This is a genomic window from Runella sp., assembly GCF_965279615.1.
Taxonomy (GTDB): domain Bacteria; phylum Bacteroidota; class Bacteroidia; order Cytophagales; family Spirosomataceae; genus Runella.
In genome coordinates this window covers 1903028-1960698 of sequence record NZ_OZ257252.1, presented here as the reverse complement: position 1 = coordinate 1960698, position 57671 = coordinate 1903028, and the positions used below count along the sequence as shown (strand labels likewise).

At 44.3% G+C, this 57671-nt stretch carries 57 protein-coding genes and 1 pseudogene (2 of these 58 running past the window's edge); 38 read left to right on the top strand and 20 right to left on the bottom strand.

Annotated elements, in window-relative coordinates:
• The 14 genes from ACQY73_RS08705 to ACQY73_RS08640 form a co-directional block, all read left to right on the top strand.
• Window positions 1-257, top strand: the end of a protein-coding gene (locus tag ACQY73_RS08705; RefSeq protein WP_428664269.1) for an amidohydrolase family protein. 1168 nt of this gene lie to the left of the window's left edge; 257 of the gene's 1425 nt are visible here — the last part of the coding sequence; its start codon lies off the left edge, out of view; its stop codon occupies window positions 255-257.
• Window positions 258-540: 283 nt separating this feature from the next.
• Window positions 541-1914, top strand: a complete 1374-nt coding sequence (locus tag ACQY73_RS08700; RefSeq protein ID WP_428664267.1) for a cytochrome ubiquinol oxidase subunit I — start codon at window positions 541-543, stop codon at window positions 1912-1914.
• Window positions 1914-2948 carry a cytochrome d ubiquinol oxidase subunit II gene (gene cydB / locus ACQY73_RS08695; RefSeq protein ID WP_428664265.1) on the top strand — a complete coding sequence of 345 codons (1035 nt, stop codon included), beginning with the start codon at window positions 1914-1916 and terminating at the stop codon, window positions 2946-2948. Before ACQY73_RS08700 ends, cydB begins: the two co-directional genes overlap by 1 nt.
• Window positions 2949-2962: 14 nt before the next feature.
• Window positions 2963-3406, top strand: a complete 444-nt coding sequence (locus ACQY73_RS08690) for a GNAT family N-acetyltransferase (RefSeq protein ID WP_428664263.1) — start codon at window positions 2963-2965, stop codon at window positions 3404-3406.
• Between the two features lie 148 nt (window positions 3407-3554).
• Window positions 3555-4244: a hypothetical protein gene (locus ACQY73_RS08685; RefSeq protein WP_428664260.1), complete on the top strand. Its 690-nt coding sequence runs from the start codon at window positions 3555-3557 to the stop codon at window positions 4242-4244.
• A gap of 89 nt (window positions 4245-4333) precedes the next feature.
• Window positions 4334-4891 (top strand): hypothetical protein, encoded by a 558-nt coding sequence (locus ACQY73_RS08680; protein ID WP_428664258.1) that lies wholly within the window; start codon window positions 4334-4336, stop codon window positions 4889-4891.
• Between the two features lie 129 nt (window positions 4892-5020).
• A complete protein-coding gene (locus ACQY73_RS08675; RefSeq protein ID WP_428664256.1) occupies window positions 5021-6226 on the top strand; it encodes an acetyl-CoA C-acetyltransferase in 1206 nt (401 codons plus the stop codon).
• Window positions 6227-6281: 55 nt separating this feature from the next.
• Window positions 6282-6671 carry an endonuclease domain-containing protein gene (locus ACQY73_RS08670; protein WP_428664253.1) on the top strand — a complete coding sequence of 130 codons (390 nt, stop codon included), beginning with the start codon at window positions 6282-6284 and terminating at the stop codon, window positions 6669-6671.
• 40 nt (window positions 6672-6711) lie between these two features.
• Window positions 6712-8889 carry a 3-hydroxyacyl-CoA dehydrogenase NAD-binding domain-containing protein gene (locus ACQY73_RS08665; RefSeq protein ID WP_428664250.1) on the top strand — a complete coding sequence of 726 codons (2178 nt, stop codon included), beginning with the start codon at window positions 6712-6714 and terminating at the stop codon, window positions 8887-8889.
• Between the two features lie 176 nt (window positions 8890-9065).
• The gene (locus tag ACQY73_RS08660) at window positions 9066-9632 is read left to right on the top strand and encodes a dihydrofolate reductase family protein (protein WP_428664247.1); all 567 of its coding nucleotides are present in this window, start codon (window positions 9066-9068) and stop codon (window positions 9630-9632) included.
• 157 nt (window positions 9633-9789) lie between these two features.
• Window positions 9790-10542 carry an NYN domain-containing protein gene (locus ACQY73_RS08655; protein ID WP_428664245.1) on the top strand — a complete coding sequence of 251 codons (753 nt, stop codon included), beginning with the start codon at window positions 9790-9792 and terminating at the stop codon, window positions 10540-10542.
• A 34-nt stretch (window positions 10543-10576) separates the two neighbouring features.
• A complete protein-coding gene (locus ACQY73_RS08650) occupies window positions 10577-11635 on the top strand; it encodes an alpha/beta fold hydrolase (RefSeq protein WP_428664242.1) in 1059 nt (352 codons plus the stop codon).
• Between the two features lie 104 nt (window positions 11636-11739).
• Window positions 11740-12840, top strand: a complete 1101-nt coding sequence (locus ACQY73_RS08645; protein WP_428664239.1) for a DNA alkylation repair protein — start codon at window positions 11740-11742, stop codon at window positions 12838-12840.
• Between the two features lie 177 nt (window positions 12841-13017).
• Entirely contained in the window at window positions 13018-14112 is a 1095-nt protein-coding gene (locus ACQY73_RS08640) for a tail fiber domain-containing protein (protein WP_428664236.1), read from the top strand.
• A gap of 64 nt (window positions 14113-14176) precedes the next feature.
• Here the strand turns inward: ACQY73_RS08640 and ACQY73_RS08635 are convergent, their stop codons facing one another.
• The 13 genes from ACQY73_RS08635 to ACQY73_RS08575 all read right to left on the bottom strand — a co-directional run bounded on the left by ACQY73_RS08635 (window position 14177) and on the right by ACQY73_RS08575 (window position 25385).
• On the bottom strand, window positions 14177-14722 hold the full coding sequence (locus ACQY73_RS08635) for an NADH-quinone oxidoreductase subunit J family protein (RefSeq protein ID WP_428664234.1): 546 nt from the start codon (window positions 14720-14722) through the stop codon (window positions 14177-14179).
• 33 nt (window positions 14723-14755) lie between these two features.
• On the bottom strand, window positions 14756-14971 hold the full coding sequence (locus ACQY73_RS08630; RefSeq protein WP_428664232.1) for a type II toxin-antitoxin system HicB family antitoxin: 216 nt from the start codon (window positions 14969-14971) through the stop codon (window positions 14756-14758).
• 24 nt (window positions 14972-14995) lie between these two features.
• A complete protein-coding gene (locus tag ACQY73_RS08625) occupies window positions 14996-15226 on the bottom strand; it encodes a type II toxin-antitoxin system HicA family toxin (protein ID WP_428664229.1) in 231 nt (76 codons plus the stop codon).
• A gap of 10 nt (window positions 15227-15236) precedes the next feature.
• Complete coding sequence (locus ACQY73_RS08620; RefSeq protein ID WP_428664226.1) at window positions 15237-15815, bottom strand: NuoI/complex I 23 kDa subunit family protein; 579 nt, start codon at window positions 15813-15815, stop codon at window positions 15237-15239.
• Window positions 15816-15878: 63 nt separating this feature from the next.
• Window positions 15879-16982, bottom strand: coding sequence for an NADH-quinone oxidoreductase subunit NuoH (gene nuoH / locus ACQY73_RS08615; protein ID WP_428664224.1), 1104 nt, complete (start codon window positions 16980-16982; stop codon window positions 15879-15881).
• Between the two features lie 19 nt (window positions 16983-17001).
• Entirely contained in the window at window positions 17002-18093 is a 1092-nt protein-coding gene (locus ACQY73_RS08610) for a 2Fe-2S iron-sulfur cluster-binding protein (protein WP_428664222.1), read from the bottom strand.
• 31 nt (window positions 18094-18124) lie between these two features.
• On the bottom strand, window positions 18125-19465 hold the full coding sequence (nuoF, locus tag ACQY73_RS08605) for an NADH-quinone oxidoreductase subunit NuoF (RefSeq protein ID WP_428664219.1): 1341 nt from the start codon (window positions 19463-19465) through the stop codon (window positions 18125-18127).
• Between the two features lie 246 nt (window positions 19466-19711).
• On the bottom strand, window positions 19712-20209 hold the full coding sequence (gene nuoE / locus ACQY73_RS08600; protein ID WP_428664216.1) for an NADH-quinone oxidoreductase subunit NuoE: 498 nt from the start codon (window positions 20207-20209) through the stop codon (window positions 19712-19714).
• Between the two features lie 12 nt (window positions 20210-20221).
• Window positions 20222-21454, bottom strand: coding sequence for an NADH dehydrogenase (quinone) subunit D (nuoD, locus tag ACQY73_RS08595; RefSeq protein WP_428664214.1), 1233 nt, complete (start codon window positions 21452-21454; stop codon window positions 20222-20224).
• A 72-nt stretch (window positions 21455-21526) separates the two neighbouring features.
• The gene (locus ACQY73_RS08590) at window positions 21527-22027 is read right to left on the bottom strand and encodes an NADH-quinone oxidoreductase subunit C (protein ID WP_428664211.1); all 501 of its coding nucleotides are present in this window, start codon (window positions 22025-22027) and stop codon (window positions 21527-21529) included.
• 47 nt (window positions 22028-22074) lie between these two features.
• Window positions 22075-22620: an NADH-quinone oxidoreductase subunit B gene (locus ACQY73_RS08585; RefSeq protein ID WP_428664209.1), complete on the bottom strand. Its 546-nt coding sequence runs from the start codon at window positions 22618-22620 to the stop codon at window positions 22075-22077.
• A gap of 84 nt (window positions 22621-22704) precedes the next feature.
• A complete protein-coding gene (locus ACQY73_RS08580; RefSeq protein WP_428664206.1) occupies window positions 22705-23073 on the bottom strand; it encodes an NADH-quinone oxidoreductase subunit A in 369 nt (122 codons plus the stop codon).
• Window positions 23074-23219: 146 nt separating this feature from the next.
• Window positions 23220-25385, bottom strand: coding sequence for a T9SS type A sorting domain-containing protein (locus ACQY73_RS08575; RefSeq protein ID WP_428664204.1), 2166 nt, complete (start codon window positions 25383-25385; stop codon window positions 23220-23222).
• A gap of 149 nt (window positions 25386-25534) precedes the next feature.
• On the opposite strand from ACQY73_RS08575, the gene ffh reads away from it, so the two are divergent.
• The 8 genes and pseudogenes from ffh to ACQY73_RS08535 all read left to right on the top strand — a co-directional run bounded on the left by ffh (window position 25535) and on the right by ACQY73_RS08535 (window position 33673).
• Entirely contained in the window at window positions 25535-26848 is a 1314-nt protein-coding gene (ffh, locus tag ACQY73_RS08570) for a signal recognition particle protein (protein ID WP_428664201.1), read from the top strand.
• Between the two features lie 157 nt (window positions 26849-27005).
• Window positions 27006-27497 carry a hypothetical protein gene (locus ACQY73_RS08565; RefSeq protein ID WP_428664198.1) on the top strand — a complete coding sequence of 164 codons (492 nt, stop codon included), beginning with the start codon at window positions 27006-27008 and terminating at the stop codon, window positions 27495-27497.
• A 12-nt stretch (window positions 27498-27509) separates the two neighbouring features.
• A complete protein-coding gene (locus ACQY73_RS08560) occupies window positions 27510-28037 on the top strand; it encodes an NADH-quinone oxidoreductase subunit J family protein (protein ID WP_428664196.1) in 528 nt (175 codons plus the stop codon).
• Window positions 28038-28100: 63 nt separating this feature from the next.
• Window positions 28101-29009: a S66 peptidase family protein gene (locus ACQY73_RS08555; RefSeq protein WP_428664193.1), complete on the top strand. Its 909-nt coding sequence runs from the start codon at window positions 28101-28103 to the stop codon at window positions 29007-29009.
• Between the two features lie 55 nt (window positions 29010-29064).
• The gene (locus ACQY73_RS08550; RefSeq protein ID WP_428664191.1) at window positions 29065-30033 is read left to right on the top strand and encodes a glycoside hydrolase family 43 protein; all 969 of its coding nucleotides are present in this window, start codon (window positions 29065-29067) and stop codon (window positions 30031-30033) included.
• Between the two features lie 69 nt (window positions 30034-30102).
• Window positions 30103-33207, top strand: a complete 3105-nt coding sequence (locus ACQY73_RS08545; protein ID WP_428664188.1) for a ligand-binding sensor domain-containing protein — start codon at window positions 30103-30105, stop codon at window positions 33205-33207.
• Between the two features lie 249 nt (window positions 33208-33456).
• A pseudogene (locus ACQY73_RS08540) lies at window positions 33457-33535 on the top strand (DUF2283 domain-containing protein); the annotation flags it as partial.
• Window positions 33536-33544: 9 nt separating this feature from the next.
• Window positions 33545-33673, top strand: coding sequence for a hypothetical protein (locus ACQY73_RS08535; protein WP_428664185.1), 129 nt, complete (start codon window positions 33545-33547; stop codon window positions 33671-33673).
• Between the two features lie 50 nt (window positions 33674-33723).
• On the opposite strand, the gene ACQY73_RS08530 is transcribed toward ACQY73_RS08535, so the two are convergent.
• The gene (locus tag ACQY73_RS08530) at window positions 33724-35520 is read right to left on the bottom strand and encodes an AMP-dependent synthetase/ligase (RefSeq protein WP_428664182.1); all 1797 of its coding nucleotides are present in this window, start codon (window positions 35518-35520) and stop codon (window positions 33724-33726) included.
• 361 nt (window positions 35521-35881) lie between these two features.
• On the opposite strand from ACQY73_RS08530, the gene ACQY73_RS08525 reads away from it, so the two are divergent.
• The 6 genes from ACQY73_RS08525 to ACQY73_RS08500 all read left to right on the top strand — a co-directional run bounded on the left by ACQY73_RS08525 (window position 35882) and on the right by ACQY73_RS08500 (window position 41783).
• Entirely contained in the window at window positions 35882-36646 is a 765-nt protein-coding gene (locus tag ACQY73_RS08525; RefSeq protein ID WP_428664180.1) for a helix-turn-helix domain-containing protein, read from the top strand.
• A gap of 73 nt (window positions 36647-36719) precedes the next feature.
• Complete coding sequence (locus tag ACQY73_RS08520) at window positions 36720-37112, top strand: DUF1398 domain-containing protein (protein ID WP_428664178.1); 393 nt, start codon at window positions 36720-36722, stop codon at window positions 37110-37112.
• A gap of 143 nt (window positions 37113-37255) precedes the next feature.
• On the top strand, window positions 37256-38347 hold the full coding sequence (locus ACQY73_RS08515; RefSeq protein ID WP_428664176.1) for an AI-2E family transporter: 1092 nt from the start codon (window positions 37256-37258) through the stop codon (window positions 38345-38347).
• A complete protein-coding gene (locus ACQY73_RS08510) occupies window positions 38344-39588 on the top strand; it encodes a hypothetical protein (RefSeq protein ID WP_428664173.1) in 1245 nt (414 codons plus the stop codon). Before ACQY73_RS08515 ends, ACQY73_RS08510 begins: the two co-directional genes overlap by 4 nt.
• Window positions 39589-39736: 148 nt before the next feature.
• Window positions 39737-41362 carry a serine hydrolase domain-containing protein gene (locus tag ACQY73_RS08505; protein WP_428664171.1) on the top strand — a complete coding sequence of 542 codons (1626 nt, stop codon included), beginning with the start codon at window positions 39737-39739 and terminating at the stop codon, window positions 41360-41362.
• 298 nt (window positions 41363-41660) lie between these two features.
• Window positions 41661-41783, top strand: coding sequence for a hypothetical protein (locus ACQY73_RS08500; protein ID WP_428664168.1), 123 nt, complete (start codon window positions 41661-41663; stop codon window positions 41781-41783).
• Between the two features lie 173 nt (window positions 41784-41956).
• Here the strand turns inward: ACQY73_RS08500 and ACQY73_RS08495 are convergent, their stop codons facing one another.
• The 3 genes from ACQY73_RS08495 to ACQY73_RS08485 are packed head-to-tail and all read right to left on the bottom strand — an operon-like array spanning window position 41957 to window position 43224.
• On the bottom strand, window positions 41957-42499 hold the full coding sequence (locus tag ACQY73_RS08495) for a hypothetical protein (protein WP_428664166.1): 543 nt from the start codon (window positions 42497-42499) through the stop codon (window positions 41957-41959).
• Entirely contained in the window at window positions 42496-42978 is a 483-nt protein-coding gene (locus ACQY73_RS08490; protein ID WP_428664163.1) for an RNA polymerase sigma factor, read from the bottom strand. Before ACQY73_RS08490 ends, ACQY73_RS08495 begins: the two co-directional genes overlap by 4 nt.
• 42 nt (window positions 42979-43020) lie before the next feature.
• The gene (locus tag ACQY73_RS08485; protein WP_428664160.1) at window positions 43021-43224 is read right to left on the bottom strand and encodes a hypothetical protein; all 204 of its coding nucleotides are present in this window, start codon (window positions 43222-43224) and stop codon (window positions 43021-43023) included.
• Between the two features lie 178 nt (window positions 43225-43402).
• Here ACQY73_RS08485 and pbfA point away from each other — a divergent pair, with 178 nt between their 5' ends.
• The 4 genes from pbfA (at window position 43403) to ACQY73_RS08465 (ending at window position 46680) form a co-directional block, all read left to right on the top strand.
• Entirely contained in the window at window positions 43403-44761 is a 1359-nt protein-coding gene (gene pbfA / locus ACQY73_RS08480; protein WP_428664157.1) for a (R)-1-hydroxy-2-aminoethylphosphonate ammonia-lyase, read from the top strand.
• 3 nt (window positions 44762-44764) lie between these two features.
• Entirely contained in the window at window positions 44765-45703 is a 939-nt protein-coding gene (locus ACQY73_RS08475; protein WP_428664154.1) for a carbon-nitrogen hydrolase family protein, read from the top strand.
• 84 nt (window positions 45704-45787) lie between these two features.
• Entirely contained in the window at window positions 45788-46225 is a 438-nt protein-coding gene (locus ACQY73_RS08470; RefSeq protein WP_428664151.1) for an antitoxin Xre/MbcA/ParS toxin-binding domain-containing protein, read from the top strand.
• 2 nt (window positions 46226-46227) lie between these two features.
• A complete protein-coding gene (locus ACQY73_RS08465; protein ID WP_428664148.1) occupies window positions 46228-46680 on the top strand; it encodes an RES family NAD+ phosphorylase in 453 nt (150 codons plus the stop codon).
• A gap of 77 nt (window positions 46681-46757) precedes the next feature.
• Here the strand turns inward: ACQY73_RS08465 and purB are convergent, their stop codons facing one another.
• Window positions 46758-48101 (bottom strand): adenylosuccinate lyase, encoded by a 1344-nt coding sequence (purB, locus tag ACQY73_RS08460; protein WP_428664145.1) that lies wholly within the window; start codon window positions 48099-48101, stop codon window positions 46758-46760.
• Between the two features lie 104 nt (window positions 48102-48205).
• On the opposite strand from purB, the gene ACQY73_RS08455 reads away from it, so the two are divergent.
• The gene (locus ACQY73_RS08455) at window positions 48206-50338 is read left to right on the top strand and encodes a PQQ-binding-like beta-propeller repeat protein (RefSeq protein ID WP_428664142.1); all 2133 of its coding nucleotides are present in this window, start codon (window positions 48206-48208) and stop codon (window positions 50336-50338) included.
• Between the two features lie 91 nt (window positions 50339-50429).
• Window positions 50430-51128, top strand: coding sequence for an MIP/aquaporin family protein (locus tag ACQY73_RS08450; protein ID WP_428664139.1), 699 nt, complete (start codon window positions 50430-50432; stop codon window positions 51126-51128).
• 450 nt (window positions 51129-51578) lie between these two features.
• Here the strand turns inward: ACQY73_RS08450 and ACQY73_RS08445 are convergent, their stop codons facing one another.
• Entirely contained in the window at window positions 51579-52241 is a 663-nt protein-coding gene (locus ACQY73_RS08445; protein ID WP_428664137.1) for a hypothetical protein, read from the bottom strand.
• A 186-nt stretch (window positions 52242-52427) separates the two neighbouring features.
• Here ACQY73_RS08445 and ACQY73_RS08440 point away from each other — a divergent pair, with 186 nt between their 5' ends.
• Complete coding sequence (locus tag ACQY73_RS08440) at window positions 52428-53138, top strand: tetratricopeptide repeat protein (protein ID WP_428664134.1); 711 nt, start codon at window positions 52428-52430, stop codon at window positions 53136-53138.
• 221 nt (window positions 53139-53359) lie between these two features.
• Here the strand turns inward: ACQY73_RS08440 and ACQY73_RS08435 are convergent, their stop codons facing one another.
• Complete coding sequence (locus ACQY73_RS08435; RefSeq protein WP_428664132.1) at window positions 53360-54589, bottom strand: MFS transporter; 1230 nt, start codon at window positions 54587-54589, stop codon at window positions 53360-53362.
• 278 nt (window positions 54590-54867) lie between these two features.
• On the opposite strand from ACQY73_RS08435, the gene ACQY73_RS08430 reads away from it, so the two are divergent.
• The 3 genes from ACQY73_RS08430 to ACQY73_RS08420 all read left to right on the top strand — a co-directional run.
• Entirely contained in the window at window positions 54868-56016 is a 1149-nt protein-coding gene (locus tag ACQY73_RS08430; RefSeq protein ID WP_428664130.1) for a Gfo/Idh/MocA family protein, read from the top strand.
• A 113-nt stretch (window positions 56017-56129) separates the two neighbouring features.
• Complete coding sequence (locus tag ACQY73_RS08425; protein ID WP_428664127.1) at window positions 56130-56720, top strand: RNA polymerase sigma factor; 591 nt, start codon at window positions 56130-56132, stop codon at window positions 56718-56720.
• 102 nt (window positions 56721-56822) lie between these two features.
• Window positions 56823-57671, top strand: partial view of a FecR family protein gene (locus tag ACQY73_RS08420; protein WP_428664124.1) — the 5' portion only. 255 nt of this gene lie beyond the right edge of the window; only the first 849 of its 1104 coding nucleotides appear in the window; its start codon is at window positions 56823-56825; its stop codon lies beyond the right edge, outside the window.

Below are 57671 nucleotides of genomic sequence, written 5' to 3'. Positions count from 1 at the left end.
ATGTCAAAGCCGGGCTGACGCCGTTGCAGGCACTGCAGTCAGCCATTATTCCCGGACCGAAATTCCTAAGTCAGGCACAGTTTGGCAGTATTGCGGCCGGGAAAAGCGCCGATATTGTGCTGCTGAATCAAAATCCATTGGAAAAAATAGAAGCGACGCAAAATATTTATACGGTCATTCTGCGCGGCGAAGTATACGACCGCAAAGCCCTTGATGCGATCTTGGAAGACGTTAAAAAGAAAGTAAAAGAGAACTGATTTTTACGCCCTAACGAGGATTCTATGCTTTTAAGCACTTTGTAAAAACAGTTAATAAATATCTGTTCAAAATTAGTTTAAATTGTTTGCAGGCTGTTTGACCCCATCCGGGGTCACCTGTTTGTAGAGGAATCTTTATTTCTACAAACGTCTGACCCCGGATGGGGTCAAACAGCCTTTTATAACTTACTAAATAAATAGAGCTTGTTGCGCATAAAAAGCCACTTCTAAGTTCAGCCTGCGGCTTTTTGTTGTACTTTTAAGCGTTACTTACAGCACGCTTATGAATACAGAAATCCTCTCTCGCATACAGTTTGCTTTCACCATTGCTTTCCATTATATCTACCCTCCGCTGAGCATTGGTTTAGGTGTTGTTCTGGTCATCATGGAAGGAATGTACCTCCGCACCGGCAAGCAGATCTACGAACAAATGACCCGTTTTTGGATCAAAATATTTGCCCTTATTTTCGGAATCGGCGTTGCTACGGGCATCGTCATGGAATTTGAATTCGGAACCAACTGGGCCGTTTATTCACGATACGTTGGCGATATTTTCGGCAGTGCGTTGGCCGCCGAAGGTATTTTTGCCTTTGCCCTCGAATCCGGTTTTTTGGGAATTCTTCTTTTTGGGTGGAATCGGGTAAGCCCACGAGTGCACTTTTTCTCCACCATTATGGTGGCCTTGGGGTCAATGTTTTCCGCCATTTGGATTGTGGTAGCCAATTCCTGGCAGCAGACCCCGGCAGGCTTTCGCATTGAAGGCGAAGGCATGAAAGCGCGGGCTGTTATTACTGATTTTTGGGAAATGGTCTTCAATCCTTCGAGCATAGATCGACTTTCGCACGTCATTATCGGGTCGTTCTTGGCGGGTTCATTTTTGGTTTTGAGCGTTAATGCATATTATATTTTGCGCAAGCGCCACCTTGAAATTGCCAAAGCGAGTTTTAAAATTGCGTTGACAGTGGCTACCATTTCGTCATTAATGCAATTGTTTACAGGTCACCGTTCGGCAGATGGCGTAGCCAAGAATCAACCTGCCAAATTAGCGGCCTTTGAAGGCCATTACGATTCGTCGGCGGTGGCGGATATGTATCTGATGGGTTGGACAAATGCAGATAACCGGAAAGTAACCGGCCTGAAAATTCCTGCGGGATTGAGTTTTCTGATTCATCAGGATCTCAAAGCACCCGTCAAAGGGTTAAACGCATTTCCCAAAGAAGATCGACCTTCTGCTCGCGCGGTCAATGTTGTTTTTCAAACGTATCACCTGATGGTTGCTATCGGAATGACGCTGATCGGGCTTTCACTTTTGGCTTCTTTTCTTTGGTGGAAAGGGAAATTGTTTGATCAAAAATGGCTGCTTCAGATCTTTGCGTGGTCGGTGTTGTTGCCGCAAATCGGTAATCAGGTCGGCTGGTATTCGGCTGAGATCGGACGACAGCCTTGGGTGGTGTATGGTTTGCTGCGAACATCGGATGCGCTGTCGCAATCGCTGAAGGTGGAACAGGTATTGTTTTCGCTGATTCTGTTTACGTTGGTCTATGCACTGTTGTTTGTGTTATTCCTGTATTTGTTGAACAAAAAGATAAAGCACGGCCCCATTGATGCGCATTTAGAAGAGATTCCTGTAAAACGCGATAATCCGATCTTAAAATAATGGAAACGATCCTTGGAATTGACCTGCCTACGTGGTGGTTTTTGGTTATTGGCGGCGTATTCAGCGGTTACGCTATTTTGGATGGCTTCGATTTGGGTGCCGGAGCACTGCACCTGTTTTTCAAAAAAGAAGAAAGCCGACGTATTGCGCTCAATGCTATTGGTCCTGTTTGGGATGGTAACGAAGTGTGGCTTGTTATTGGCGCAGGAGCGCTTTTTGCGGGTTTTCCCGTGGTGTATGCAACCATCTTTTCGGCGTTGTATGAGGTATTTATGGTGTTTTTGGTGATGCTTATTTTCAGGGCTATTTCCATTGAATTTCGCTCCAAAGAACCGATGGAGTGGTGGCGCAAACTGTGGGACATTAGTTACACCGTTTCCAGTGTTTTGTTGGCGTTGTCGTTGGGATTGGTCTTGGGAAACGTGATTCAAGGCATTGCGATTGACCAAAACTACGTCTACCAAGGCACTTTACTTGATTTGTTCAATCCGTATGCGCTGTTGGTTTCGGTCACAACATTGGCCTTGTTTATGATGCACGGTGCTATTTATTTGGTCATGAAAACCGAAAACCGCCTGTACGCCAAGCTCACGGTTTTGGTCAAAAACACTACTATTTTCTTTGTGTTGATGTTTGCCATTACGTCGGTTGCCACGTTGTTGTACATTCCGCACATGCTCACGCGCTACAAAGAAGTTCCTTATATGTTTGCTTTTCCGGTACTGGCCATTTTGGGGGTAGCCAATATTACGCGTCAGATTTCACGTCGAAAATACTTTCTTGCCTTTATCTCTTCGGCATTTGTGACGGCCATGTTGATGATCTTGGTGGCGGTTGGGCTTTTTCCAAACATCATTTTGTCATCATTGAACCCTGATTTACACATCACGGTTTACAATGGTTCGTCGACGGAGAAATCCCTTAAGATCATGCTCACTTTTGCCGCCATTGGCGTGCCCTTGGTGGGTATTTATACTGCATTTGTGTTTTGGACCTTTCGCGGAAAAGTAAAATTGGATGAAACAAGTTATTGAAAAATCAATGTACTATGGAATTGTTGCCCATTGAAGAAACAGAAGCCGAGAATCAGGACTTTATGAACCATCCTGATTCTCAGGCTACCATTCCTGTTACTATTGATTTCTTTAATCGAATTGGTTACACTCCTCCCTGGATCGGCTATTATGCCCAACTGAATGGCAAATTGGTAGGTAGCTGCGCGTTTAAAGGTGCGCCTAAAAACGGCAAAGTAGAAATCGCCTACGGCACATTTCCGGCCTATCAAAAACAGGGCGTTGCTGCTGAAATGTGCAGGCAGTTGGTAAGGCTTTCGTTGAAAACAGACCCGTCGGTCATTATCACCGCCCGTACCTTGCCGGAAGAAAGTTTTTCAACAAAAGTACTCCGTAAAAACGGCTTTAAATGTCTTGGTATAGTATGGGATGAAGAAGATGGCGATGTATGGGAATGGGAATTTCAACCCACCGATTGATTGCTGTATGCCAATAATTATTTAACGGTTTGTTGGCGGTTTTCTACGTTTCGATCTGAAAATAGCACTCTTTACTTTGAAGTTTTTGTTGGGGTTTTTATGTGATTTTATGTTTGAAGAAATATCCTTTTAAACATAAATCATCGCCATGAAAACGACATTTATTTTTACAATTTGTATTTTATTCTTTGCCGGTGCGCTCTCTGCCCAATCAGTCACCATCAACCCCGGTTCGTTGGATTTGCCCCGTGTTACCTCACTGCCAAGTTGCTCGGCTTCCACCAAGGGCAGATTGGTGTATAATGCCACTGACAACAAAATGTATTACTGCAACGGAACCGCTTGGATCAATACCGAAGTGGACGGTCCGCAGAGCGAGCCGGCGTTCAGCGCCTATAACTCCGGAGATGTATTTTATACGTCGGTAGATTATTCACCAGGCGTTACTTTCCTGACATTTAACGCGGAAAATTATGACGTCAGTAACAATTTCGCTATCAATAATATGCAGAACGCCAATACTTTTATAGCCCCCGCAAATGGAATCTACCATTTTGATGCTACGATAGGGATGGATGTTTCGGGTATCATGTCAAGTTCCTATTTTGTGAGTATTCATTACATGGTCACTACTGCGGCGAACGGCTTTACTTCAGTGGCCGCTACCCAAACAGTAGCTCCCGTTGTGAGTTCAAATTTCAGCGCACAGATCAGCCGCGATCTGAAATTGGCGGCGGGAGATAAAGTAAGGGTTTCGGTAAGTGCAAGCATTCCGGGTACTCCCTACCTCAAATCCAATCTGAGTTTCTTTTCCGGCCATTTGGCCACGAAATATTAAGAGTAGTTCCTCTTCCTGAATAATTGGATTGACTTGGGTAAAAATTTCAAACCGTTGAAGTTTTACCCAAGTCTTTTTAGCTTTGTAGCATGAGCAAATCATTTTATCAATTACTTTACCAAAATGAAACCCTTTATCGGGTGAACGGAGATACAACTATGAGCGAAGTGGCAGAACCGACAGTGCCTGCGGCACCTGTTGTGAATGAGCCGCCGACCCCACTTGTTGCTGCGGCATCTCCGACAAGTACGCCGCCCATTGCAGTGGCTGCTGCTCTGCCTACGCTCAATCACCAAATTCTTATATTGGTGGATGAAGTTCCGGCCATGTCGGCCAATAATACGATCTTTCTGGAAAAAGTATTGAAAGCCGTTAACCTGAACCTTGATGGGGTAGACATTTTAAATTTGGCAGGATCCAAACAAATGGACTTTCGGCCCCTGCTTCAAAATAAGAAAGTGCATCATTTTATTTCTTTCGGGGTGCCGTTTATCAATATCAATTTGGAAATAATGATGAACCGCTACGACCCCAAACGCATTGCAGGAGTCAACTTTTTGCTCGCAGAATCGTTGGACATTGTTCAGGCCGACGATAAAAACAAACGTGCTTTGTGGGGCGCGCTGAAAAAAATATTCATAGGCTGATCCTTTTTCTTTATTCGACACAATTTCGTCTTGATTTTATCAAAATGCCCCTTATTTTTGTTGACTGATAGTATGCAGGCAGAGTAATTATTCTGTTCGTTATCCCATTTTTAAACTTCTGAAACCCCAATGGCCGAAGCATTCATTTATGACGCCGTCAGAACCCCGCGCGGACGCGGAAAGTCGGACGGTTCACTGCACGACGTGCAACCTGTTCAATTACTGACTTCTGTTTTAAAAGAAATTCAACAACGTAACCAACTGGATACGAGTTATGTAGACGATGTGATCATGGGCTGTGTAACGCCCATTGGCGAGCAGGGCGCTGACATTGCCCGTACGGCGGTCATCGAAGCTGGCTATGCCGAAAGCGTGGCGGGCGTTCAACTCAACCGCTTTTGTTCATCGGGATTGGAAGCTATCAATCAAGCGGCTGCTTATGTGATGTCGGGGCAGGTGGATATGATCGTAGCCGGCGGGGTTGAATCCATGAGTCGCGTGCCGATGGGGAGCGACGGCGGTGCTTTGTTCATGAATCCGCAGATCGTGGCGCGTCATAACATTGTTCCACAGGGCATTTCGGCTGATCTGATCGCAACCAAATACGGTTATTCGCGTACTGATGTAGATACGTTTGCGGCTGAGTCGTACCGCCGGGCGGTGGAAGCGCAGCAAGCGAATCGTTTTGTAAAATCATTGGTTCCTTACAAAGATGAGATAGGTGTCACGGTTCTCGACCGCGACGAAGGTGTACGCCCGGGAACGACGGCTGAGTCGTTGGGAAAATTAAAGCCTGCTTTTGAAATGATGGGTGGTATGGGCTTAGACGCCTTGGCGCTCATGAAATACGCCGAAGTTGATAAGATAGATCACGTTCACCATGCAGGGAATTCCTCCCAGATCGTAGATGGCGCGGCGGGTTTATTGATCGGTTCTAAAGAGATAGGAGAGAAATTGGGCCTGAAACCCCGCGCTAAGATCAAAGCATTTGCCATTATCGGTTCTGAGCCTACCATTATGCTTACCGGCCCTGTTCCTGCCACGCAAAAAGTGCTTAAAAAAGCAGGGATGAGCATTTCAGACATTGATCTCTTTGAAGTCAACGAAGCTTTTGCCGCTATACCGCTCTTTTTTATGGAGCAATTGGGCGTAGACCATTCCAAAGTAAACGTCAACGGCGGAGCCATTGCTTTAGGCCATCCGCTGGGTGCGACGGGGGCCATTATTTCGGCTACGCTCATTGATGAATTGGAACGTACCGGCAAGCAATTTGGCCTTTCAACGCTGTGTATTGGCGGTGGGATGGGAATAGCGACGATTTTTGAGCTGGTGTAACCTCATCCCCCGACCCCTTCTCCTCAAAACGAGGAGAAGGGGAGCAATTGAAGCTATGGCTATCATCTATAATATAAAGCAGATGGAAGTTACTCGTCGTTTATTACGAAATGAGCAAACTGAATCAGAAGATGCTTTATGGCAAGTTCTACGAAATCGTCGATTTGAAAACATAAAATTCAGACGCCAATATAGTGTCGGATATTTTGTGTTGGATTTTTACTGTCCACAAGAAAAATTGGCCATTGAAGTGGATGGAAATGTACATGATTCTATCGAGGCTCAACAATATGATGCTTATCGTACTGAAGCTCTCAATGGAATTGGAATTCAGGTGGTAAGATTTCGAAATGAGGAAGTAGTAAATAATTTACCTCAAGTTTTAACAAGAATTAAAAGTTTTTTGAAAAACACATTGCCTGCGCCTACAGAATCCCTCTCCTAATTTTAGGAGAGGGGCAGGGGTGAGGTTAAATTTTATCATTATGGCAATCAACTACACAACCAACAATAACATAGCACTCATCAGCTGGAACCTGACCGGCTCACCCATGAACGTCCTGAACGACGAATCTGTACCCGCCTTTGGGGAAGCGTTGGAAAAGGCGTACAGCGATTCGGACGTAAAAGGAATTATCATTACTTCCGACAAGCCCGAATTTGTGGCGGGTGCTGATTTGAAGATGATCTTACGCAATCAAGGGGGAAATCCTGCCGAGATCCTGAAAATATCGGTGGAATTGAATCAACTTTTTCGCAAGATAGAAACCAACGGCAAACCCGTTGTGGCGGCCATTAATGGCACGGCGTTGGGCGGTGGGTTGGAAATCTGTCTGGCGTGTCATTACCGTGTGGCGTTAGATAATCCCAAAACCAAATTGGGCTTACCCGAAGTAAAAGTTGGGTTGTTGCCCGGTGGGGGGGGGACGCAGCGACTTCCTCGGATGATCGGAATGCAGGGAGCGTTGCCGTTGATGTTGGAAGGCAAGGAACTGACGCCCAAAGATGCATTAGGGCTGGGTATTGTGGATGCCATTGCCGCAACGCGGGAAGAAATGCTTGAAAAGGCAGCGGCGTGGATCAATGCAAATCCCAATCCCGTAAAACCGTGGGACGAGATCAATAAGAAAACGGGTAAAATTCAAGCCAAAGACAACTATAAAGTACCGAATGGGGCTGTCTTGAGTCCTGTTGGCATGCAGACTTTTACGGTGGGAACGGCCATGATGATGGACAAGTCGAAAGGCAATTACCCGGCCACGCAGCATATTATGTCATGTGTATACGAAGGGTTGTTGGTGAATATCGACCGTGGTATTGTGATCGAATCGCGGCATTTTGTGCAGGTTGCCACCTCCAAAGTAGCGGGCAATTTGATTCGAACCATGTTTTTGGGACTGAACGAAGCTAACAAAGGTGCCGGTCGTCCGAAGGATATTCCGAAGACGGACGTGAAGAAACTCGGCATTTTAGGAGCAGGAATGATGGGAGCGGGCATTGCCTACGTGAGTGCAGTTGCGGGTATCGAAGTAGTGCTGAAAGATGTAAGCCTCGAAGCCGCCGAAAAAGGAAAAGACTATTCACGGGCGTTGTTGAAAAAAGCCATTGAACGCGGTAAAATGGACGCACTCAAAGCCGAAGGTATTTTGAATCTAATTAAACCTACGGCCGATGTAGCTGACTTACAGGGAAGTGAGCTGATTATTGAAGCCGTTTTTGAAAATCGTGATTTAAAAGCTATGGTTACCAAAGAAGCAGAGCCTATGCTGACAGAAAGAGGCGTATTTGGTTCCAATACATCAACCCTTCCCATTACCGGATTGGCTAAAGCCTCAACGAGCCCCGAGAATTTTATAGGAATTCACTTCTTTTCACCCGTTGATAAAATGATGTTGGTCGAGCTGATCGTGGGCAAGGAAACTTCAGACTATGCGTTGGCAGTAGCGATAGACTTTACCCGTAAAATCAGAAAAACGCCGATTGTGGTCAACGATTCACGCGGATTTTATACCTCTCGTTGCTTTGGGACGTATACATCCGAGGGTATGGAGTTACTGAAAGACGGCGTTAATCCTGTATTGATCGAAAACGCCGGTAAATTAGCGGGAATGCCCGTTGGGCCTTTGGCTGTGACCGACGAAGTGGCGTTGGATTTAGTGTATAAAATCTCGGCACAAGCGGTGAAAGATGGGGTATTGGCCGATATTGATACGAGTTATCAGATTGGTAAGCAGTTTACGGAAATGGGGCGTTTGGGCAAGAAAGCGAAAGCAGGCTTTTATGAATATCCCGAAGATGGCCCAAAACAGCTTTGGTCGGGTCTGGCAGATTTATTCCCGTTGGCAACGCAGCAACCTTCTCCGGAAGAAGTAAAAACACGATTGCTCTACCGTCAGGCCCTTGAAGCTGTTCGTTGTTACGAAGAAAACGTTATTCGTACTAAGTTAGATGCTGACCTGGGTTCTATTTTGGCGTGGGGTTTTCCTCCATATACGGGCGGTGCGCTTTCCTTTGTAGATTTTGTAGGCATCGAAACCTTCGTAACTACGCTTGATCGTTTGGCTGCAACTTACGGAGAACGTTTCCAACCTACCCAAAAACTACGCGAGATGGCAGCGGAAGGCGTTGGATTTTTAGCGAAACCGAAACAGGTTGTAGCTTAATGGATGCAGACTTGCCAAGTTTTAGAAACTTGGCAAGTCTCAGTTTCAAACATAATGAAATATATCGGATTGCTGTCGCAAAGCACCCTAAGAATGACGGAATTACACCGTTTAAAAGTCATTGTTGGGTGATAATTTTGTATCGTTAATCAAACGCTAATTTAATAAATACAGCAATGAGAAAATTGAAATTGCAAGTACAAATGTCTTTAGATGGATACATTGCCGGTCCTAATGGAGAAATGGATTTTATGACGTGGGAGTGGGATGATGAACTCAAAAATTACGTCACCGAACTGACCGATTCAAGTGATACTATTTTATTAGGCCGAAAAATGGCGGGCGGTTTTATTAACCATTGGACCAATGCAACCACCAATCCTGACAGTCCCGAATATGAATTTGCCCGAAAAATGGTTGACTATCCAAAAGTAGTTTTCTCAAAAACATTGACCGAATCAGAGTGGAACAATACGGTAGTGGCAAACGGCGACTTGGCCGACGAAGTCAACCAATTAAAAAACCGGGAAGGCAAAGACCTGATCGTCTACGGCGGTGCCGGTTTTGACGTTTCTTTGGTAAAAGCCGGCCTGATCGATGAATTGCATTTATTTGTCAATCCGGCGGCTATCGGTAAAGGGTTATCTATTTTTGAAGGTCTGGAAGCAAATCGGAATTATAAATTGGCCAAAGCCATTCCATTCGAGTGTGGAATTGTGGTGATGCATTATGAACCAAAGTAATTTTGTATCTTTAGTATAGATTTTAAGTACACTCTGAAGGGCATTGACGTAGGTCAATGCCCTTTTTTTTTGTGGTTAAAAGCTTGAAATTGTTTCGCACTTAACTTCGCTATACCTTTATGAATTGGCGGGTTGATAAAACTCCCGTAAAATATACATGGATACCAAGAAAGACCTGAGACTGGCAGTACTGATTGATGCTGATAATGTTCCTTATGCAAATGTGAAAGAGATGTTTGAAGAAATTGCAAAATACGGAACACCTACTTTTAAGCGGATTTATGCGGATTGGACCAAGCCCACTGTTTCAGGTTGGAAAAAAGTATTGTTGGAAAATGCCATTACGCCCATTCAGCAGTTCAGTTATTCAACAGGGAAAAATGCCACAGACAGTGCGCTTATTATTGATGCAATGGACATTTTATATACCGGAAAGGTGGATGGATTTTGTATTGTTTCAAGCGACAGTGATTTCACTCGACTTGCTACAAGACTCCGAGAAGCAGGCATGAAAGTAATTGGAATTGGAGAAAAAAAGACGTTGAATCCGTTTATTTCAGCTTGCGATAAGTTTATATACCTTGAAATTCTGAAGCCGGAAGAGACAAGCCAACCCGAAAATGTGAACAAAAAAGCGAAAACAGCAGCGGATAGCAAACCTTTAAACAGTATTGAACCCAAAATTATCAAGTTGTTTACCGATAGTATCACTGACCTCGCGGACGAAAACGGTTGGACATTTTTGGGGGACCTGGGAAATTTAATGTTGAAGAAAAAGCCTGATTTCGATCCAAGGAATTATGGTTATCCCAAATTATTACCCCTTATAAAAAGTATTGATAAATTTGAAATTGACGAGCGCGACAGCGGTAAGCATAACATCAAACACATCTATATCAGAAAGAGATAGTGGTTGATTAACCACGGCATAACAGCATACCGCAATGACTTTACAAAAATTTATTCTTCTGTGCCTTTTTTTACTTTGCCTAACATCGCAAGCTCAAACCACGCCTTCCTCGAAGAGCCGCACTCAGTTGGAAAAAAGCTATCAATCAGCCAAAAAAGAATTTGCTGCCTTTGAGAAAAAACACGGCCATTTTGTTGAAACTCCCAACGTTCGAATGCATTATCTCACCTGGGGCAGTCCATCGGGTGTGCCGCTGATTTGGTCACACGGAAGTTTAACAAATGGGTTAGAATTGTTGACGATTGCCGATAGCCTGGTTAAAGCGGGCTATTATGTAATTGCCATTGATTACTACGGCCACGGCCAAACGTCCATCCCAAATCACGAGGTTTCGCTGTATCACGTTGCAGATGATATCAAAGCATTGATGGACAAAGAAAAGATACGGAAAGCAGTTATTGGCGGTTGGTCGCGGGGAGGATACATCAGTACTGCTTTTTATGATGCGTATCCGGAGCGGGTATTGGGAATGATATTGGAAGATGGCGGCTCTGTCGCTACCAATACGTATTATCATAAAATGAACTCAGATACATTATCAAAAAGGATAGACATGATATTTAAAGACCGCTATCCTGATACCACTTTTGCGACTGAGATGGAGGCGTATGGTACTTATTATGATCCTCAGAGTCAGGGGAATCAATTTGACTTGCTGGCTTGGATCACGAAAACAAAAGAAGGAAGATGGGCCATTGGACCGGGACTGCTGAAATTGTTCAACATGGGCGATAAAACGCAATTTTTGGCAAATATCCTGCGCCCTACGCAAGTGCCGCTCTTTGCCGAGTCAATGGCCATTATGGAGCCTAAAATCATATTTCGCAATCTACACGTCCCTGTTTTGATCCTTGACCCAACAGGTGCCAATGATCTGTTTCCTTTTGAGGCTGAGAATGCGAAACTACAGAGCCAACATCCACGATTTATTGATCATAAAATCTATGAAAATACGGGACATAATATCCATTTTGAGCGTAAAGAGCAATTTATTAAAGATGTGAGTACTTTTTATAAGAGAGTAAAATTTTAACCATATTTAAGGACATTTAATTAGAGCTACTGTCATAGGGTTGTCATTAAGGAGGCTTTTCTTTGCAGGAGAATAAACTGATTCTAAAAGAAAAACCGACCGCCATGAGTGCATTAAAAGATATTTACTCTTCTGCCTTTTACCAAAAATTCGCCGGTACTCTTACAAAAACGCTTCCGGCCTTTGATACACAACGGTTTATGGAGTTGATTTTTGATGAAGACTTTGACCGAAAAGAATTAAAAGACCGCATGAGGCATACAACGCGCGTTTTGCATCATTTTTTACCCGTTGAATTCAGTGAAGCGGCAAAGCTGATTGAAAAAATCATTGAAGAACTCCGTAAAGAAAATTCTCGCGAAGACAGTTTGGCCTATATTTTTTTTCCTGATTACATCGAAACGTATGGACTGGAAGACTACGAACATTCGGTAAAAGCCATTGAATTCGTGACTCAATTTGTCAGTTGTGAGTTTGCTGTCAGACCATTTTTGCTAAAATATGGCGATGCAATGATGGAGCAAATGATGAAATGGTCACGGCATGAGAATCATAAAGTGAGACGACTTGCCAGTGAAGGCAGTCGGCCCCGCCTACCTTGGGCTATGGCCATTCCTGCCCTTAAAAAGGATCCTGCTTCGTGTTTGTTATTGCTGGAAAACCTGAAAAATGACCCTTCCGAATGGGTAAGGAGAAGCGTAGCCAATCATTTGAATGATATATCGAAAGATCATCCGGAGATGGTGCTGAAAGTTGCCAATACTTGGAAAGGCCACACAAAAGAAACGGACGCAATTGTTAAACATGCTTGCCGTACTTTGCTGAAACAGGGGCATCGAGACGTGTTGACGCTGTATAATTTAGTAAGTGAGCATATTCGATTGGAAAATTTTACAATTCAAACGCCGAAAATAACCATCGGAGAAAGCTTGGAATTTACGTTGTCGGTCATTAATGAAAACGAAGAACATCATACTGTAAGGTTGGAATACGCAGTTTATTACCAAAAACAGAATGGGCAATTATCAAAAAAAGTATTCAAAATAAGTGAGCGCGAATATGCGCCCGGTGAAAAGGCAGTCATTCTTCGAAAGCAAAAATTTGTTCCCATCACCACTCGAAAATTTTACGCGGGAGCGCACCGCCTTTCTGTTATCATTAATGGCGAAGAGAAGCAGGTCGGTGATTTTGAGTTGATAGTATAATTATGAATTGATAGAACATTGAGCCGGCATCTTTGAGGGACGATTAATGTGCCTTTGAATAACTTGACCGGTAGATTTAATCTTTTTATTGGAAAAACGTTAGCGGAAAGCTGTAATTTAGGAGGGTGTTCAAAAAGCGAAAATTTTCAACATTAAACAAAATCAGAACGACTGTTTATGAAAACACTTTTTATGCTCCTTTCTGCTTGTGGCTTTGCTTTTTCGGCTACCGCCCAAATTCTGACTGAACAGGATAACAACGGCTCTGTGACCATTTCTCCAAAGGGAATAAAAGGCAGCACTACTTCGGCAACGTCAAATTCCAACGTAGTCCTTGGCCCTGATGCATTTATCAGTAACATTTCCGGACAATCAAATACTGCGGTAGGGCAAACAAGTCTCTATTCAAATACCACGGGAAACAGCAATACGGCTTTGGGCGCTTCCGCTTTGTATTTGAACACTTCGGGCAATGAAAATACGGCTTTTGGAAATGCAGCCATGTTTTTGAATACCACGGGAAAAGGAAATACCGCAACCGGTTTTTATACGTTGTCTTCCAATACTACCGGAAATTATAATACCGCCACCGGGCAATACTCTTTGCCAACCAATACCACCGGAATAGGTAACACGGCCTATGGAAATAATACATTAGATATTAACAAAACGGGCAGCAATAATACTGCGGTTGGCTCCTATGCGGGACAAAACATTCGCTCGGGTAGTAATAATACATTTTTGGGCTATGACACAGGTGCTGCTTTGTTGGGTGATTCGTCACTGACCAATGCTGCTGCGCTCGGTTATAATGCCAAAGTAAATGCCAGTAATAAGATCAGGATTGGCAACGATCAAATCACGGTCATAGAAGGTCAGGTTAACTGGAGTGTTCCGTCAGACGGCCGTTTAAAAGAGAATATTGTTTATTCGTCGCAGTTGGGGCTTAATTTTATCAGTCGCCTCAAGCCGGCAACGTATTATTATAAAACTGATAAAAAGAAGACTTCTTATAATGGATTTATTGCGCAGGATGTGGCGCAGGCCGTAACCGATTTAGGCGGAGAATTTAGTGGTCTCAAAATAAGCAATGACGGAACGTATTCAATTGCGTATGCAGATTTTGTGATGCCGCTGGTCAATGCAGTGAAAGAACTCAAAGGACAGAACGAAGAATTGAAAGCACAAAATGAAAAGTTAAACCAACGTTTAACAAAACTGGAAGAATTGATGTCAAAGATTACGACCTCAAAAACAGGGTCGGATAAATAATGATAAATCAAACAAACCTATAAGGTCTTTGAGACCTTATAGGTTTAAGAATTGTAAGAATTCTTTAAAAGTGGCGGTCCCCCGCTTCGCGACGACCCAGCATTACAGCCCCGATCATTGCGATCAAAAACAGCACGGAAGCCAGCTCAAAAGGAAGTAAATAGTCTTTGTACAAAACTTCTCCCAGACTTTCTACCATCCCCACCTGTGAGTCAAAGCTGTAGGTATTGAACGTGCCGAATTGTGTCTTACGAAATACCGCTACAAAGATCAAAAACAACGTGCCACCCGTTACCATTGCAGCAATTTTGGTCAAATTGGTTTTAGATTCTTCGTCTTCCTGTTTAAGGTTCAGAAACATGATCACAAACAGGAACAATACCATGATGGCACCTGCATAAACGATAATATTGACCGCTGCCAAAAATTGCGCATTCAGCAATACATAATGCCCTGATAGACAGAAAAATGTTGCAATAAGATACAACACGCTGTGAATGGGATTTTTGGATAAAATAACCATCAATCCCGTAAGGATTGTCAAAAAGGACAGGAAGTAAAAAAAGCCCGTTGCAGGCGTAAGATTATTCAAAAAGCCGGAAAAATCCATAATTGATCATTGTTGGTCTACAACCAAACTATTTTAAGCGTATATTAATTTCCCTTTAGGTTCAGGTATGGTACGGCCCAGTTCAAGAGCAGTTTCTATCCATTCATTTATTATTATTTCGGCGTTTTCTAAGGCTTCTCTGTACGTTTGTCCATCAGCCATGCAGCCCGGTAGCTCAGGAATTTCAGCAATAAAAGCTTCATCCGTTTGGCTCCAATAAATGATAATCTCGTATTTAGGGTTATCCATTTTCTTTAGGGCTTAATCGATATTTCAAAATAATACTTCTTCCTGCTTCACCTGATATCCTTTGGCTTTGCCTGAAGAAGCTGTTTGCAAATTAATGATTTCTTCGACACCTTCTTTTGAAAATATATGATGACTTCCTTTTATACGTTCATCAAAGCCAAAGCGAACCAATAAATTACAAAGTTCTTCAAAACCAATATTGCTGTCCGATAGCCCTCGCAGAATCTTTTCTAATAATTTTTCAAGTTTACCCACAACCCAAATCTTACAATTGAGTTCTTGGTTCAGCATCGACTCCTTCCAAATCCTGCTCTCTTGCTTCTTCTTTGGTCCATGCTTTGCGCAAATAGCGATTGTTCATGTTTTCGGCCAACAGATCTTTCCCCCAGATCACCTGATCGCGCTCGGTAAATACAGGCACGAACTCATCGTGGCGCAGGTAAATCGCCTGCTTTGGACAAGCTTCTTCGCACAGGCCGCAGAAAATACAACGCAACATATTGATCTCATACACGGCGGCATATTTTTCTTCACGGTATAGCTTTTCTTCGCCTTTGTCACGCTCGGCTGCTACCATTGAAATGGCTTCGGCCGGGCAGGCTACAGCACACAAACCGCAGGCAGTACAGCGTTCACGGCCTTGCTCGTCGCGTTTCAATACGTGTCGTCCGCGAAATACAGGCCCCAAAAATTGCTTTACTTCAGGGTACTGAATGGTTACTTTCTTTTGAAAAAAGTGCTTAATCGTAATCCCCAGACCGGTAGCGATAGCGGGTAAATAGATCCGCTCAGCAAAGGTCATTTGCTTGTTGCTAACTTGCTTTGAACGATTTGTTAATTGCATACTTTTATGATTTAGAACAGTAAACGTTTGACAATGAGTTTATTGCCAAGGTCTAATGAATGTCTATTTTAAAAAACTCATTACCAATGGTTTCAGGAACAGAATGGCTCCCCCTGTCAAAATAATATTTATCATTGCCAGTGGAATGAGTGCTTTCCAACCTAAATTCATCAATTGGTCATAACGGAAACGGGGTAATGTCCAACGTACCCACATGTAAAAGAACACGAAGAATAACGATTTTCCAAAGAAGACCAACGTTCCGATCAGCGTGCCTACGTTATGACCCGCAATATCTCCCAATGCACCCGTTAATTGTGTTTGTACCCAGTCCATCCCCGGATAGTTATACCCGCCAAAATAGAGACTTGAGATCATTGCCGAAGAAACGAACATGTTGATATATTCGGCAAAGAGGTAAAAGCCTAATTTCATCGAACTGTATTCGGTGTGATACCCGCCGATCAATTCGGTTTCGCACTCCGGTAAGTCAAAAGGAGTACGGTTACATTCGGCAAAAGCGCAGGTGATAAAGATGATAAAACCGAGCGGTTGATAGAAAATATTCCAGTTACCGCCGTGTTGTTGTTCCACAATGTGGCGAATCGAAAGTGAACCTGTCATCATCAAAATAGCGATAATGGCCAAGCCCATAGAGATTTCGTAACTGATGTTTTGGGAAGCGGCACGAATCGCGCCCAACAATGAGAACTTATTGTTGGAAGCCCATCCACCCACCATAATTCCGTATACTCCGAGCGAAACTACGCCAAAAACGTACAAAATACCGATATTCACATCAATGGCCTGTACCGGAATATCCCATACTTTGCCGGGAGCGGCTTCGTATTGGATGCTGTCGCCGAAAGGAATAACGGCACTTGTCATCAAAGCCGTCAACATCGAAAGACAGGGACCCAGAATAAATAACCATTTGTTGGCCTGTGAAGGAATAAAATCCTCTTTGAAAAACATTTTGACGGCATCGGCAAGCGGCTGTAATAAGCCGAACGGCCCGGCGCGGTTAGGCCCGATGCGATCCTGCATGAAAGCCGCAACTTTACGCTCTCCGTAAGTTGAGTACATCGCTATCAAAAGTGTGATCCCAAAAATGAGCAATATTATGATTGCCTTAATGATAAAAGCGACGTCTAGTGTGAGGTTCATATTCTTTCTTGGACGTTTTTTAATTATTCTCTGCAAGCGAACGCTGATTTGCCTTCGCATTGTTTTCTTTACTCAACTCCTTAATTGTAGAATTATCGGTCACGTACGGACGCGAATCATCAATCTGTTTGTACTGAGCTGCTGCCACTTTCAAACCGAATTCCGGTTTTTTCAGATCAGCACGGTATTTATTGGCCATAATGACCGAATGACGGGAAATTTTAGTTGGCCCTTCAATGGTCCAGTCACTTGTCTTCTTACGCTCAAATCGGCAAGTATTGCAAATGAACTCTTTCACTTCACCCCATTCGTTTTTGCGGGCCGTTACGCGAATTACCTCGTCGCCACGGTACCAAAGGGTTACGTTGCCGCTGCATTTTTCGCAATCGCAATGGGCATCAACGGGTTTGCTGAACCACACACGGTTTTTGAAACGGAATGTTTTGTCGGTCAAAGCACCTACCGGGCATACATCAATGACGTTTCCGGAAAAGTCGTTGTCGATGGCCTTCTCAATATATGTACTGATCTCGGCATGGTCGCCACGGTTCAAGACACCGTGTACACGTTTATTTGTGATCTGATCGGCCGTGAATACGCAGCGATAGCACAAAATACAACGATTCATGTGCAACTGAATATACGGACCGATATCGTGTCTTTCAAACGTACGGCGTTCTTCTTCGTAGCGCGTTGTGACGCGTCCGTGTTCAAACGCAAAATCCTGTAAATGACATTCGCCGGCTTGGTCGCAGATTGGGCAATCCAGCGGGTGATTGATCAATAAAAATTCAACAATACCGCGACGCGTTTCCAGAACGGATTCATTGGTTGTGTTTTCGACCACCATTCCATCCTGAACGGTCGTGATGCACGAAGGAACCAATTTAGGCATTGGGCGGGGATCTTTGGCCGAGCCGGCAGCTACTTTCACCAAGCACGCACGACACTTACCGCCGGTGCCTTTGAGCGGCTCATAATAGCACATGGCAGGGGGAGCGTATTGCGGTCCTAATTGGCGGCCGGCCTGCATAATGGTTGTTCCCGGCGGTACTTCGATTTCGATACCGTCAAATGTAATTTTGAACAACTGGGGTGCGGTATTTTCCATAGTTTTGGTCAAATTCCTTTTTAAATCAATACTACACTAATTCCATGGCTCCGCGGTATACGGCTCCCGGTTGCGTTGCCTCGACAGGGTGTGTTACGTGCCACTCAAATTCATCACGGAAATGACGAATTGCCGAAGCAATTGGCCAAGCGGCAGCATCTCCCAACGGACAGATAGTGTTTCCTTCAATCTTTTTCGCAACATCCACCAACAGGTCAATGTCACGCATATTTCCTTTTCCGGTCTCAATACGTTCCAATACTTTGTCCATCCAACCCGTTCCTTCGCGACAAGGCGAGCATTGTCCGCAGGACTCATGGTGGTAAAAACGCGCAAAGGTCCATGTATTCCGCACCACACAGGCGGTTTCGTCCATGGCAATAAATCCACCTGAACCAAGCATGGTACCGGTGGCAAAACCACCATCGGAAAGCGACTCATACGTCATGAGACGTTTGTCGCCGTTGGCCAAATTCAGGATCAGTTTAGCGGGTAAAATAGGGACAGACGAACCGCCCGCAATTACTGCTTTTAAGTGATGGCCGGGACGAATTCCGCCGCACCATTCATCAGCATAAATAAAATCTTCGACCGTGATTCCGAGCGGAATTTCGTATACGCCGGGCTTATTGATATGTCCGGAAGCTGAGATCAACTTTGTACCTGTACTGCGACCTATTCCCAAACCGGCATAGGCATCGCCGCCATTGTTGATGATCCAAGGCGTGTTAGCAATGGATTCTACGTTATTAACTACCGTTGGCGATTGATAAAGACCCTTAACGGCGGGGAATGGGGGTTTATTACGGGGGTTCCCGCGTTTGCCTTCCAGTGATTCCAACAGCGCGGTTTCTTCACCACAAATGTAAGCACCGCCGCCCGGTTGAACAACCAACTCAAGGTCATAGCCCGAACCCAGAATGTTTTTTCCTAAAAAACCCGCTGCTTTTGCTTCGGCAATGGCTTTTTCGAGGATATTAATGACGTACATCAATTCACCGCGTACGTAAATAAATGACTTCTTGGCACCGAGCGCAAAACTTGATACGATCATTCCTTCGATCAAGAGGTGAGGAATTTCCCGCATCAAATAATGGTCTTTGAACGTTCCCGGCTCTGATTCGTCGGCGTTACAGACAAGGTAACGGGGAACGCCTTCCGGTTTTGCCAAAAAACTCCATTTCATTCCCATCGGGAACCCTGCGCCACCGCGACCACGTACGCCCGATTTTTTGACTTCCTCCACAATTTCTTCGGGAGTCATTGTTTTCAATGCCTTTTCAACGGCGGTATAGCCGCCCATTTTGCGATAGACATCGAAAGTATTAATGCCCGGGACGTTGATGTGTTCGGTGAGAATTTTAACTGCCATATTTCAAGTGGCAAGCCACAGTTAATTGTTATGCAATAATTAATTATCCCTTAGCGGCTCTGCTTTTGTTTTTAAAAGCTACCTGTTTTGGGCAAAATTTGGTTTTATTTTCATCCCATGTTTCTCCCATTTTCCAGTACATTTTTTCCTGTGTGCACATGGGGTTCTGTAGAGATGTAAAATGTATATGAATTGTTTGTCAGCAATTCAATCATTAGACTCGGAAAGCAAAACAGATTGGTTTGTCTATTTTGACAATTCCTCAATGATCTCATCCACTTTACTGTTTGTCAAATTCATGTAGTATTTCTCACGAATCTGAAAAACCGGTCCCCAACCGCAAGCAGCCAGGCACTCAACTTCTTTAAGGGTGAATTTCCCGTCAGAGGTAGTTTCGCCGGTATTAATTCCAAGCTTTTGTTTTAAATGGCCATACACGTCTTCACCGCCCATCAGGCAGCAAGGGCCGGTACGACAATATTCAATCACGTGTTTTCCAACGGGGTCAAGGTGAAACATCGTATAAAACGACGCCACTTCGTATACTTCAATCGGTAGAATATTGAGTAACCCTGCTACGTAATCCATGACCTCTTCGCTTACCCAACCATATTGCTCCTGTGCAAGGTGCAACAAGGGTAAAAGGGCGGATTTTTGTTTTCCTTCGGGATAACGAGCGATGATTTCCTGCGCTTTGATAAGGCGCTCAGGGGTAAAAGTGATGGGGTTGGTGGTATCGGTCATTTTCTAAGTCAATTAAGCATCCAGTTCTCCTGCGATCACATTTAAACTACTCATGGTGACAATGGCGTCTGAGATGGTACTTCCAACGCACATTTCAGGATAGGCTTGATAATAAATAAAGCACGGACGGCGGAAGTGCAAACGGTAAGGTGTACGGCCGCCATCGCTGATAAGGTAAAAGCCCAGTTCGCCGTTGCCGCCTTCTACCGCGTGGTATACTTCGCCAACCGGAGCCTCGATCTCGCCCATTACGATCTTAAAATGATAGATCAGGGCTTCCATGTTACGATACACTTCCTTTTTGGGAGGCAGGTAATATTCAGGCGCATCGGCGTAATAGGGTCCTTCGGGAAGATTTTTCATGGCTTGCTCGATGATGCGCAAACTTTGCCGCATTTCTTCGTTACGAACCATGAAACGGTCGTATGTATCGCCGTGCTGTCCTATCGGAATATCAAATTCAAAATCTTCGTATGAAGAATAAGGACTCATGACACGCACGTCATAATCCACACCCGCAGCCCGTAAATTCGGGCCGGTAAAACCGTAACTTAAGGCACGCTCGGCTGAAATACCGCCGACGCCGATGGTACGGTCCATGAAAATCCGGTTACGGTTAAATAACTGTTCGAATTCCTTCATTACGGGTGGAAATGTTTTAAGGAATTCGTTGATTTTACGAATGGCAGTAGTGGTCAAATCACGCTCCATTCCTCCCACACGTCCCATGTTGGTGGTAAGGCGCGCGCCGCATATTTCTTCGTATATCTCGTAGATCTGTTCGCGTTTTTCGTATAAATACAGAAAGCCGGTAAAGGCACCTGTATCAACCCCCAAGATGCCGTTACAAACGATGTGATCGGCAATACGCGCCAATTCCATCATGATAACCCGAATGTATTGCGCTCTTTTGGGAACTTCAATGCTCAGGAGTTTCTCAACCGTCATGTGCCACCCAAAATTATTGATAGGGGAGGAGCAATAATTCATGCGGTCGGTCAGGGTAGTGATCTGGTAGAAGGGTCGGCGTTCGGCAATTTTCTCAAACGCGCGGTGGATATATCCGACGGTCTGTTCGCCTGCCACGATCTTTTCCCCGTCCATGGTCAGCACGTTCTGGAAAATTCCGTGCGTGGCCGGGTGTGTTGGGCCGAGGTTGAGGGTGGTTAGTTCGTTGACGTATTGTACCTGTTCGCCTTGGGCGAGGTCGGTCGTATTTTTGGGTGCTACTGCAGTTTCTGCCATTTTCCTGAACTTAGTTTTTGGACAATAACGTTACTTTCGTCGTCGGATGTCCAATGTCAAGCGTCTTAAAAGTTATCTTCCAAACAAAGCATCAATTTTATCCTCACGCGTTTGGTCTTCGAGCGGATATTCTTTGCGCATGGGGAAATAATCCATCTCGTCCATGTTGAGAATACGCTTTAGATTCGGGTGCCCGTCAAACAAAATTCCGAACAGGTCATACGTTTCGCGCTCCATCCAGTTGGCGGAAGCAAACAAACCGGTAGCGGTTGGAATATGAACATCGCCATCGGCCAAAAAAACCTTGATGCGCGTGCGGAAATTATGGATAAAACTATGCGTATGATATACTACACAAAATTCCTGACCTGTCGCGTCAGGATAATGAATAGCCGTTATATCCGTCAGAAAATTTACCTGAAATTGGGAATGCGCCTTCAGATACTCCAGCATCGGGATAATTTGGTCACGGGTTGTGCTAAAGGTAAGCATGCCAAACGGCTCTTCGAAATCGAACACGTCGTCTCCAAATTTCTTGATGATCTCTTCGGCTACAGATTGGTTTGTAAGCATAGTTACATGAGATGTTACTTCTTGATCGTGAAATAACGGTTAACTTTTTACTGAATATTATAAGACGCCAATAATGCCTGATACTCCGGTGCATTCCGACGGCGAAGCGACTCGTTATGCGTTAATTCGCGTACCTGCATGATTCCTTCCAAAATTTGCTCGGGGCGCGGCGGACAGCCCGGCACATATACATCGACGGGAATAACCCGGTCAATTCCCTGCAATACACTGTACGTATCAAAGATCCCACCGCTGGAGGCGCATGCCCCAATGGCAACCACCCAACGGGGTTCGGCCATTTGTAAGTACACTTGTTTCAGAATGGGAGCCATCTTTTTGGCAATCGTTCCGGCAACCAAAAGCATATCTGCCTGACGCGGCGAGAAGCTTGGACGCTCAGAACCAAAACGTGCCAGATCGTAACGTGAAGCCATGGTAGACATAAACTCGATCCCACAGCAGGAAGTAGCGAAAGGCAAAGGCCACAATGAGTGGCTGCGTGCCAATCCTACGACTTTATCAAATGATGTGGCGAAGAAACCCGAACCTTCATAGCCTTCGGGAGCTTCTACTATTTTAATATCTTTTGTCATGATTTATTCTTTCGTTATTTCACGGATTAACTGCCTGAAGGTAATAGGCATATAATCTATTAACACATACCGACTGTTGATAGTTTACTTTTCCCATTCCAGTACCCCTTTACGGATAATGTAGAAAAAGCCTGCCAGCAACAGTCCCATAAATAAGATCATTTCAATAAAACCATTGGCCCCCAATTTAATAAAATTGACAGCCCAAGGATACATAAAGATGACCTCTACATCAAATAATACAAACAAAATGGCAACCAGAAAGTACTTAATGGAAATAGGAGTACGGGCATCTCCCTTGGCCTCAATACCACACTCAAAAGGCTCGTCTTTCAGTTTGCTGTTTCGCTTAGGGCCAATGGCGTGAGTGACGAGCATCGTTCCCACTATAAAAGCGATGGCCAACCCAAGTTGAATCAAAATGGGTAGATAATCGGAGGGTAAATAGTTCATTACTGTTGGAGGTTGGTTGATGCAGGTTAGATAACCCAAAGTTACAACTGTCGCTTAATCAAACCAAATGTTTATACATAGGTTTTGAGATGACGACGTAAAATTAATAAGAAAGGCTTCTGCATAACGCAGAAGCCCAAAAAATATCAATTATCTATAATAATTCTTTTGGATTGCTTAAGTGTTTTCGAGTTTACCTTAAGAATATAAGCCCCGTCATTAAGATAACTAAGATCAATTTCTTTGCGAATGGTCAGCGATGGAAATGTCTTTGAATAAACGACTTGTCCGCTTAATGCGGTCACGGTTATTTCAACATCTGTCAGATCTTCGAGCGTTTCGATGGCTACTTTCCCTAAACGACTCGGATTGGGATATACTACTAAGCCGTCTGACGTTTCCCCGGTAGGACGATACAATACCGCCGCTGAGTAAGGAGAAACGCAGGTACGCGCACTTCCGCCCGAATTGGCAACAAACGTAACCCGTGAACGGGCGGTAAACTCGCCGATCTGTGTTACTTTGATGGCCGACTCAGTGGCGAGTAGGTCTCGGCCTCCCTGACGCCAATCCCACGTGATCGTTGATACTTTTGTATCGGCAAACGAAAAGATCGTAGTATCGGGCGTGGCCTGAACACTGTACGGTCCCGACTGGATCAACGTTGGAGGTTTAATGCTGATGGTTTTGATAGTGACAGGAGCTGATGGCGCAGAACTGCACCCAAATATACTGCTGATACTTGCCGTATAGGTACCCGGGGTTTTTACATTAATGGTTCTGCCAAAAATTCCATTGCTCCAAAGGACGGTATTTACCGAAGAAACATTCACGGTCAATGCAATCGAAGAATCGGCACAAATGATCTGTTCTCCACTCGGGGTAATGACCGGATTGGGTAGTGATACGGAAGACTCTGCAACCACCAATGATGGAGTAAAATAGGTATTACCCACGTTGTCTTTCATCGTGGCCTGATAGGTCCCTGCCCGTTGAACCGTGATCGTTTGGGAAGTTTCACCGTTAGACCATCTGTAAGACGTAAATCCATCGGGAGCTTTTACGTTAAAACTTACATTGCCGGCATTACAGGTAACCGCAAGAGGGCGAACCGGGCGGGCCATGACAGGAACAACAGTGGCAAAAAAACTGGGTTGCAGTGAATTGTCCCAAGCCTGTGCCAGATCAGCCAGTCCCTGCGCTTGAAAGTGTACGCGGTCTTCTTCACCATTGATCGGGTTAGTGGCAGGTCTTGGAACCTGAATATTGTCCGTAAAAGGTCCCGGATAGCATTTATTAAATGGAATATTAATGACTGCTGTTTGGGCGTCTATAACGGATTGAGAAGTAAGAGAAACCGAATTAAAAGCATAACGCGACGTGCGCGACAATACCCAAGGCAAAGAAGATAACACTTCGCCCTGCTCAATACGGGCTACATTGACCAACCCTTGCAGAGAATTTTGGTAGGCGTCTTTGGTCACATTGGCCGCCGCATCGTTTTCTCCCTGTAGCCACAATACCGAACGCAAACCCAAAAGCGAGCCATAGTATTGAAGCGCATTTTTAAAGTTCAGGTAAGGCATTCCTGCCGGAAGATCCTGATTCAGACGGTTTTTGACCGTTTTGCCGTTGGCCGAATCCAACCAGTTTTGGGTTGACGTATCAATCCAACCGGTATTCATAAACAGAATGGGTACATTAAGCTTTCGAGCCAATAGATCACCTAACGCCCCCCAACACCATGCACTGCGACCACGCGGACCGATGAGCCCTTCGGCGGTCAACTTCGCAAATGTAAAGGTAAGATTGTTGGTGTTGTCGGAATTTTGATTGTCCCAAGTGACAGTATTTACGCGGTCGTCGTTGACGGCAGGCGCGCTAAATCCAAAAAATCCCTGCGCATTTGATTGACCCGCAATTAAGAATACTTCACCGACGCCCATTTTAGCAATGGCATCGCGACCCACTTCCGCTCCTCCAAAAAATGCCCTGATTTCCAGCGTGTACCAGCCGCCACGTCCTGTTAATGAGCCTAAAAATACACCTCCTTTGGGAGCATTTGCAATGACTGTCCAATCGGTAGCCTGGCCTTGGCCTACCACCACCGGTACGAGACGGGCTTCGATGCGGTCAACTGCCTGAGTATAATAGCCGCCAATGGAAATGAGGGCTTGGTTAGCATTATTACGTTGAAAAACGGCACGCTCCACCGGGAACGTAATCTTGATTTGAGCTGTCAACGTACCTACTGTTAAAAAAGTGATCAATAACACATTCAAGCAGCGCCAATAGGTAGGGGTTTTTTGCATAATAAAGAATGAATAACTTTAGTAGTTTTGGTGTTTTTGCCGCGCAAATTTAAGATTATAACAATACTTTTCACACACGGGATTAAAGTTATTATGGTTTGAACGCATGATTCACTAAATTTGTCCCCTCATTTTACTTATCGGTTATTATGTTTGAAAGCTTACAGGATAAATTAAACAAAGCCATTCGGACCCTTAAAGGGAAAGATAGAATATCGGATATAAACGTAGCGGCAACGACCAAGGAAGTGCGCAGAGCATTGGTAGATGCCGACGTTAACTTCAAAGTTGCCAAAGAGATTACGGATAAAATAAGAGACAAAGCCCTCGACCAGAAAATCCTGATCGCCGTTGAGCCGGGGCAGATGTTCGTAAAGATCGTCCATGAAGAACTTACGGCACTCATGGGCGGGCAGGCCGAAGCGATCAATATCAAAGGAGATCCTGCGGTTATTTTGATTGCGGGTTTGCAGGGTTCGGGTAAGACAACTTTTTCCGGAAAATTGGCGCATATGCTTAAGCGTCAGGGGCGTCAGGTGTTATTGGCGGCCTGCGATATTTACCGTCCTGCGGCGATTGACCAATTAAAAGTACTGGGAGAGCAGATCGGCGTAGAGGTCTATTCGGAACCCGACAGTAAAGATGCCGTGTCTATTGCACAAAACGCGGTGGCACACGCCAAAAAATCGGGCAAGAAGATCGTCATTGTCGATACGGCCGGTCGTTTGGCGGTGGATGAGGTGATGATGAAAGAGGTCGAAAACATTAAATCTTCCATCAAGCCGAGTGAAATCCTGTTTGTTGTGGATTCCATGACGGGACAAGATGCTGTAAATACGGCAAAAACCTTCAACGAACGCCTGAATTTTGACGGTGTTGTTCTGACCAAATTGGACGGTGATGCTCGCGGTGGAGCCGCCCTTTCGATTCGGCAGATCGTTGACAAACCGATCAAGTATATTTCGACGGGAGAAAAAATGGAAGCTTTAGACAGCTTCTATCCCGATCGTATGGCGAGTCGGATCTTGGGTATGGGCGACGTGCTTTCATTGGTTGAACGTGCGCAACAGGCCTTTGACGAAGACGAAGCCAAGCGCATCAATGCCAAGATGCGGGCCAATAAGTTTGATTTCAACGACTTTTTGGGTCAGCTTCAGCAGATCAAAAAGATGGGGAATGTCAAAGACCTTTTGGGAATGATTCCGGGTATGGGGTCGGCCATGAAAGACATGGAAATTGACAACGATTCTTTCAAGCCCATCGAAGCCATCATTCATTCCATGACGCCTAAAGAGCGTGAAAATCCTGATGTGATCGACGGAAGTCGCAAAAAACGCATCGCGGGCGGGAGTGGAACATCGCTTCAGCAAGTCAACAATCTGCTCAAGCAGTTTGATGAAATGCGGAAGATGATGAAGAAGATGAACACTATGGAAAAAATGGGAAAACTCAAAGTGAAGTAAAATAAAGGAGTCAGGAATGACTTCCACTCCTTTATGCTTTACATGAATAAGTTCATTAAGTTGTGAGTAGGGCGGGTCTGACGCAGTCTGACTTGCACTTACAGTAGTATAAATCGGTACTTTACACGTTAAAAAAGGGATTGTAGCCGTTGCTCTTATGATAAAGATGTATTTCCAATCTTCTCTCCCCGACCAAAAAAGATGCTGGCCGGGGATTTTTTTGATATTGTTCGGGCTAAGCTCCACCGCAAGTGCTCAATCCATCGGATATTATCCCTGGAATGGATTGTTGTCGGTCAGTACCAATCCCAATAAACCGGTTTGGCTTGATGTTCGGCTTCAAACCAATACGCTGTTCGGCAGTTTAAGTACGGAGATTTTGCCCATCGTAAACCTGACCCGAAAAGAGAATTATCAGTTGTATTTAGGCGGAGGAATTCGCTTTAATTTCATTGGCGTTTTGGCTAATCAAACCAATAATATCGTAGAAGGTTACTCTCTTAACTTCGGTACACGCGTGGCTCCGTTCAAATCGGTCCCCAACGTTCGGGTGGCGTTTGAATTGGCACCGTATGTGGTGCGAAAATTTGATTCGGGGGTGTTAAAGAGCAATCTTGGCATCATCTATACCTTTGGAAAAAAGAACTAAGATTTAATCTACATGGCTGAAGTTGCATTTTATGGGTTTTCGACGCTGGCCATCGGTGCGGCTTTAACGATATTGTTTACCCGAAATGTCATGTACGCGGCACTTTGTCTTTTTCTGGCGTTGCTGGGAGTCGCGGCGCTTTATGTGCTGGCAGGGGCTGATTTTCTGGCCATTACCCAACTCCTGATCTATGTGGGAGGGGTGTTAGTGTTGCTTATTTTTGGTATTATGCTTACCTATCGCCCCGACCGTGAGGGAAATCAAAAGAAAAACTACGTGATTACCACGCACGTAAATCAATTTTGGGGTGGATTGGTGGCCTTAGGAATTTTCGGTGTATTGTTTTGGATCATTGTCAACGCTAATTTTATGATCCTCCATTCACCACAGTTGGCCGAGTTTACTTCGCAGCGTTCGACCTTACGAACGATCGGTGTCAGTCTGATGACAACGCACGTTTGGGCGTTTGAAGTAGCCGGAATTTTGTTGTTGGTGGCTTTGGTAGGTGCTGCTTATGTAGCAACACAACGTGAGAAATAGCGGTAAATTAGGGTGATGCTGTAAAAATTCTTTTTTGATCGAATCAATAATAAATCCTGAAAAGTGATAAGACCTCCCTATTTACGAGCAGGTGACCGTGTGGGTGTAGTGGCTTTGGCCAGCCAAGTATCGTACGATGCGCTGTACGAAGGTTTGCGTATTTTGAGGGAAGACTGGCAACTTGAAGTGGTGGAGGGAGAAACATTGCGCACAAGCTATCACCAATTTGCCGGCACTGACGATCAACGGCGAACCGACTTTCAGCGTATGTTGGATGATCCAAGCATCAAAGCTGTTTTTTCGGCGAGAGGCGGTTACGGCAGTTCTAAAATCATTGACAAACTGAATTTTCGAAAATTTCGAAAGCACCCAAAATGGGTCATTGGATTCAGCGATATTACAGCCCTGCATTGCCATCTTTGCCGTTTGGGGTTTGAAAGTCTGCACGCGACCATGCCTAAATTATTCGGGCAGGAAGGTGCTTTTAATGCTTTGGATACCCTTCGAAAAGCACTTTGGGGAGAATCGTTGCAGTACGAAATAAAAACACATTCCTTCAATCGACTTGGGACTGTCACGGGGCGGGTCGTTGGAGGGAATTTATGTCTTTTGGCGCATTTGTCAGGCTCTCGTTCTGAATTGGATACGCGAGGCAAGTTGCTTTTTATTGAGGATGTAGAAGAAACATACTACAACCTCGACCGAATGATGGTTCAACTCAAACGGGCACGAAAATTAGATAAGTTGGCCGGACTTATTGTCGGGCAATTTACGGATATGAAAGACAATGACACCATTAACTTTGGCAAGAATGCCAATGAGATCATTGCCGAATACGCCGCCGAATACGATTATCCCGTTTGCTTTGATTTCCCGGTCGGGCATGTTGCCGACAATCGCGCCATGATCGTAGGGCAGGAAGCTCAATTGACAATTACGCCCGAAAGTACCCGATTAACCTTTGGTTATTGAGTTTCGTTAATTACATTACTACTGAACTAAAATCGGTTGAAACCCAACTTCTTATATGAAAAAAATACTGTTTCTAAGCCTTTTACTGACTGGTGGTCAGCTTTATGCACAAAAGACCACCTCCGGCAATCCCCTTTTTCCGGGTTGGTATGCTGATCCGGAAGGAATCATTTTTGGGAATAAATACTGGATATACCCTACGTTTTCAGCGCCTTACAATAAGCAGGTATTCTTTGATGCATTCTCTTCACCTGACCTGATCCATTGGACCAAACATGAAAATATTCTTGATACGGCTCGGGTAAAGTGGGCAAAGCGCGCGATGTGGGCACCTTCTATTATCGAAAAAGACAAAAAGTACTACCTCTTTTTTGGGGCTAACGATATTCAAAACGATATAGAAAAAGGCGGAATCGGCGTTGCGGTAGCGGATCGGCCTGAAGGGCCGTTTAAGGATTATCTTCAAAAACCGTTGGTCGATAAATTTCAGAACGGCGCGCAGCCGATTGACCAATTTGTGTTTAAAGACGGCAACGATTATTACCTGATATACGGCGGATGGAAGCATTGTAATATTGCCAAATTGAAAAATGATTTTACCGGTTTCATTCCTTTTGAAAGGGGAGGGACGTTTAAGGAGATCACGCCTGAGAGCTATGTTGAAGGGCCGTTCATGTTTAAAAAGGACGGAAAATATTATTTTATGTGGTCGGAAGGTGGTTGGACGGGGCCTAATTACAGCGTGGCGTATGCTATTGCCGATTCTCCTTTCGGACCCTTCAAACGTGTTGGTAAAATATTGCAGCAAGACCCGAAAGTAGCCACAGGTGCCGGCCATCATTCGGTAATTCATCATGCGGCGGACGATGCGTGGTACATCGTTTATCATCGCCGGCCTTTGGGAGAAACCGACGGTAATGCCCGCGTTACGTGCATCGATAAGATGATTTTTGATGAAAACGGCTTCATTAAACCCGTGATTATTACCAATGAAGGAGTCGAGAAACGCATTCTCGGCAAATAGTATTTTTTTTGTATCTTGCCCGTCCGACGTTTTCTGAAAGAATAAGTTGACCTAAACTTTTCTACGGTCTTGTACAAACTCATTGCCCTCATATTTGTCATAGGGACAAGCCTGAAAGGGTGGACGCAAGACTACCGTTTGGAGCATATTGGGGTTGAGAAAGGGTTGTCTCAAGGGTCTCCTTATCACATGCTGAAAGACTCGCGCGGATTTATGTGGTTTGGTACACAAGATGGGGTCAATCGTTACGATGGACATACTTTCACCGTCTATAAACCTGATCTCAATAATCCGTATGCATTGCATGGTGTCAATATTGCCGGCCTTGTGGAAGACCGACAGGGCAACGTGTGGTTAGGAACAGAAGAGGGGCTCAATTGCTACGAACGCGCCACTGACCGCTTCCGATTGGTGATCGATAAAAGCCAAAAAGGAATTAAACGGCGTACGGCTCCTTTTTATGCCAATCACGATGAGCTTTGGTACATTCGGGAAGGCGACGGTATTTTGGCCTATGAATTTAAGACCGGCAAACATCGTGTTGTAGCGCCTAAAGTATTCATTACCCAAGACTTTGATTATATCGACTGGACTACCCGAACCCCGGCGGGAGATGTGTGGATGGTTGGCTCCAAGGGGGTAGTGAAATATAACATTAAAGAAAAAAAGTACTATTATTATTTCAGCGACCATCCGGAAAACAAACTGGGTTATCCGCTGAATATCATTTGTTTATACGTAGATGCTCAGAACATAGTCTGGTTGGGGGCGTTACAGGGGTTGATTCGCCTCGATCCTGTTTGCGGAGAATTTCAGTTGTTCGATAAAACCCCCGACAACCGAAACCTTGGGGCAGTATACAGCATTGCCGAAGGGATAAATCATAAACTTTGGATCGGAACCCAACGGAACGGATTTTGGAATTTTGACACCCGAAAAAAAACATTGCAGGTCATTTTCCTGCCTCATGTGACCCCGAGAAGTTTGGATAATTATGAGATTACCCGAATTTACATCGATAATCGAGGCATTATTTGGGCCAATGTAGATCCTGACGGCCTGCTTAAAATTATTCCCAATGCGTCTATTCTTCGAAGAATAACGGATAGTCCTAATTTGCCTGTTTTCAAACGACTGGATAATTTTTCGGTGCGTTCTATCATTCAAGCGCCTGATGGCAACATTTGGATCGGCACCGAAGGAAGTCTGAACGTGTTTGAGCCAAAAAGTCGAACGATTGTCAAACGCTATTTGACAGAATCGAATTCGCCAACATTACCTTCGGTCAACTTCATCAAATCTTTTCTGCGCGACAGCCGCAATCAAATGTGGTTGGGTACGTACGGAGGTCTGATGCAGTTTGACGCAAAAACCGAGACGTTCCAATTATATCAATTTGATAAAAATCCTTCGCGCAACAACTACACCCGAAACATGCTTGAACTATCGGATGGGCGTTTGTTTTTGGGCACCCCCCTTGGCCCTTGGGTTTTTGATCCTAAAACCAAAGCGTTTACCAGATCGCCGATCTTGAAAAATCGTAACGTTTTTGCGGCCTACCAATCCAAAGATTCTACCATCTGGCTATCGGCGTATTTTGAAGGACTCTATGGCTTCAAGTACAAAGACCAACGTTGGAAGCAGGTATATTCGGGAATGAAGCAGTTCAATATCAATGTGATACGTGAAGATACCACCGGCAAACGACTTTGGATAGGCAGTGAAAAAGGCTTAATAGAATTGAATCCCGTAGACCGTCGGTATAATTTTTACGATGACCGTCACGGAATAGCCAACTCGTATGTGTATGGCATTGTGCTTGATAAAGAACGGAATATATGGCTCAGTACAAACCACGGAATTGCTCAGTTGGATCAGCAAACGCGTCAATTTCGCAATTTTGATCTTGCCGACGGCATTCAGGGCTACGAATACAACGGCAATGCCTTTGCTATGAGCAAAGAAGGGGAAATCTTTTTTGGAGGAGTCAAAGGGTTTAACAGTTTCTTTCCCGAACGTTTGCGAAAGCTCTCGTTTAAACCGAGCGTTCATTTTTACAATTTGAAAGTAAATGAGAACGCTTATCCGATGGAAAAACAAATCAACGAAACGGATCTGCTTTCGCTTCCCTACGATCAAAACACGATCTCATTGGAGTTTGCCGCCATTGATTATTATAGCAATGGCCGAAATATTTATCGCTACAGACTGGAAGGTCAGGATAAAAAATGGGTGAGCAGCAGCGACCGAAACTATGTACGCTACGCCAATCTGGACCCCGGCAGTTACACGTTTAAAGTAATGGCGGCTAACCGCGACGGGGTGTGGAGCGATAGTGAAAAGACCTTGTATATTCGGATCAATCCTCCCTTTTGGCGAACCTGGTGGTTTTATGTTTTTTGCACGGGACTGGTAAGCTATGTAGCGTTTGTGACCGGAAAAAATCGCCTCATCAGCCTGAAACAGAAGGAACAGGAACGTCTTAAAATTGCGCTGGATGCGCAGGAGCAGGAACGAAAACAAATTGCGCAGGACCTGCACGATGAAGTGGGTGCGCGGCTGGCAACGCTCAAATTATACGCTTCGTCGCTGACAAAATACCTTTCCAATCACCCGGAAAGTCAGGAAATAAAGAAAAAGACCCTCGAGATCATCAATGATTCCATCGTCGATATTCGTCGTATGCTGCGTGAACTCAGTCCACGAATGCTCGAACAATACGGCTATGCCGCCGCCGTGGAAGCACTTGCCGAAAAAATCAGGCAATCGGGAGAAGTCAGTGTGGAATTGGACGCCTCTCGTTTGCCGGAACGCTTGCCGGCCGAAATTGAAACGGGGCTTTATCGCGTAACGCAGGAATTAATGAACAATACCCTCAAACACGCTGAAGCCAAAAAGATCACCATTCGCGTGCATTTGGACGATGAAATGATCCATTTTGATTACTTCGACGATGGCAAAGGATTTACCTACAGTCAGGCAAAGCAGGGCTTGGGCATTGGTAATATAGAGTCGCGCGTGGCAGTTTTGCGAGGGCAGATTGTTTGGACGCCCATCGTTGGGGAAGGAAATGCCGTCTTTATTCAAATTCCGATGTATCCTAAATTTCCCGCCTTTTCCCTCCCAAATCCTCAGGATATATTGGATTCGCTTCAAAAGTTTTTCCAAAAATAATTTATTAAATGCGTGAGCATAAATTTTAGAGTATTTGGAATAGATATGCCATTTTCCGGGCGGACGGATGGTAGGTCGGGTTGTGAGCAACCCTCTACACTTGGACGCACTCTCCGTGCGGAGGACGGTCGGCCGTTGCCGTTGCTCACAACCCGACCTACCATCCGATACTTTAGCAATACTTTTTTATGAAACCCGAAAACTTTTGCTCAACTATTTAACAGTTTATAGAACTTCTAAAATTGCCAAATACCAATAAAGGTAAGATTTGATCAGGAAACAGATATTCTTTACATACAACTAAGTGACAAAGCCATTGTCGAAACCGGGAATAATTTTGGATTATGCCTCTGATGGCTCTATTGTAGGAATTGAGATTATCAATGCCTACAAAAACATTGACAATCTCAATAAAATTGATATTTCGGGAACCGCAGGTGAATATTCTTTTGCAATGGCGGTTTAGTGACTGCTTTAGAGCGAACAACGTGACTTTCTCAGCTTGAAATTTTCCCTTTATCGGCTTTTGACTTCCTCCCTTTCCTGCACGAACATTCCTTCAATTTCCGCTTTATATTTTTCCTGAATGATTCTCCGCTTCGGTTTAAGCGTGGGCGTTAGCTCGCCGTTTTCTACGGAAAGTGCCCGTGGCAGCAAATGATATTTTTTTACCCGTTCGTAGGGAGCCAGCTCGTGGTTTGCTTTGTCTACTTCTGCGTGTATTTTAGCTACTATTTTTTCGTTTTTAATGATCTCTTTGTCAGATGTATAAGCAATATTTTGTGTCCGACAAAATTCTTTGATGGCGTCAAAAGAAGGCACGATCAGTGCGGCCGCATATTTTTGGCCGTCACCGACTACAACGGATTGCTCAATGAAGAACGATTCTTTCAACTTCGCTTCTACAGCCTGTGGGGCTACGTATTTTCCCGCTGAGGTTTTGAATATTTCTTTCTTGCGGTCGGTCAATTTTAAGAATTTTCCGTCAACCCATTGGCCAATATCACCCGTATGAAACCAACCATCAGGGGAGATCACTTCAGCGGTTAGTTCAGGTTTTAAATAATATCCCTTCATAACGTTGGGGCCTTTGACCAAAATTTCTCCGTCGTCGGCGAGTTTTACTTCCACACCGTCGATCACAATGCCGACCGTTCCGACGCGGACTTCCTGTTTGGGATACAGACGATTGAAAGCGATCACAGGCGAGGTTTCGGTCAAGCCGTAGCCTTCACAAACGGGAATCCCTGCTGCCCAAAATACCCGCGCAATGCGTGGAGGCGTAGCGGCTGCACCGGCTACGATCATTTCGAGTTTGCCGCCAAGTGCTTCTTTCCACTTGCTGAAAACCAGTTTTCGGGCCAGCTTCAGTTGCATATTGTACCACCAGCCGAAATCTTTATTGGGATCATATTGTAAGCCCAGATCCAAGGCCCACAGGAAGATATTGCGGGAAAGACGCGGCTGCTCGTAACCTTTGGCGATGATTTTATCATAGACTTTTTCCAGTAAACGCGGTACCGTCGAAAGTACCGTAGGATGCACTTCACGCAGGTTTTCGGCAATTGTGCCTACGTTTTCGGCGTAATAGATCGAGATACCCGAACGCAGATATACATACTGCACCATGCGCTCAAATACGTGGTTGAGCGGTAAAAAGCTCAACGCCCGCGCTTCCGTTCCGAAAGCGATGAGCTTACAGCCTTCTTCGGCGTTGCTCAAAATGTTGCGGTGCGTAATCATTACGCCTTTGGGGTTGCCCGTAGTTCCTGAAGTATAAATGATGCTCAGGAGATCGTCGGGTTTGACGGCTGCTTTTATATTGTTGAGTTTAGTTCGATTGGCTTCATTAGCTTTTGAGGTGACTTCTGACAGGTTTTTAGCACCTTTTACGGTGTCAAACGTATACATTTCCTCAATAGTGGGAGAAGTAGCAACCACGTCGTTCAATTTTTTGTACAAAGTGGCATCACCTACGAACACAAACTTTACTTCGGCTTCGTGGAAAATATATTGAAAATCTTCAAGAGTCAACGTCGGGTAGATCGGGACTGAAATAGCACCGACTTGCTGAATGGCAAAATCTACGATATTCCATTCGGGCCGCCCTTCCGACACGATGGCAATGCGGTCACCCACCTGAACACCTAATTGGAGGAGCCCCAAGCTCAGCTTGTCTACCTGCTCGCAAAACTGTTGGGCGGAGAAAGTGAGCCATTCCCCGTTGCGTTTACAGGCAAGGGTATCGGGTTTGTTTTGGGGTTTGACGTATAAGTCTAAAAGGTCGAATATGCGAGTGGCGATTGTTTGCATGTTGCTGATTTTCTGAAAAGATTAACTGACCGCAAAGTAAAGTAAAAAAGGAGCGATGCAGATTACAAACTTATTAGACGGTAGCGAATGAGATAATAACGCTAAAAAATTGCATATAGTTGATGTGTTTAACTTGTTAATCGTAATTTGGTTTTATGTCGTAATGAACTGATCATCATTGTGAAGTGAGCAGAATATAAAAATAATTGTTTGACCCCATCCTGGGTCATATATTTGTAGACAATGTTGTTGTTTTCTACAAACATGTGACGGCAGCGTCCGTCCCGGATGGGGTCAAACAACCGTGTTAAAGATCGGGTATTTAATCCTCAAAAGGCTTACTTTTTTATAAATACCGTGAATGAGATTTGATACCTACCTTCCCTGTGATGAACTGAAACCGTATGTAAAAGCCTTCGTCATTTCGGAAAATTTAAGTGAAAGTACCTATAAAGTACTGCCTGACACAGGATTAGTGATCGGGTTCCAATACAAAGGCCGACTTTCGCAACTGCATAACGGCAATCAAATTTCCCTTGATTCTTCCGGATTGACGGGGCTGCATGACAGCTTTCGGGTATTTACCAATTCGGCAGATACGGGCAGCGTGTTAGTGTATTTTAAAGAAGCAGGAGCTGCGCCGTTTTTCAAACAACCCATCCACGAACTTTTCAGAGAAAGTGTTTCACTGGACAATTTTGTGCTTCGTTCTGAATTGCTGATTTTGGAAGAACAACTCTGCGAAGCCAAAACCGACACGAACAAAATCAAGGTGATAGAGCAATTCCTCATCTCAAGATTGAAACAATCCGTAGCTGACAATTTGGTATTGGCGGCGCTTTCCCTGATTCACAAAGCCAAAGGCAACATCAGAATTAAAGAATTGACGGAACAATTACATACCAGTCAAAGCCCATTGGAAAAGCGCTTTCGGCAAGTGGTAGGCACTTCACCGAAAAAGTTTGCTTCTATTGTCCGTTTTAAACATACCCTTCAACTGTTTGATTCACAGAACTCTTTGACCGAGTTAGGTTACGAAGCGGGGTTTTATGACCAAGCTCACTTTATCAAAGAATTCAAAAACTTCACGGGCGAAACGCCCGAAACATTCTTCAAGGCTATTTGATAAAAACGATTTTTTACAATTACGGGGCTTTTGATTGTCGGACCTTTGCAACATCATTTTAAAACAAAAAATCATGTTCACCATTCAACAAATCAAAGAAGCTCATTCGAAAGTAAAAAGCGGTGCCGATTTTCCGCAATATGTTCAGGACGTCATCAAACTTGGAGTGAAAAAGTATGAATCATTTGTGTCAGACGGCCATGTATTGTATTATGGGTCAGACGATCATCAGGCACAGTCGGACGCAAAATATCCTGCATTAACGATTGCCGACAAAAGCGACAAATCCCAATTTCAAAAAGAGTTAAAAGAGCATCAACAAGGCAAAACGGATTACATGACCTTTTGCAGTATCTGCGCTCAATTGGGCGTGGAAAAATGGGTAGTTGATACGGATAAAATGACCTGTACCTATTATGACAAAGCAGGAAATGAACTCTTGGTAGAAACCATTCCGGCACCCTAACAAGTTAGTATTCAGTCCTGTCCAACGGACAGGTTATCAAAAACGGCGATCCAATAGTTGGGTTGGCCGTTTTTTTTGTATCATTGAAGTACATTCGGTAAATCAGCGTAAATACAAATTGTTGACAGTATTTCTTATACGTTATGCACACATCGCCGTTAGTCAAAACTATTCAAATACTTTTACTTTTCTTTCTTGTTTTTGCAGGATTATACATCGCCAAGCCTTTTTTGGTGCCATTGGCGCTTGCCGGGATTATTGCCATGTTGTTTTTGCCACTTAACCGTTGGATGGAAAAAAAAGGCATTGGGCGCGGAGTTTCCATCTTACTTTGTATCCTTATTTTAGTGTCTGTGATAATCGGTATCCTTGCCATACTAACTTGGCAAATAGCCGGTTTTACGGAAGATATGTCCCAAATGCAGGCGTACATTTCCAAAATGGCAACCAATGTAGCAGAAATGATTCAAACCAAATTCGGTATTTCGCTCAAAAAACAGCAGGAGATACTAAAACAACAACAGTCGTCGGGAGCGGGCGGGGCCGGCAAGATGGCAATGACCGTTATGAGCTCCTCTATGTCAATGATGGTTGATACGGTGTTGGTATTGGTTTACATCTTTTTGCTGATGTATTCACGTAACCACCTCAAACAGTTTATTTTAAAATTAGTACCTAATGAACAAAAAGAAAAAACGCTGACGATCATTCACGATGGGACAAAGGTAGCGCAACAATATCTTTCGGGTTTGGCAATGATGATCGGTATGCTTTGGGTCATGTATGGCATTGGGTTTTCCATTGTGGGCGTAGAAAATGCGTTGTTCTTTGCCGTCATTTGCGGTTTGCTCGAAATCGTCCCTTTTGTCGGCAATATTACCGGCACCGGCTTAACGTTGATCGGCGCTCTTTCGCAGGGAGGCGACACCGCGATGATCATCGGTATATTGCTCACGTATGGCACTGTTCAGTTTCTGCAAACCTATATTCTTGAGCCCTTGGTGGTGGGTTCGCAGGTCAAGATCAATCCTTTGTTTACCATCATTGTCATAGTTGTCGGAGAATTGGTTTGGGGCATTCCGGGAATGATTTTGGCCATCCCTTTGGTAGGAATTGTGAAGATCATTTTCGATAATGTAACCGCATTAAAGCCCTATGGTTTTTTGATCGGAGAAGAAAAAAAGAAGAACGCCGGGATTATTGATAAGATAAAAGGTTGGTTCAATAAATCATGAAACACGAAATACGGGCAAATATTGATGATCCTAAGCAACTTGAAAGGTTGTATCGGGACAATAAGGCGGTTTTCAAACGCGATTTCAACGCCTTGTACCCCGAACTGAAAGGCCGCCCGGTGGCTGAAGTTTGGAACGAACGACTCAATTATGAAAGCAGCGACATTTCGTGGGGAACGCATAATGAGCTGCGATTTGTCATTGTGGCTTCGTTATTGGCAGGAATCATTGCCAAAATTCCTGCATTTCTGCCGATCGGGAAAGATTTTTTCTATTTCAGAAACACCGGTTTTGTCGTTTTCCCGCTGTTGACTGCTTATTTTGTTTGGAAAAATACGCTGCAACCCAATAAGGTCGCCATAATCGCAGGAGCAACGCTCATGGCATTAGTGTTTATCAACCTGTTGCCTGTCAATTCCCAAAGCGATACGTTACAACTGGCCTGTATTCATTTGCCGCTGTTTTTATGGGCAATTCTTGGGTTTTCTTTTGTGGGACATAAACTCTTTGACAATGAAAAACGCCTCGATTTTTTACGCTACAACGGCGATTTGGTCGTCATGACAGCGCTGATCTTAATTGCCGGTGCGGTTTTGACCGCCGTCACTTTTACTCTTTTTTCGGTCATTGGCTTGAACATCAATCGCTTTTACGGTAATTATGTTGTGGTTTTTGGCTTGGCCGCTTCGCCCATCGTGGGTACGTACGTCATTCGCTCCAATCCTCAGTTGGTCAATAAGGTGTCGCCGGTCATTGCGAAGATATTCAGTCCGTTGGTCTTGGTTACATTGGTTGTTTATTTGATCGCTATTATTTATTCCCGCAAAGACCCTTACAACGACCGCGAATTTCTTCTGATCTTTAATATTTTGCTACTGGGTGTCATGGCGATTATTCTGTTCTCTATCGCAGAGACTTCGAGAACTGCCAAAAATCAAACGGGTACGCGCATTTTGTTTCTGTTGGCGGTGGTTACGATCATTGTCAACGGCATTGCGTTATCAGCCATTGGATTTAGAATTGTTACTTGGGGAATAACCCCCAATCGTTTGGCAGTTTTGGGTGGAAATGTTCTGATCCTGATCAACTTGGTGATAGTTACCATTCGACTTTTCAACGTACTGAAAAACAAAGGTGAGCTGCAAGAAGTAGAGAGATCCATCGCCGCATTTTTGCCGATTTATACCCTTTGGACTTTCGTTGTCGTCTTTGTTTTCCCATTTTTGTTTTGGTTTAAATAAAAACGCAGCGTATCTATAAAAGAAATACGATTTGGGTTATTTATTACAAAAGCAGTTGATAGTAGTTAGGCGATTAGAGGAAATCATGTAAATTGCCATTCCCCAAAAACATAAGATTTTCCACGCTATATCATCCTAAACAAAAACAATGAAGAAGATTTTTCTATCGCTACTGCTCTTTTCCATTCACCTTATAAGCAATGCACAAACTTGGCAGGATACGCTTTCGTTGATTGAAAAAATGGCCGAACGTTACAAGCCGGCCGGCCCCGGATGCCAGTTGGCGATCAGTCGAAACGGGCAGGTTATCTTTTCCCGTGCGTGGGGTATGGCTGATCTGGAGCATAACATACCTTTGAGCAATAACTCGATCATTGAAGCCGGTTCGGTTTCCAAGCAATTTACGGCTGCGGCTATTTTGTTGTTGGAACAACAGGGGAAACTGTCTGTAAATGATGACGTTAGGAAATACGTCCCTGAATTGCCTGATTATGGAACACCGATCTTGTTGCGACAAATGATGCAACACACGAGCGGACTGAAAGATTGGGGAAGCGTGATGGACATTGCAGGGTGGCCGCGCAGCACAAAAACCTACAGCAACGACGACGCTTTGTTCGTCATTTCCCACCAAAAAACGCTGAATCATATCCCCGGTGCCGAATACATTTACAGCAATTCCAACTATAACCTTTTCGCCATTATTGTCGAACGCGTAAGCGGAATGAGCTTGGCCGAATTTACCCGAATTCATATTTTTGAGCCCGCCGGAATGAAGCACACGGAATGGCGTAATAATTTTAAAAAGATCGTTCCCAACCGCGCCATTGCCTACGAAAAAACCGACGATACCTATCTGACCAATATGCCGAACGAATATGTATACGGCAACGGTGGGCTGCTCACGACTGCGGAAGACCTGCTGCTATGGAATAACTATTACCTGAGCGGGAAATTTGGAAGTCCTTCGCTGCTTCCGAAGCAGTTGACCACTTATCCTTTTAATAACGGTCGAATGAATCCTTACGGAGCAGGGTTGAGCATATATTCGGTTCGTGGTTGGAAGATCATCGCGCACAATGGCGCTACCGCGAGTTATCGCGCCAATCTTGAACACTTTCCTGAATTAGGGCTTAGCATTGCTTGGTTGAGCAACTCTTCTGAATTTGATGGGGGGCCTAACATATCAATTGACGTCAGAAATTTGTTGGTAAAAAACAGAGTCGTTTCCGATAAAAAGAGCGATCCAACCCCCTTCACTATTTCCAACGAAAAATTGGCCGTTTACAGCGGCTGGTACAAAGAGGTCAGAAACGGCGGCAGCCTTCGATTATTTGTAGAGGATGGAAAACTTGCAAATTCCCGAGGAGGAACGCTGATTCCGGTGGCAGAAAATGCGTTTATGATAAACGATAATCGAATTGAAATTACTCCCGGCAAACCTACAAAACTTTCCGTGATTACTGCGCAGGATACTACCGCTTTTGTCGCCGCAGATTCTCCGAATTTGGACGAGAAGACCATGAAGGAATACTTGGGCGATTATTGGTCGGAAGAAGCGGAAGCAAAATTCTCCGTTCGGGTCAAAGAAGGTAAATTGATTTTATTTCAGGCACCCACGACAGAATACCTGCTTACACCCACGTACAGGGATGGGTTCCTTGCTCCTCCGGGTATTGTTTATTTTGAAAGAGATAAAAAAGCCCGTGTCAATACGCTGAAATTTTCCGTGAGCAGAGCACGAAATGTAGAATTTAAGAAAATCACGCAGTAAATAGTTTATGCCCTCCTGTTGGATAAATATCTTTTTATTAAGCCAATATTTGGTGATAAGTAGTTCATTAAAAATACTTTGCATTATTTGTTTGACGGCAGCGGCCGACCGCCCCATCCGGGGTCAGATATTTGTAGTAATACCGCTCTTTTCTACAAACATCTGACCCCGGATGGGGCGGTCGGCCGCTGCCGTCAAACAAATACGAAATACATCGTATTGCATTGCCAAGCAGAAAAGCAAGGATTCGGGTAGATGGGGTCAAACAAATACGAAATACATCAAACTATTTTAGCCAATGTACTTAAGTAAGTATGAAATTTTAGTAGCGATTGCAGGAATAACCCATGCGAAATTCGGAGTTGATTTTTATGAAATATTTCCTGAAAAAGCATTTGTAAAAGATTTTGGAATTGACTAAAACAATCAGATTTATTCCTTTATGCAACCTTTATCCCTTTTGCATGTCCTCTGAAAACCTAATCTCCGAAAATCAAGGTGATATCAATACGTCCGAGCAATGCAGGCTATATAACCAATCGTTGGATAAAGAAACAAAATTCGAAACTTGGCAACACTTACATTTCCGAAACCTCAGGACAGGCCGGCCAATGTTTCGCTAAGACTCTTTAGTCGTTTTGCCCAAATTCTGTATAAAAATGCCAATTGAACAAAGAATACAAGGATAATCGCGGCCAAAGAATAATATTTGGCAGTAGTGAATTCTAATGAATACGTAAAGAATAAAAGCAAGCCGGCAGCGTAGCATATTCTTGAAATCAGCGACCCGATTGCGTATAATTTGATATGGGAAAGATGCTTTTCCAGCGAAGCCGTAAGAGCAGCGCCATTTGTCGGGTACTTGACCAGTGCATAGCCGTACAGGGTATGGGCGATAGAGATCACTAACGCAATCACCAAAATGGCATTCACTGACAGAGGCTTTGTCGCGCCGTCAAACATAGTATAATAACAAAGTAAAAAGGCGGACCCGCCCAACAGCTCAATGGTGAGTTGTTTTCTGATTCCTTTCAGGACCGGATGCCTGTTTTCCTGCAGCATCAGTTTGATTTCTTCATTTGTTTTGGCGGGTGGCGCTATGCCTTTCCAAGTCGATTTTAATTCGTCGGAGTTCATGATTTTTTTGCTAAAAGTTGTTGGATTTTCGTTTTTATTCGATTGATTTTAACGCCTACATTGTTTTCGCTGATTCCGAGGATTTCTGCAATTTGCAGATAACTCAGGTCATCCAAATAGAGTGCGATGATTGCTTTTTCGCTTTCACTTAACTGCTTTATGGCCGCAAGCAGACGTTCCTGGCGTAGTATAAGCTCTTCGTTTTGAGACTCTTCGGCAAATTCAGGCAATGTCTCAACGTAGTCGATAGTCGGTTTCTCTTTTCGATAAGAAGCGATGGCTGTATTTAAAGCAATGCGATACAACCATGTGCTGATCAGAGAGTTGCCTTTGAACGAAGGAAACGATTTCCAAAGTTGGAACGTAATTTCCTGAAAAAGGTCTTCACGATCTTCGCGGCTGTCACGATAGAGTCGGCATATTTTATGAATGATCCCTTGGTGCTCGGCCATCAGGGTTAAGAATGCGGTTTCATTCATAGGCTGTTTTAATCATATCTGTAATTCGCGGAAATAAGATAGTTATTTTTGATTTTTCAGCGCATTTAATTCAGTGCGAATAGCGCTGAGGCTGTCAAGAACAGCTCTGTTTTGCCGGTTCAGATGTTCAATTTCAGCTTGGAGTTTTTCATCGCGTATTTTTGATCGGCCTTCGGGGGAGGATTCACTGCTGCATGCTGTGCAGGAAAGCAAAAGAACAATGGCAAAGTATTTAAATAGTTTCATCTTGTTTTTATGTTTTGAACAATTAGTAGCAGAATGGACTGAAAACTTACATTGACCGATTTTTTTTAGTAATTGATACCAACGGATAACAACTGACCTGAATCCTGTTCGTGATAATTCTTTTATCTTTACGACCACGGCTTAGGTACACTTTTATCTACTTTTTCAAACCCTTTTCATGAACCCCGAAAACACTATTTCCGAAGATCAGGGCGACATCAATACGTCCGAGCAACGCAGCCTATATAATCAATCGCTAGATAAAGCAACGCAACATTGGCTCGAAGAAGATGCCAAATATTTCTTTCATCAGGCACTTTCTACACCCGTCATGAACGTGCTTTCTAAGACCGAAGGAGCGTACATTTATGACTTAAACGGCAAAAAATACCTGGACATGCACGGCAACGGTGTGCATAATGCAGGATTCAATAACCCCAAAGTAGTAGAAGCAATGATTCGGCAAATGAGCGAATCATTGGCTTTTACGCCGAGAAGGTATACCAACATTCCGGCGATTCAACTGGCTAAAAAACTGACCGAAATTACGCCTGAAGGACTGGATAGAGTACTTTTTTGTCCGGGCGGCTCGGAAGCGATTGAGATGGCCGTAATGCTGGCGAAACAAATCACGGGCAAGTGGAAAACCATCTCGTTTTGGGATTCGTACCACGGCACGGGCTATCAGGCGGCAGCCGTCAGCGGTCAGGCGCATTTTCTGAAAGGCAACGGGCCGATGGTGCCCGGAGCGTTGCACGCGGAATTTCCCAACTATTACCGCAACCCTTGGAAATGGGACAACCCGGACGATATTGACGAAGAATATTTACGCCAAATAAAACTCATTATTCGCAACGAGCCCGACATTGCCGCTATCGTGGCCGAGCCGATTTCTTCCACGCCGGTAGTGCCTTCCAAGAACTATTGGCAGGAAATCCGTAGTCTCTGCGACCGCGAAGGAATCTTCCTGATTTTTGATGAGATCATCGAAGGTTTGGGGCGTACCGGAAAAATGTTTGCCAGTGAGCATTATGTCACGCCCGACGTGCTGGTACTTGGAAAATCCTTGGGAGGCGGCATGGTGCCTTTTGCGGGAATTGTTTCTAAATCAGAATACAACGTTTTGCAGGACAGTTCCATTGGGCATTTTACCCACGAGAAAAACCCACTTTGCTGCGCGGCGGGACTGGCTGAAATTGAGTACATTGAAGAACAAAAGCTCGTTGAAAATGCCGCGATAAAAGGAGAGTATTTGATGAATTCGTTTCGGAAAATGCAGGAGAACTATCCGCTTATCGGCAATGTAGCCGGCAAAGGATTTCACATCGGCATCGACCTTATCAAAAATCCTAAGACCAAAGAACGTGCTTACGAAGAAGCCGAGCGCATCATGTATCGCTGTATGGAACGCGGATTGGCTTTCAAGATCATTGAAGGCAATGTCATTACGCTTCGCCCTTCGCTGATCTTGACGCAGGATCAATGCGATTTTATCATTGATACCATCGAAGATGCTTTACGGCAAGAAACCCACTAACTCATGCAACACAAAAAGGTAAAAGTGGGCGTTGTTCAGGCAACACCTGCATTGTTTGATATTGAAAAAACCGTTCAGATTGTTATTGATTGGATTGAAAAAGGGGTCAAAGAAGGCTGTGAATTATTACTTTTCCCCGAATCCTTCATTCCGTGTTATCCGCGAGGATTAGACTTTGATTCAGTGGTAGGCCGCCGTACTGAAAAAAGCAGAGATCAATGGTTGGACTATTGGGAAAACAGCATTGAAACGTCGTCTCCTTATATCGAACAAATCGGTGAAGCCATTCGCAAAGCAGACATTTTTGTGGGTTTGGGCGTAACCGAGCGAGAAAGTGTCGGTGGGTCTTTGCATTGCGCATTACTTTATTTTGATAATCAGGGAAATCTCATCGGCAAACATCGCAAACTCAAACCAACAGGCTTAGAGCGCTACATTTGGGCCGAAAGCGACGGAAGTACATTGATGAGTTTTGACACCGAAATCGGCAAAATCGGCGGGTTGATTTGTTGGGAAAATTACATGCCGTTGGCACGCATGTCGATGTACCAACGCGGTATTGAAATATACCTTGCGCCTACGGCCGATTCGCGCGAGTCGTGGCAATCTACGATGCTGCATATCGCGTTGGAAGGCCGCTGCTTTGTCTTAGCCTGCAATCAATTTGTTCGAAAATCCGATTATCCTGAGCGTTATCAGGCAGATTTAGTCCATGACCCTGACATTATGAGCAGCGGTGGGAGTGTCATTATTTCTCCGTTGGGAGAAGTTTTGGCGGGCCCGCTTTGGAACGAAGAAGGTTTACTTACTGCCGAACTGGATTTTTCTGTATTGGCCAAAAGTAAGTTGGATTTTGACGTCGTAGGACATTATTCTCGAAATGATGTATTTAAACTGGAAGTGGTTGGGCAACCTGAAATAGTAAAAGTAAGGCAATTTTGAGCATTAATAATGTTTAAATAGGTAATGTTTCTTTTTACCAAAGGTAATATTGTCTATATTTGTTTTTAAATAAGCGAATTCACCATGAAAATTAAACAGGAAGCCTTTGAAGATACGAGTCTTTGGGAGGAAGTACCGGAACAGATAAGTGATAGTGAAGTGCTGGTATTTCTCCAAAATAGAGAGATTGATTGGCGCTACGTGGAAACCATTAAGAAACGAACTGATTTTAATGATGATGTTATAGGAGATTGGCTAAACGTTAGCCCCAAAACGTTCAGGTCGTATCGCCAAACAGATAACAAATTTAAAGCAAACTTGCAGGAACATATTTTGTTGTTGCTGGCACTTATTAAGCGAGGAATTCAATTGTTTGGCAACACCAAGGGATTTGATCAATGGTTGAATACCCAAAATTTCTTTTTTGACAATCACCGTCCGGTGCTGTACCTGACAACCGTAAGCGGAATCAGATTTGTAAACGACCGCCTTACTGCGTTGGAGTTTGGCGATAATGTATAACAATGGAAGTATTCCGAATTTGCCATGAAAAATACGCCAATCATTTAACCTCTTCGGGGAGCGCTAATCGTTGGAATTTTCAAGGTCAAAATGTAATTTATACGGGCAGCTCACGCTCTTTATCCACGCTGGAATTGGTAGTGCACCGCAACGCTATTGTTCCGACCTTTCTTTATAAAGTAATGGTGATTTCTATTGCGGATGAAGATCGTCTTATCAAACAGGTTCGTTTGTCAGAGTTGCCCTTGGATTGGCGATCATTGAATGCTTATTCAAAACTTCAAAGAATGGGCAGTGAATGGTACAACCATCAGGAAGCGCTTATTTTAAAAGTACCGTCAGCGGTTATTTCTCAGGAATATAATTACATCATTAACACAGAACATCCCGACTTTTCCTCAAAAGTTCAACTGGTGCGAACTGAAGATTATTTTTGGGATAATAGGCTGTTGTAATTTCTGAAGACATTTTCATAAAAAAGCCGTTGGCGTTTCTTACCAACGGCAGCACAAAATATACAAAGTGCCTTTCGTTACACCCCAGTATAACTGAACGGCGAAATCGCTCTCAATTCATCTTTGATAACATCTGAAACATCTAATCGGTCGATGAATTCGGCGATGGCGTTGGCGGTAATTTTTTCGTTTCTGCGCGTGAGATTTTTGAGGGCCTCGTAAGGTTGAGGATAGGCTTCGCGGCGCAAAACGGTTTGAATGGCTTCGGCTACAACGGCCCAATTGTTTTCCAGATCGGCGTAAAATGCACTTTCATTCAGTTCCAGTTTTCCCAATCCGCGCATCAGGGCTTTTAACGCAATTACGGTGTGCGCCAACGGAACGCCTAAATTGCGTAGCACCGTAGAATCGGTCAAATCGCGTTGGAGACGGGAAATGGGAAGTTTGGCGGATAAATGCTCAAAAATGGCGTTGGCGATGCCCAAATTTCCTTCCGAATTTTCAAAATCAATGGGATTTACCTTGTGTGGCATGGCCGACGAGCCAATTTCTCCCGCCTTGATCTTTTGTTTGAAATACTCCATCGACACGTACGTCCAGATGTCACGGTCAAGGTCTATCAAGATGGTATTCATGCGCTTGAACGTGTCCATCAATGCCGCCATCATGTCATAATGCTCAATCTGAGTCGTCAACTGACTGCGCGAAAGCCCGAGCAGATCATTCACAAAATGATTTCCGAAAGCTACCCAATCAATATCAGGATACGCTACGTGGTGCGCGTTAAAATTGCCCGTTGCCCCGCCAAATTTCGCCGCAAAAGGCACGGCTTTAAGCATGTCCAATTGTTTTTCCAACCGTTCAATGAACACACCGAATTCTTTGCCCAAACGCGTCGGAGAAGCGGGTTGTCCGTGCGTCCGTGCCAACATCGGAATGTGTTTCCATTCTTCGGCCAAGGCTTTTAATTTAGTAACAACTTCTTCAAACATCGGCACAATTTCGGCCTGTAGGGCATCTTTGAGCGATAAAGGAATGGAAGTATTGTTGATATCCTGCGAAGTTAATCCGAAGTGAATAAATTCTAAAAACTGTTCTAAATTCTTGTCTTTCAGTTTCTCTTTGATAAAATATTCTACGGCTTTTACATCATGATTCGTCACTGACTCGATCTCTTTGATCATTAGTGCATCTGCTTCCGAAAACTGACCGTACAAAGCGCGCAGGTCAGTATACAGTGATTTGTCGAAATCTTTCAACTGTGGTAAAGGCAATTCACACAGCGCAATAAAATATTCTACTTCAATCAGGATGCGGTAGCGAATCAGTCCGAATTCAGAAAAATAAGGAGCGAGTTTTTCAACTTGACGACGGTAGCGGCCGTCTACGGGAGAGATAGCTGTAAGGGAATTTAATTGCATAGCTTGGTTTCTAAAGCCCAAAGATACGCCGGTAATCGGAAAATTTTGGTAGAAAACACGGGAAAATGCTTTTATAAGCAGTTTGGTATTGAAATCCTTTTTATATGAAAATAGTATCCATACTTGCCTTATTAGTAATACTTACCGGTTTTCAATTTTCTTCCGTCGAACTCCCCGAAAGTTTAAGACCGACGGGCGCTCCCGTTTCGGGAAGTTCCGAAGATTGGCTTGAATACAACGGCGATGGAGCCCGCAGCCATTATTCCACACTAACCCAGATCAACGCCGATAACGTTTCCCAACTCAAAGTGGCTTGGACATACGCCTCCGGCGGTGCAGATACGGTTTTTCACCGTACCCAAATGCAATGCAATCCGCTCATTGTGGATGGCATTTTATACGGTGTATCGGCCAATACACAAGTGTTTGCATTGGATGCGGCCAACGGAAATCCTATCTGGAAATCAAAGATTTCGGAAACGGAAGGCACCACTGGTCGAGGCGTAACTTATTGGAGAGACGGACAGGAGAAAACCATTTTTATAGGAGCGGGAAAATGGCTGTATGCTTTTGAGGCATTAAGAGGAAAACCCGTAGCAAGCTTTGGCCAAAATGGACGCATTAACCTGAAAGAAGGCTTGGAACGCCCCGGTGCGGATGATTACGTAGTGGCCAATACGCCCAACGTGATCTATAAAAACCTGATCATTGTAGGGGTACGGGTGTCTGAAAGCGAAACGGCACTCTTGGGCGATATTCGGGCGTATGATGTGCGAACCGGCAAAAAAGTATGGGCTTTTCATACCATTCCTCAAACGGGAGAAGTGGGCGCAAACACGTGGCCGGCCAATTCACGCCAAAATATCGGCGGAGCCAATGCGTGGGCGGGCATGGCCATCGACCGTGAGCGCGGTATCGTGTATGCACCTACCGGTTCAGCCGCCTTTGATTTTTTTGGGGGAAATCGGAAGGGAGATAATTTGTTTGCCAATTGCCTGTTGGCTTTGGATGCCAAAACGGGTAAACGCCTCTGGCATTATCAGTTGGTTCGTCATGATATTTGGGATCGTGACCCGCCTGCACCACCAAATTTGATCACTATTACACACAACGGAAAAAAAGTGGATGCCGTGGCGCAAATTACGAAGCAGGGGTACATTTTTGTGTTTGATCGTGTAACGGGCAAGCCGCTGTTCCCGATTGAAGACCGCAAATTTACCTATGATGCCGTGCCGGGCGAATATCCGGCGGCTTCGCAACCCATTCCGCTCAAGCCCACGCATTTTGCCCGGCAAAGCTTTACCGAAAAAGACCTGAATTCATTTGTAGCCGACCGTGATTCTTTGGCCGCGCTGATTCGAAAAGCGCGTACGGGGAGTGCTTATATTCCCATCGGAAAAGAAACAACGATCTTCTTTCCGGGTACCGACGGCGGTGGGCAATGGGGCGGTGCTGCTGCTGATCCTGAAGGTATTTTGTACGTCCCTTCCAAAGAGATTCCTGTATATACCTCGTTAGTGACCAAAAAACAGGAAACAAGCGGTGGATTTGTAACAGGAGCGCAGTTGTATAAACAAAACTGTTCGGCTTGTCACGGAGCAGACCGTCGCGGAAATCATGACGGATCTTATCCGCCGTTGGTTGAGATCAATAAAAAGCTTACGGCTGATGCCGTTGATAAACTCATTCCCAAAGGGCGCGGAATGATGCCGCCAATGACGCATCTTTCAGCCGCTGAACGCAAAGCAATTGTTGATTTTCTATTTCAAAAAGAGTCTGATAAACAGGTCGTCAGTTCAAAGGGCGGGGCTTTGCCTTATCAACATACAGGCTACAATCGTTGGTACGACCGTAACGGTTATCCCATCAGTCAGCCACCGTGGGGAACGCTGACCGCGACGGATCTGAATTCAGGAGAACGTCTTTGGCAAGTGCCATTGGGCGAATATCCCGAGTTGACCGCCAAAGGAGTTCCCATTACCGGTACTGATAATTACGGCGGCCCACTTGTGACAGCGAGCGGTTTGTTGTTCATTGCCGCGACCCGCGACGAAAAATTGCGTGTTTTTGACAAAAAGACGGGGAAACAATTGTGGCAGACCCAACTTCCGGCGGCGGGCTATGCTTCTCCGAGCACTTATTCGATTGCCGGCAAACAATACGTTGTCATTGCCTGCGGCGGGGGGAAACTTAAAACAAAATCCGGCGATAAATACGTAGTATTTGCATTGCCATAAGATGTTTTTGTATTTATTTGCGAACAGGAAAACCCTTGATACTTTTAGTGAGTAATTAAGCCCAAACTAACCTTTAACCTTTTACACTTAAATGACTCCCTCTCCTTTTTTGGGCGAATTGCTCGGAACCCTCGTATTGATTTTATTGGGCAACGGTGTTGTTGCCAATGTTGTTTTGAAAAATACCAAAGGCCACAACGGTGGCTGGATCGTCATTACTGCCGGTTGGGCATTTGCCGTAACCATTGGTGTTTTTGTTTCCAAAGCTTTTGGCGGATACGACGCACACCTCAATCCCGCCGTAACAATTGCATTCGCCGTTGCCCAAAATGAATATGGAAAAATTATTGATTACGTAAGTGCTCAGATGATAGGAGCGTTTTTAGGCGCGACTTTGGTGTGGTTGTTCCATTATCCGCAATATGCTGTAACAGAGGATAAAGGAGCAAAATTAGCCACGTTTGCCACTGACCCGGCCATTCGCGCTTCGGGTTCCAATTTCTTTAGTGAAGTGATCGGAACAATTGTGTTATTGATCGGAATCAAAGGAATAGGAGCCGTTACGACAGGCTTGGGGCCGTTTGCCGTCGGAATTTTGGTGTGGGCCATTGGGCTTTCGTTGGGAGGGACTACAGGTTATGCCATCAATCCTGCCCGTGACTTGGGCCCTCGGATTGCGCATGCGCTTTTACCCATTGCCGGCAAAGGAGATTCGGATTGGAAATACGCTTGGGTGCCTGTGGCGGGGCCGGTGACGGGCGCTATTATTGCAGGACTTTTATTTTTGTAGCAGAATAAGACTTGGAAAGTTTGTTATCAGTCGTTTATCAAACTTTCCAAGTCTGACTCATTACTTTTATTTTTGTAGCAGAATAAGACTTGGAAAGTTTGCTATCAGTCGTTTATCAAACTTTCCAAGTCTGACTCATTACTTTTATTTTTGTAGCAGAATAAGACTTGGAAAGTTTGCTATCAGTCGTTTATCAAACTTTCCAAGTCTGACTCATTACTTTTATTTTTGTAGCAGAATAAGACTTGGAAAGTTTGCTATCAGTCGTTTATCAAACTTTCCAAGTCTGACTCATTACTTTTATTTTTGTAGCAGAATAAGACTTGGAAAGTTTGCTATCAGTCGTTTATCAAACTTTCCAAGTCTGACTCATTACTTTTATTTTTGTAGCAGAATAAGACTTGGAAAGTTTGCTATCAGTCGTTTATCAAACTTTCCAAGTCTGACTCATTACTTTTCAAATTTGAGCTTAAAGGCACCGCCTGATAAGACAATTTCGTCTTTGTTATCCAATTTTTTGTACCCTCGGCCTTCGGGGTCAATATCGGAATCAAAGCCGGTAGCGCCCGTAAATGCTTTGTCTTCGAGCTTGCTTTTCAAGCGACTCAATCCTCCCAATGCCGTTGCCGATGTTTTTTCTTTGAAATGTGTTCCATCAAGCGTACACGAGAATTTACCTTCCAGAAACCCATCGGCGGCTTTTACCACTTCAATTTCTCCGCCATTTTCCCGTCTCGATTTGCCTACGTGGTATTCCATGCGCGGCGATTTGGTCTCTTCCACGTATTTTACGTAGGCAACGCCTTTGTATTTACCTTCGGCCATGATAGGCTGAACCGTAGCTTTTCCATTGAATTCTTCATCCACAATTTTGTACAAACCTACCTCGGGCGTATCGCTGTTGGTCCAGGTGGCAAACCAAAACCGCAACGATTTGTCGGGGCTTGTGGCATTGGCAGTAATATACCAAGCATTTCCTATCCGAATTCGTCTCGGGGCTGTTTTATATTCTTTGCCGTCTACCTGTACCGATAAACTGTTGTCATTGGAAATCTGCGCCATAGCCACCTGACTCACGAGGCCGATAATAAGCGCTGCCAGCTTCTTATTCATTTCATTAATAACGTTTTAAAGTGATTATTTTAAGCACCGAAATGTACACGTTTTCTCTACTAATTGATGTGAGGGTGGGATTGAAATGTTATTAAATCTTACTGAACGGTAATTTACTGCCGTTTGATTTATTGGCATCGCTTGCATTCGCTTGTATCTTTGAGCGTTCAATCCAATCAAAATTCAATGAAACATTTTATCGTTATAGTTTTAAGTAGCTTGATTTTCGGCCTGCAATCGTGCAGTTTTTCGTCAGAAGATAAATTTGAAAAGGGGAAAGCTTTGATGAAGGAAGGGAAATTTCGTGAATCGCTGTCGTTTCTCAACGGAGCCATCGAAAGCGATAACAGCAATTACGAAGCCCTGAATGCGCGTGGAGTTGTGTATTATGAATTAAAAGAATACCAAAATGCCTTGCTTGATTACGAACAGGCACTCAAATTAAAGCCTGATTATTACCGCCCCTATTACAATAGGGCTTTATTGAAAGTAGCGCAAAATGACGGAGACGGCGCGCTGAAAGACTATGCAGAAGCCGTTCGCCTTGATCCCAAAAACGCCGAGATCTTTGTGAATAGAGGTCAGTTATTGGCCGCTTTAGCCCAACCCGACGCCGCCCTTCGAGATTTTGAACAGGCCACGATTCTTGATTCTACCAATGCCTTGGCATGGTACAATCGGGGCAATGTATTGTTTCAACGCGAAGAGTTTAAAAGTGCCATTGCGAATTTTGAGAAAGCGGTCAAAACAGATTCCAAGTTCGGCAAAGCTTTTCATGCGTTGGGAGTAGCCCAAATCTTGGAAAATCAAAAAGAAGTAGGATGCCTAAATCTCAAACAGGCCGAGCGGTTGAAATATCCGGCGGCAAAGGCCTCCATTGAACAGTATTGTAAATAAAAATAACCTCGTAGGGGCAGGCCTTGCGTCTGCCCGGTTAGGCCTTGTGTCTGCCCGGTTATGCCTTGCGTCTGCCCGGTTATGCCTTGCGTCTGCCCAATTCGACGTATTTGCACAACGCAACCGGGCAGACGCAAGGCCTGTCCCTACAACAAAACACCCCGCCGAAACTCGGCGGGGTGTTTTGTTAATATAAAATTTTATGCAGTTTTACAACCCGATTAGTGTGCTGCGGCAGCGGTAGTAGTTGCTCCCTTACGGCTACGCATCCAGAAGTACAGAACACCAAATAAAACGATCAAAATACCCGGAAATATAACCATAGTCCTGAGTGTATCCTGGCCGGCGGCCAATTCCATTGCATCTCCGACCAATCCTTTTAAGGTTTGATCTGCACGTGCTTCATCGATCCATTTTCCAATAATAGGCTGGAAAATAGCGGTTGAGAACATTCCTACCCCCCCAATGATCGACATTCCCAAGGCACCGCTTAACGGCACGTTTTGAGCAATAAAGCCAACCATGGTAGGCCAGAAATAGGCTACTCCCATTGCAAAAAAGATGGCCGCAACGTACGCCATCGGACCGGTAACGGTACTGAATAAATAGATACCGACAGCAGCTAAGATAGAACCACCCCATAAAATACCTGTTTGACCTAAAGCCGCCACAACGGGAGCCGCAAAAAAGCGTGCTACTGCCATTAAACCGGTTACCAATGCCAAGATCAACATGGGGCTGGCACCGCTTTTACTCATGATCAACCCTGTCCATTGTTGAGGACCGAATTCTGAAATAGCGGTCAACGCCATGCAAAGGAACATAAAGAGGTAAAGAGGGGTAAAGAGTGCTTTAACGTTTTCTCCCAAAGAAGTAGAACCTTCCACTTTAGGTTTAGGAAATGCTTGGCCCCAAAACAAATACGCATAAATTAAAGTAGGCACAAGAATGATCCAAATTTGGGGCTGCCAACCGGTATTCAGTTGTTTCGTCATAAACTCAGATATTAAACTGCCTACCACGATTCCGCCCGGAAACCACATGTGGAAACGGTTCAACATTTTGTTCATTTGCAAGCCCGAATAAGAATCGGCAATCATAGGGTTACAGGCTGCTTCGGTACAGCCGTTTCCTAATCCAATTAAAAAAGTAGAGATCAAAAGCCCGGTATAGCCTCCTGAATAAATTGTAAGCAAAATACCGATAGCATGGGCTACAAACGCAATTTGCATGATTCTTTTCGGGCCTACTGTGTAATAGACCAGTCCGCCTATGATCATGGCCAGCGGAAATCCAAGGAACCACATAGAGTTAATAAAACCCAATTGCTCGGCTGTCAGGTTAAATTCAGTTCCTAATTGAGCCAGGATACCCGCCCGGATACTGAATGAAAAAGCCGTCGTAATGAGTGCAAAACAGCTACCATAGAATAATCTGTCTTTGTTGATCATTTTTGGAAAGTTGGTTAAAGGTTAGATAAGACATCGTGATACAAGTAGGCAAAGTATAATTTTCTTTTTTTTTACCCAAAGCTTATGAGAAAAATGCCTTTTTTTACTTTAGCCTAATATGGAATTCAGGTTTGACTCTATTTTCTTTCTTGAAATGTGCCTTAAAAACAGTTCATCACACACTATTTAGAGCGTTTTTGCCGACAATTCTTTACTTATAAGTACCGATTGCCAAGGAAAAACCAACTAAATTGTGCCTAACTATTAAAACTTAAAATATGTCACGTAAAATCAGAATGGGTATGGTCGGTGGCGGACGAGGGGCGTTTATTGGTGGCGTTCACCGTATTGCTGCCGCAATTGACGGCGAAATTGACTTGGTGTGCGGAGCATTCAGCTCTACGCCCGAAAAATCAAAAGCATCGGGAGAAGACCTTATGCTTCCTCCGGAACGCTGTTATGGCGATTTCAAGGAAATGATCCAAAAAGAAAAACGCCGTAAAGACCGTATTGATGCGGTTTCGATTGTTACCCCTAATCATATGCACTTTGCCCCCGCCAAAATGGCATTGGAAAACGGCTTTCATGTGATTTGCGATAAACCGGTCACGTTTTCGTTGCCGGAAGCTAAAAAACTCAAAGAAATTGTCGAAAAAACAGGATTGACCTTTGCGCTTACGCATAATTATACGGGCTACGCAATGATCAAAGAAGCCCGTCAACTGATAAAAAGCGGCTTATTGGGTAAAATCCGTAAAGTCATTGTGGAATATCCGCAGGGATGGCTGTCATTTCCCATTGAAAAAGAAGGCGCAAAACAAGCCGAATGGCGTACAGACCCGAAGCGCTCAGGTATTGCGGGAGCGGTAGGTGACATTGGGACACACGCTGAAAATTTGGCCGAATATGTTACAGGGTTGAAAATCACTGAATTGTGTGCCGATGTGAGCCGAGTGGTAGAAGGAAGAGTGCTGGACGATGATGCAAACGTTTTGCTTCATTTTGACAATGGCGCCAAAGGTATTTTGCATTGCAGTCAAATCTCGAACGGAGATCTAAATGGTTTGAATATAAGAGTATATGGTGAATTGGGAACCTTGCAATGGCACCAGGAAACACCTCAATATCTCCACCACAAAACAATTGACGGGCATAAGATATATCAACCGTCAGTAGGCAAGTTGTCAGATTCTGCCAATGCGCACACCCGTATCCCGTTTGGACATCCGGAAGGGTATTTAGAGGCATTTGCCAATGTTTATCGCAATTTTGCCCGCACCGTGCGCAAGCGCATGAACGGTGAAGAACCCAACGAATTTGATCTGGATTTCCCAACCATCGACGATGGTATTCGCGGAATGCAGTTTGTCGAAACGGTTATTGCTTCGGGAAAAGCCAGCCAGAAATGGGTGAAATTTAAAAGTTAACTTTTTTGTACGAGGTATGAAACCATTTTTCATACCTCGTACATTTTCAGAAATACCACCACACATTCATTAGTTATAAATTTAAATCGACGAAACAATGATTTATTAAATGAATGAATAGCAGTCAAATACATCAGGGAGAGGAGTTGGTTTGGGAACGACTGAAGGCGGGAGATACGGAGGCTTTTGGCGAAATTTCCACGCGTTATTATCGTTTATTGTTTGACTACGGACGCAAATTCACCAAAGACCGTGAACTCATTAAAGACGTTATTCAGGATGTGTTATTATTGATCTGGCATAAACGAGAACAAATCGACCCGAACGAAAACGTCAAACTATACCTTCTCAAGATCGTTCGCAATCGCCTCTACAAAGAATTACAAAAACAACAATTAAGAGCTTCCGACGATTATTTTGAGAAGTTGGAAGTTGCAGATTCTGAAGAAGCGTTGATCATTTCAACCGAATCAACGCAAAGCATTATCGCTAAGCTAAACCTGCATCTCAAAAACCTTCCCAAACGGCAGCAGGAAGTCCTTTTTCTTAAATTTTACCAAGACCTCACCAACGATGAAATCGCAGAGGTAATGCACATCAATCGGCAATCCGTGGCTAATCTGCTTCACAACGGCCTCAGACTACTTAAAATGCGCGTCTTTTTGACGGTTGCGTGGCTCTTGCAACTTGTGCTGCATTTTTAGGAACTTCCTTTTTTATCGAAAAATATTTTTCACATTTCATGAGTATTGAGAGGTATTCTTTGGATATACCTTACAAATGCTCGTATAAGTACTATTTTTTCTATGATTGATTATAGTAAATTTAAAGTTGAAGACTTCATTACCGACGAATCTTTTTCGCTCTGGGTAAAAGGAACGTCGCCCGAGCACACGGCATTTTGGGAGTTTTGGGTTGAAGCGCACCCTGAAAAATCAGAGATGATTGCGCAGGCCCGCCGGATTCTACTGGGGCTTAAAAACCAACCCACATCCATTAACGATGACGAAATTTCGTTGGAAGTGGAAAAAATAATGGGATTGGTAGAAGAACGCCCCCTTACCGGTACTAACCCTTTTTGGTTCACTTGGACACGGATAGCAGCGGCAATTGTATTGGTAGGAAGCCTGTGCTGGTGGTTATGGTCGGGCAAACGGAATAGTGAATTAAAACCCCAACTGACGGAAGTCAATGTTGCTCCGGGCGCTGCTAAAAGCGCTCAGATAGAAGTATCCAACAATACTGCATCAGACTATACCGCTACGCTTCCGGACGGAAGTACCGTTCAGTTGAAGAGAGGAAGTAAAGTGAGTTTTGCTGAAAAATTTTCGGGCACTAAGCGGGAAGTTTACCTCACGGGCGAAGGTTTTTTTGAAGTGATCAAAAAGCCGGATCAACCTTTTTATGTTTATGCCAATAATTTGGTAACCAGAGTTTTGGGGACAAGTTTTACCGTAAAAGCCTATTCCAAAGACCAAAAAGTAGTGGTGGCGGTAAAGACGGGAAAAGTGATGGTCTTTCCGATGTCGGAACTCAGAAAATCGGAAAAAATAGCCAATTATCAGGTGCAAAGTTTGTACCTCTCGCCAAACCAACAGGCGACGTTTGAACGCCAAAATGAAAAGTTCAATAAAGCATTGGTTGAGCAACCCGCC

Excerpts from the sequence above, each read along its gene's own strand:
- ACQY73_RS08700 (WP_428664267.1), top strand. The coding sequence starts at position 541 with ATGAATACAGAAATCCTCTCTCGCATACAGTTTGCTTTCACCATTGCT.
- cydB (WP_428664265.1), top strand. The coding sequence starts at position 1,914 with ATGGAAACGATCCTTGGAATTGACCTGCCTACGTGGTGGTTTTTGGTT.
- ACQY73_RS08690 (WP_428664263.1), top strand. The coding sequence starts at position 2,963 with ATGGAATTGTTGCCCATTGAAGAAACAGAAGCCGAGAATCAGGACTTT.
- ACQY73_RS08685 (WP_428664260.1), top strand. The coding sequence starts at position 3,555 with ATGAAAACGACATTTATTTTTACAATTTGTATTTTATTCTTTGCCGGT.
- ACQY73_RS08680 (WP_428664258.1), top strand. The coding sequence starts at position 4,334 with ATGAGCAAATCATTTTATCAATTACTTTACCAAAATGAAACCCTTTAT.
- ACQY73_RS08675 (WP_428664256.1), top strand. The coding sequence starts at position 5,021 with ATGGCCGAAGCATTCATTTATGACGCCGTCAGAACCCCGCGCGGACGC.
- ACQY73_RS08670 (WP_428664253.1), top strand. The coding sequence starts at position 6,282 with ATGGCTATCATCTATAATATAAAGCAGATGGAAGTTACTCGTCGTTTA.
- ACQY73_RS08665 (WP_428664250.1), top strand. The coding sequence starts at position 6,712 with ATGGCAATCAACTACACAACCAACAATAACATAGCACTCATCAGCTGG.
- ACQY73_RS08660 (WP_428664247.1), top strand. The coding sequence starts at position 9,066 with ATGAGAAAATTGAAATTGCAAGTACAAATGTCTTTAGATGGATACATT.
- ACQY73_RS08655 (WP_428664245.1), top strand. The coding sequence starts at position 9,790 with ATGGATACCAAGAAAGACCTGAGACTGGCAGTACTGATTGATGCTGAT.
- ACQY73_RS08650 (WP_428664242.1), top strand. The coding sequence starts at position 10,577 with ATGACTTTACAAAAATTTATTCTTCTGTGCCTTTTTTTACTTTGCCTA.
- ACQY73_RS08645 (WP_428664239.1), top strand. The coding sequence starts at position 11,740 with ATGAGTGCATTAAAAGATATTTACTCTTCTGCCTTTTACCAAAAATTC.
- ACQY73_RS08640 (WP_428664236.1), top strand. The coding sequence starts at position 13,018 with ATGAAAACACTTTTTATGCTCCTTTCTGCTTGTGGCTTTGCTTTTTCG.
- ACQY73_RS08635 (WP_428664234.1), bottom strand. The coding sequence starts at position 14,722 with ATGGATTTTTCCGGCTTTTTGAATAATCTTACGCCTGCAACGGGCTTT.
- ACQY73_RS08630 (WP_428664232.1), bottom strand. The coding sequence starts at position 14,971 with ATGGATAACCCTAAATACGAGATTATCATTTATTGGAGCCAAACGGAT.
- ACQY73_RS08620 (WP_428664226.1), bottom strand. The coding sequence starts at position 15,815 with ATGCAATTAACAAATCGTTCAAAGCAAGTTAGCAACAAGCAAATGACC.
- nuoH (WP_428664224.1), bottom strand. The coding sequence starts at position 16,982 with ATGAACCTCACACTAGACGTCGCTTTTATCATTAAGGCAATCATAATA.
- ACQY73_RS08610 (WP_428664222.1), bottom strand. The coding sequence starts at position 18,093 with ATGGAAAATACCGCACCCCAGTTGTTCAAAATTACATTTGACGGTATC.
- nuoF (WP_428664219.1), bottom strand. The coding sequence starts at position 19,465 with ATGGCAGTTAAAATTCTCACCGAACACATCAACGTCCCGGGCATTAAT.
- nuoE (WP_428664216.1), bottom strand. The coding sequence starts at position 20,209 with ATGACCGATACCACCAACCCCATCACTTTTACCCCTGAGCGCCTTATC.
- nuoD (WP_428664214.1), bottom strand. The coding sequence starts at position 21,454 with ATGGCAGAAACTGCAGTAGCACCCAAAAATACGACCGACCTCGCCCAA.
- ACQY73_RS08590 (WP_428664211.1), bottom strand. The coding sequence starts at position 22,027 with ATGCTTACAAACCAATCTGTAGCCGAAGAGATCATCAAGAAATTTGGA.
- ACQY73_RS08585 (WP_428664209.1), bottom strand. The coding sequence starts at position 22,620 with ATGACAAAAGATATTAAAATAGTAGAAGCTCCCGAAGGCTATGAAGGT.
- ACQY73_RS08580 (WP_428664206.1), bottom strand. The coding sequence starts at position 23,073 with ATGAACTATTTACCCTCCGATTATCTACCCATTTTGATTCAACTTGGG.
- ACQY73_RS08575 (WP_428664204.1), bottom strand. The coding sequence starts at position 25,385 with ATGCAAAAAACCCCTACCTATTGGCGCTGCTTGAATGTGTTATTGATC.
- ffh (WP_428664201.1), top strand. The coding sequence starts at position 25,535 with ATGTTTGAAAGCTTACAGGATAAATTAAACAAAGCCATTCGGACCCTT.
- ACQY73_RS08565 (WP_428664198.1), top strand. The coding sequence starts at position 27,006 with ATGATAAAGATGTATTTCCAATCTTCTCTCCCCGACCAAAAAAGATGC.
- ACQY73_RS08560 (WP_428664196.1), top strand. The coding sequence starts at position 27,510 with ATGGCTGAAGTTGCATTTTATGGGTTTTCGACGCTGGCCATCGGTGCG.
- ACQY73_RS08550 (WP_428664191.1), top strand. The coding sequence starts at position 29,065 with ATGAAAAAAATACTGTTTCTAAGCCTTTTACTGACTGGTGGTCAGCTT.
- ACQY73_RS08530 (WP_428664182.1), bottom strand. The coding sequence starts at position 35,520 with ATGCAAACAATCGCCACTCGCATATTCGACCTTTTAGACTTATACGTC.
- ACQY73_RS08525 (WP_428664180.1), top strand. The coding sequence starts at position 35,882 with ATGAGATTTGATACCTACCTTCCCTGTGATGAACTGAAACCGTATGTA.
- ACQY73_RS08520 (WP_428664178.1), top strand. The coding sequence starts at position 36,720 with ATGTTCACCATTCAACAAATCAAAGAAGCTCATTCGAAAGTAAAAAGC.
- ACQY73_RS08515 (WP_428664176.1), top strand. The coding sequence starts at position 37,256 with ATGCACACATCGCCGTTAGTCAAAACTATTCAAATACTTTTACTTTTC.
- ACQY73_RS08510 (WP_428664173.1), top strand. The coding sequence starts at position 38,344 with ATGAAACACGAAATACGGGCAAATATTGATGATCCTAAGCAACTTGAA.
- ACQY73_RS08505 (WP_428664171.1), top strand. The coding sequence starts at position 39,737 with ATGAAGAAGATTTTTCTATCGCTACTGCTCTTTTCCATTCACCTTATA.
- ACQY73_RS08500 (WP_428664168.1), top strand. The coding sequence starts at position 41,661 with ATGTACTTAAGTAAGTATGAAATTTTAGTAGCGATTGCAGGAATAACC.
- ACQY73_RS08495 (WP_428664166.1), bottom strand. The coding sequence starts at position 42,499 with ATGAACTCCGACGAATTAAAATCGACTTGGAAAGGCATAGCGCCACCC.
- ACQY73_RS08490 (WP_428664163.1), bottom strand. The coding sequence starts at position 42,978 with ATGAATGAAACCGCATTCTTAACCCTGATGGCCGAGCACCAAGGGATC.
- ACQY73_RS08485 (WP_428664160.1), bottom strand. The coding sequence starts at position 43,224 with ATGAAACTATTTAAATACTTTGCCATTGTTCTTTTGCTTTCCTGCACA.
- pbfA (WP_428664157.1), top strand. The coding sequence starts at position 43,403 with ATGAACCCCGAAAACACTATTTCCGAAGATCAGGGCGACATCAATACG.
- ACQY73_RS08475 (WP_428664154.1), top strand. The coding sequence starts at position 44,765 with ATGCAACACAAAAAGGTAAAAGTGGGCGTTGTTCAGGCAACACCTGCA.
- ACQY73_RS08470 (WP_428664151.1), top strand. The coding sequence starts at position 45,788 with ATGAAAATTAAACAGGAAGCCTTTGAAGATACGAGTCTTTGGGAGGAA.
- ACQY73_RS08465 (WP_428664148.1), top strand. The coding sequence starts at position 46,228 with ATGGAAGTATTCCGAATTTGCCATGAAAAATACGCCAATCATTTAACC.
- purB (WP_428664145.1), bottom strand. The coding sequence starts at position 48,101 with ATGCAATTAAATTCCCTTACAGCTATCTCTCCCGTAGACGGCCGCTAC.
- ACQY73_RS08455 (WP_428664142.1), top strand. The coding sequence starts at position 48,206 with ATGAAAATAGTATCCATACTTGCCTTATTAGTAATACTTACCGGTTTT.
- ACQY73_RS08450 (WP_428664139.1), top strand. The coding sequence starts at position 50,430 with ATGACTCCCTCTCCTTTTTTGGGCGAATTGCTCGGAACCCTCGTATTG.
- ACQY73_RS08445 (WP_428664137.1), bottom strand. The coding sequence starts at position 52,241 with ATGAATAAGAAGCTGGCAGCGCTTATTATCGGCCTCGTGAGTCAGGTG.
- ACQY73_RS08440 (WP_428664134.1), top strand. The coding sequence starts at position 52,428 with ATGAAACATTTTATCGTTATAGTTTTAAGTAGCTTGATTTTCGGCCTG.
- ACQY73_RS08435 (WP_428664132.1), bottom strand. The coding sequence starts at position 54,589 with ATGATCAACAAAGACAGATTATTCTATGGTAGCTGTTTTGCACTCATT.
- ACQY73_RS08430 (WP_428664130.1), top strand. The coding sequence starts at position 54,868 with ATGTCACGTAAAATCAGAATGGGTATGGTCGGTGGCGGACGAGGGGCG.
- ACQY73_RS08425 (WP_428664127.1), top strand. The coding sequence starts at position 56,130 with ATGAATAGCAGTCAAATACATCAGGGAGAGGAGTTGGTTTGGGAACGA.